General features: G+C 45.2%; 48 protein-coding genes, 1 tRNA gene and 1 other annotated feature (1 of these 50 running past the window's edge). Of the genes, 36 read left to right on the top strand and 13 right to left on the bottom strand.

All coding sequences use genetic code 11. From position 1 onward, the window contains the following. The 8 genes from fucO to tkt form a co-directional block, all read left to right on the top strand. Positions 1-193, top strand: partial view of a lactaldehyde reductase gene (fucO, locus tag IAE45_RS13270; protein ID WP_077452875.1) — the 3' end only. It extends 959 nt beyond the left edge of the window; 193 of the gene's 1,152 nt are visible here — the last part of the coding sequence; its start codon lies off the left edge, out of view; it ends in the stop codon at positions 191-193. Positions 194-545: 352 nt separating this feature from the next. Further along, positions 546-2,024, top strand: a complete 1,479-nt coding sequence (locus IAE45_RS13265) for a BglG family transcription antiterminator (RefSeq protein ID WP_140966522.1) — start codon at positions 546-548, stop codon at positions 2,022-2,024. Beyond that, positions 2,017-2,454 carry a PTS sugar transporter subunit IIA gene (locus tag IAE45_RS13260; protein ID WP_140966521.1) on the top strand — a complete coding sequence of 146 codons (438 nt, stop codon included), beginning with the start codon at positions 2,017-2,019 and terminating at the stop codon, positions 2,452-2,454. Before IAE45_RS13265 ends, IAE45_RS13260 begins: the two co-directional genes overlap by 8 nt. A 58-nt stretch (positions 2,455-2,512) precedes the next feature. After that, positions 2,513-2,965 carry a PTS sugar transporter subunit IIA gene (locus IAE45_RS13255; RefSeq protein ID WP_074536500.1) on the top strand — a complete coding sequence of 151 codons (453 nt, stop codon included), beginning with the start codon at positions 2,513-2,515 and terminating at the stop codon, positions 2,963-2,965. 25 nt (positions 2,966-2,990) lie between these two features. Then, entirely contained in the window at positions 2,991-3,311 is a 321-nt protein-coding gene (locus tag IAE45_RS13250; RefSeq protein WP_008380953.1) for a PTS fructose transporter subunit IIB, read from the top strand. A gap of 24 nt (positions 3,312-3,335) precedes the next feature. Beyond that, complete coding sequence (locus tag IAE45_RS13245; protein ID WP_005234436.1) at positions 3,336-4,436, top strand: PTS fructose transporter subunit IIC; 1,101 nt, start codon at positions 3,336-3,338, stop codon at positions 4,434-4,436. 70 nt (positions 4,437-4,506) lie between these two features. Beyond that, positions 4,507-5,199, top strand: a complete 693-nt coding sequence (gene alsE, locus IAE45_RS13240) for a D-allulose 6-phosphate 3-epimerase (RefSeq protein ID WP_086294769.1) — start codon at positions 4,507-4,509, stop codon at positions 5,197-5,199. 165 nt (positions 5,200-5,364) lie between these two features. Further along, complete coding sequence (gene tkt / locus IAE45_RS13235) at positions 5,365-7,368, top strand: transketolase (RefSeq protein ID WP_200126580.1); 2,004 nt, start codon at positions 5,365-5,367, stop codon at positions 7,366-7,368. An 85-nt stretch (positions 7,369-7,453) separates the two neighbouring features. Here tkt and IAE45_RS13230 read toward each other — a convergent pair whose 3' ends face one another. Further along, a complete protein-coding gene (locus IAE45_RS13230; protein ID WP_140965766.1) occupies positions 7,454-8,326 on the bottom strand; it encodes an alpha/beta hydrolase in 873 nt (290 codons plus the stop codon). A gap of 169 nt (positions 8,327-8,495) precedes the next feature. Between IAE45_RS13230 and allC the strand changes: the two genes are divergently transcribed. The 7 genes from allC to arcC (IAE45_RS13195) are packed head-to-tail and all read left to right on the top strand — an operon-like array spanning position 8,496 to position 16,464. Beyond that, positions 8,496-9,725, top strand: a complete 1,230-nt coding sequence (allC, locus tag IAE45_RS13225) for an allantoate deiminase (RefSeq protein WP_140965767.1) — start codon at positions 8,496-8,498, stop codon at positions 9,723-9,725. Positions 9,726-9,740: 15 nt separating this feature from the next. Then, positions 9,741-10,526, top strand: coding sequence for a (S)-ureidoglycine aminohydrolase (gene allE, locus IAE45_RS13220; RefSeq protein WP_081117457.1), 786 nt, complete (start codon positions 9,741-9,743; stop codon positions 10,524-10,526). Positions 10,527-10,539: 13 nt separating this feature from the next. Then, positions 10,540-11,616, top strand: a complete 1,077-nt coding sequence (allD, locus tag IAE45_RS13215; protein WP_096741530.1) for an ureidoglycolate dehydrogenase — start codon at positions 10,540-10,542, stop codon at positions 11,614-11,616. An 8-nt stretch (positions 11,617-11,624) separates the two neighbouring features. Continuing rightward, the gene (fdrA, locus tag IAE45_RS13210) at positions 11,625-13,379 is read left to right on the top strand and encodes an acyl-CoA synthetase FdrA (protein ID WP_140965768.1); all 1,755 of its coding nucleotides are present in this window, start codon (positions 11,625-11,627) and stop codon (positions 13,377-13,379) included. A 12-nt stretch (positions 13,380-13,391) separates the two neighbouring features. Continuing rightward, positions 13,392-14,654 (top strand): DUF1116 domain-containing protein, encoded by a 1,263-nt coding sequence (locus IAE45_RS13205; protein WP_005234461.1) that lies wholly within the window; start codon positions 13,392-13,394, stop codon positions 14,652-14,654. Positions 14,655-14,692: 38 nt separating this feature from the next. Then, complete coding sequence (locus IAE45_RS13200) at positions 14,693-15,556, top strand: DUF2877 domain-containing protein (RefSeq protein WP_140965769.1); 864 nt, start codon at positions 14,693-14,695, stop codon at positions 15,554-15,556. After that, the gene (gene arcC, locus IAE45_RS13195) at positions 15,529-16,464 is read left to right on the top strand and encodes a carbamate kinase (RefSeq protein WP_015509188.1); all 936 of its coding nucleotides are present in this window, start codon (positions 15,529-15,531) and stop codon (positions 16,462-16,464) included. Before IAE45_RS13200 ends, arcC (IAE45_RS13195) begins: the two co-directional genes overlap by 28 nt. A gap of 30 nt (positions 16,465-16,494) precedes the next feature. Here the strand turns inward: arcC (IAE45_RS13195) and IAE45_RS13190 are convergent, their stop codons facing one another. After that, positions 16,495-18,126 carry a PucR family transcriptional regulator gene (locus tag IAE45_RS13190; protein WP_087627069.1) on the bottom strand — a complete coding sequence of 544 codons (1,632 nt, stop codon included), beginning with the start codon at positions 18,124-18,126 and terminating at the stop codon, positions 16,495-16,497. 130 nt (positions 18,127-18,256) lie between these two features. Between IAE45_RS13190 and IAE45_RS13185 the strand changes: the two genes are divergently transcribed. From IAE45_RS13185 to abc-f, 4 genes are all read left to right on the top strand, one after another. Then, the gene (locus tag IAE45_RS13185; protein WP_200126578.1) at positions 18,257-19,471 is read left to right on the top strand and encodes a pyridoxal-phosphate-dependent aminotransferase family protein; all 1,215 of its coding nucleotides are present in this window, start codon (positions 18,257-18,259) and stop codon (positions 19,469-19,471) included. 151 nt (positions 19,472-19,622) lie between these two features. Then, the gene (locus tag IAE45_RS13180; protein WP_081117449.1) at positions 19,623-20,873 is read left to right on the top strand and encodes an MFS transporter; all 1,251 of its coding nucleotides are present in this window, start codon (positions 19,623-19,625) and stop codon (positions 20,871-20,873) included. Positions 20,874-20,891: 18 nt separating this feature from the next. Beyond that, positions 20,892-22,160: a dicarboxylate/amino acid:cation symporter gene (locus IAE45_RS13175; RefSeq protein WP_096741523.1), complete on the top strand. Its 1,269-nt coding sequence runs from the start codon at positions 20,892-20,894 to the stop codon at positions 22,158-22,160. A 359-nt stretch (positions 22,161-22,519) separates the two neighbouring features. Further along, a complete protein-coding gene (gene abc-f, locus IAE45_RS13170; RefSeq protein ID WP_200126576.1) occupies positions 22,520-23,989 on the top strand; it encodes a ribosomal protection-like ABC-F family protein in 1,470 nt (489 codons plus the stop codon). 156 nt (positions 23,990-24,145) lie between these two features. Here abc-f and IAE45_RS13165 read toward each other — a convergent pair whose 3' ends face one another. The 3 genes from IAE45_RS13165 to IAE45_RS13155 all read right to left on the bottom strand — a co-directional run bounded on the left by IAE45_RS13165 (position 24,146) and on the right by IAE45_RS13155 (position 27,867). Beyond that, entirely contained in the window at positions 24,146-25,291 is a 1,146-nt protein-coding gene (locus IAE45_RS13165; RefSeq protein ID WP_081117446.1) for a cation:proton antiporter, read from the bottom strand. A gap of 204 nt (positions 25,292-25,495) precedes the next feature. Continuing rightward, positions 25,496-26,293 carry an alpha/beta hydrolase gene (locus IAE45_RS13160; protein ID WP_140965772.1) on the bottom strand — a complete coding sequence of 266 codons (798 nt, stop codon included), beginning with the start codon at positions 26,291-26,293 and terminating at the stop codon, positions 25,496-25,498. After that, complete coding sequence (locus tag IAE45_RS13155) at positions 26,290-27,867, bottom strand: PucR family transcriptional regulator (protein WP_077452862.1); 1,578 nt, start codon at positions 27,865-27,867, stop codon at positions 26,290-26,292. Before IAE45_RS13155 ends, IAE45_RS13160 begins: the two co-directional genes overlap by 4 nt. Positions 27,868-27,983: 116 nt before the next feature. Between IAE45_RS13155 and fdrA (IAE45_RS13150) the strand changes: the two genes are divergently transcribed. The 11 genes from fdrA (IAE45_RS13150) (at position 27,984) to IAE45_RS13100 (ending at position 43,677) form a co-directional block, all read left to right on the top strand. Then, the gene (fdrA, locus tag IAE45_RS13150; RefSeq protein ID WP_200126574.1) at positions 27,984-30,992 is read left to right on the top strand and encodes a DUF1116 domain-containing protein; all 3,009 of its coding nucleotides are present in this window, start codon (positions 27,984-27,986) and stop codon (positions 30,990-30,992) included. Continuing rightward, positions 30,982-31,803: a DUF2877 domain-containing protein gene (locus IAE45_RS13145; RefSeq protein ID WP_200126572.1), complete on the top strand. Its 822-nt coding sequence runs from the start codon at positions 30,982-30,984 to the stop codon at positions 31,801-31,803. The genes fdrA (IAE45_RS13150) and IAE45_RS13145 overlap by 11 nt, the downstream gene beginning before the upstream one ends. A 15-nt stretch (positions 31,804-31,818) precedes the next feature. Next, positions 31,819-33,069 carry an MFS transporter gene (locus tag IAE45_RS13140; protein ID WP_140965776.1) on the top strand — a complete coding sequence of 417 codons (1,251 nt, stop codon included), beginning with the start codon at positions 31,819-31,821 and terminating at the stop codon, positions 33,067-33,069. Beyond that, a complete protein-coding gene (gene arcC / locus IAE45_RS13135) occupies positions 33,066-33,998 on the top strand; it encodes a carbamate kinase (protein WP_008379201.1) in 933 nt (310 codons plus the stop codon). Before IAE45_RS13140 ends, arcC (IAE45_RS13135) begins: the two co-directional genes overlap by 4 nt. A 13-nt stretch (positions 33,999-34,011) precedes the next feature. Next, the gene (locus IAE45_RS13130; protein WP_200126570.1) at positions 34,012-35,229 is read left to right on the top strand and encodes a dicarboxylate/amino acid:cation symporter; all 1,218 of its coding nucleotides are present in this window, start codon (positions 34,012-34,014) and stop codon (positions 35,227-35,229) included. Between the two features lie 49 nt (positions 35,230-35,278). Beyond that, positions 35,279-36,340, top strand: coding sequence for an ureidoglycolate dehydrogenase (gene allD, locus IAE45_RS13125; protein WP_200126568.1), 1,062 nt, complete (start codon positions 35,279-35,281; stop codon positions 36,338-36,340). Between the two features lie 228 nt (positions 36,341-36,568). Beyond that, positions 36,569-37,051, top strand: coding sequence for a single-stranded DNA-binding protein (ssb, locus tag IAE45_RS13120; protein WP_200126566.1), 483 nt, complete (start codon positions 36,569-36,571; stop codon positions 37,049-37,051). A gap of 293 nt (positions 37,052-37,344) precedes the next feature. Beyond that, entirely contained in the window at positions 37,345-38,055 is a 711-nt protein-coding gene (locus IAE45_RS13115; RefSeq protein WP_200126564.1) for a gamma-glutamyl-gamma-aminobutyrate hydrolase family protein, read from the top strand. Positions 38,056-38,083: 28 nt separating this feature from the next. Beyond that, the gene (locus tag IAE45_RS13110; protein ID WP_200126562.1) at positions 38,084-39,727 is read left to right on the top strand and encodes a peptide ABC transporter substrate-binding protein; all 1,644 of its coding nucleotides are present in this window, start codon (positions 38,084-38,086) and stop codon (positions 39,725-39,727) included. Positions 39,728-40,190: 463 nt separating this feature from the next. Next, positions 40,191-41,945 (top strand): ABC transporter ATP-binding protein, encoded by a 1,755-nt coding sequence (locus IAE45_RS13105; protein WP_200126560.1) that lies wholly within the window; start codon positions 40,191-40,193, stop codon positions 41,943-41,945. Further along, complete coding sequence (locus tag IAE45_RS13100; RefSeq protein WP_200126558.1) at positions 41,929-43,677, top strand: ABC transporter ATP-binding protein; 1,749 nt, start codon at positions 41,929-41,931, stop codon at positions 43,675-43,677. Before IAE45_RS13105 ends, IAE45_RS13100 begins: the two co-directional genes overlap by 17 nt. 137 nt (positions 43,678-43,814) lie before the next feature. On the opposite strand, the gene IAE45_RS13095 is transcribed toward IAE45_RS13100, so the two are convergent. Both IAE45_RS13095 and IAE45_RS13090 read right to left on the bottom strand, forming a co-directional pair. After that, positions 43,815-44,726, bottom strand: coding sequence for a LysR family transcriptional regulator (locus tag IAE45_RS13095; protein WP_194194813.1), 912 nt, complete (start codon positions 44,724-44,726; stop codon positions 43,815-43,817). A gap of 138 nt (positions 44,727-44,864) precedes the next feature. Further along, the gene (locus tag IAE45_RS13090; protein WP_086291952.1) at positions 44,865-45,704 is read right to left on the bottom strand and encodes a MetQ/NlpA family ABC transporter substrate-binding protein; all 840 of its coding nucleotides are present in this window, start codon (positions 45,702-45,704) and stop codon (positions 44,865-44,867) included. A gap of 49 nt (positions 45,705-45,753) precedes the next feature. Continuing rightward, positions 45,754-45,985 (bottom strand) — a binding site (T-box leader). 192 nt (positions 45,986-46,177) lie between these two features. On the opposite strand from IAE45_RS13090, the gene IAE45_RS13085 reads away from it, so the two are divergent. Then, positions 46,178-46,783 carry a short chain dehydrogenase gene (locus tag IAE45_RS13085; protein ID WP_200126556.1) on the top strand — a complete coding sequence of 202 codons (606 nt, stop codon included), beginning with the start codon at positions 46,178-46,180 and terminating at the stop codon, positions 46,781-46,783. A gap of 80 nt (positions 46,784-46,863) precedes the next feature. Here the strand turns inward: IAE45_RS13085 and IAE45_RS13080 are convergent, their stop codons facing one another. From IAE45_RS13080 to IAE45_RS13065, 4 genes are all read right to left on the bottom strand, one after another. Further along, positions 46,864-47,448, bottom strand: coding sequence for an SOS response-associated peptidase (locus tag IAE45_RS13080; RefSeq protein ID WP_096741508.1), 585 nt, complete (start codon positions 47,446-47,448; stop codon positions 46,864-46,866). A 218-nt stretch (positions 47,449-47,666) separates the two neighbouring features. Next, positions 47,667-47,813, bottom strand: coding sequence for a hypothetical protein (locus tag IAE45_RS13075; RefSeq protein WP_005234527.1), 147 nt, complete (start codon positions 47,811-47,813; stop codon positions 47,667-47,669). Positions 47,814-48,276: 463 nt separating this feature from the next. Beyond that, the gene (locus IAE45_RS13070) at positions 48,277-49,881 is read right to left on the bottom strand and encodes an amidohydrolase (protein ID WP_200126554.1); all 1,605 of its coding nucleotides are present in this window, start codon (positions 49,879-49,881) and stop codon (positions 48,277-48,279) included. Then, complete coding sequence (locus IAE45_RS13065) at positions 49,882-50,961, bottom strand: ABC transporter substrate-binding protein (RefSeq protein WP_200126552.1); 1,080 nt, start codon at positions 50,959-50,961, stop codon at positions 49,882-49,884. A 267-nt stretch (positions 50,962-51,228) separates the two neighbouring features. Here IAE45_RS13065 and IAE45_RS13060 point away from each other — a divergent pair, with 267 nt between their 5' ends. The 4 genes from IAE45_RS13060 to IAE45_RS13045 all read left to right on the top strand — a co-directional run bounded on the left by IAE45_RS13060 (position 51,229) and on the right by IAE45_RS13045 (position 54,497). Further along, positions 51,229-52,197 (top strand): NADP-dependent oxidoreductase, encoded by a 969-nt coding sequence (locus IAE45_RS13060; protein WP_200126550.1) that lies wholly within the window; start codon positions 51,229-51,231, stop codon positions 52,195-52,197. 14 nt (positions 52,198-52,211) lie between these two features. Then, on the top strand, positions 52,212-52,574 hold the full coding sequence (locus IAE45_RS13055) for a TIGR02328 family protein (RefSeq protein ID WP_200126548.1): 363 nt from the start codon (positions 52,212-52,214) through the stop codon (positions 52,572-52,574). Positions 52,575-52,726: 152 nt separating this feature from the next. After that, positions 52,727-53,788 carry an LLM class flavin-dependent oxidoreductase gene (locus tag IAE45_RS13050; protein WP_200126626.1) on the top strand — a complete coding sequence of 354 codons (1,062 nt, stop codon included), beginning with the start codon at positions 52,727-52,729 and terminating at the stop codon, positions 53,786-53,788. Then, positions 53,781-54,497: an NADPH-dependent F420 reductase gene (locus tag IAE45_RS13045; RefSeq protein ID WP_200126628.1), complete on the top strand. Its 717-nt coding sequence runs from the start codon at positions 53,781-53,783 to the stop codon at positions 54,495-54,497. Before IAE45_RS13050 ends, IAE45_RS13045 begins: the two co-directional genes overlap by 8 nt. Positions 54,498-54,732: 235 nt before the next feature. On the opposite strand, the gene IAE45_RS13040 is transcribed toward IAE45_RS13045, so the two are convergent. Further along, positions 54,733-55,185 carry a DIP1984 family protein gene (locus IAE45_RS13040; protein WP_096741503.1) on the bottom strand — a complete coding sequence of 151 codons (453 nt, stop codon included), beginning with the start codon at positions 55,183-55,185 and terminating at the stop codon, positions 54,733-54,735. Between the two features lie 561 nt (positions 55,186-55,746). On the opposite strand from IAE45_RS13040, the gene IAE45_RS13035 reads away from it, so the two are divergent. Then, a complete protein-coding gene (locus tag IAE45_RS13035) occupies positions 55,747-57,399 on the top strand; it encodes a peptide ABC transporter substrate-binding protein (protein ID WP_200126546.1) in 1,653 nt (550 codons plus the stop codon). A 92-nt stretch (positions 57,400-57,491) separates the two neighbouring features. Here IAE45_RS13035 and IAE45_RS13030 read toward each other — a convergent pair. After that, positions 57,492-57,573 (bottom strand) — tRNA-Leu (locus IAE45_RS13030). Between the last annotated feature and the right edge of the window lie 98 nt (positions 57,574-57,671).

The following is a 57,671-nucleotide window of genomic DNA, read 5'->3' as shown; positions in this document are numbered from 1 at the left end:
CGATGCTGCTTGCCAAGCAATCGATCAGTTAAGCAAAGATGTGGGCATTCCGGCGACCATTTCTGAATTGGGCGTCAAAGAAGAAGATATCCCAGCCATCGCCAAAGATGCCTTGAACGATGTCTGCACACCAGGCAACCCGCGGGATACGACTTTAGAAGAAATTATTGAGCTTTATCGTTCGTTGATGTAAAAAGCTCAAATCATTCCTTTCAATGAGAGTGATTATTTCGCTTACTGCACAAGCCGTTTAAACCTGGATTGTTCTTTAACGGGGGGTGAAGGGTTTCGATAAACGGCGTTTTCCTTCTCGTTTTATTGGAACTAGCAGCTTTTCTTTTCTTATTCCAACAGTTGAATAAGGAATATTGATGATAACACAGATTTTGTTACAGCCATTTTGAAAAATGGCTGTTTTTTTTGTCCTTAACGTTGTATTGTAATTCTTATTATCGATCGTCTTTGTCCCTTGAAGGGGACAAAGAATGATAGAACGCTTACATTTCCTAGTGCTATGATAAGTGTGTAGAAAGGAGAACGGTTACATGACTGTTATGGAACAACGAAAGAGAAAAATCATCCATATTCTTTCCAATACGAGAGAATTTGTCACAGCCGATGAACTATCCGCAGCGCTTCGACTTTCTACAAAGTCGATTTATCGCATCGTAAAAGCGATCAATGAGGATGCCGCGATTGACTATGTGATTCTCTCAGAAAAAGGGAAAGGTTACCGCTTAAGTTTCCATCATCAAGAAAAGCCCCAGAGTCAGAAAGCGGAAATGCCGAATGCGCTGACACCAGTGGAACGCCGTAACAAGGTGATGGAGGAGCTATTGCTTATTTCACCCAAAAGAAAGAATATTTTTTCCTTGTATCAGCCTTTTTATGTGAGTGAAACGGTCATCAACAGTGATGAGAAATTAATTTCTGAAGCTTTGCAGCGTTTTGAGCTGACGGTTTCCCGCAAAAATAAAATGATCGGGGTGAACGGTGCAGAAAAAAATATCCGTCGTGCATTGCAGGAGTATATCCAACAAACCCGCAATATCCGCTTGGATGATCTGCATGTGACGAATGAGGCGTTCAACCGTTATGATGCGGAGTTTGTTTTGCGACAGCTGAATTTGATTGAAAATCACCTAGGATTAGTAATACCACATCCTTATAACATTAATCTTTTTTCTCACCTGTATATCTTATTGCGACGGTTTCGCAAAGTAGGGAATTCGTTTAACGAGGATATTTTAGATGAGAAAGAGAAACAGCAAATGCAAGAAAACCCAGAGTTAGCCACCATCGCCAAGGAGATCATTGGCAATAGCGAAGAGTACTTGCATACGAAATTACCAGAAAACGAAGGCTATTATATGTATCAATACCTCGTCTCCTCACGGATGCAAAAGGCCACGGATGAATTAGAGGATCTGTCAGAACAAGTAAAACTGATTTCCAATGCATTTATAGAAAAAATGAGCACTCAGCTGCAGCGCTCATTTGAAGACGAGGAGTTATTCGGTAAATTGGCTCGCCATATCAAACCAATGATCAATCGGTTGCGACATGGCATCGAAGTCAAAAACAATCTTTTGGAGCAAATCAAATTAGAATACACAGATTTGTTTTTTGCTACCGAAGAGACTGCAAGAGAAATCTGCCAAGTGTACGATTTGCCAGCGCTCACAGAAGATGAAATCGGCTTTGTCACCCTTTACTTTGCTCAAGCGATCGAAGAACATCCTCAACAACTCAAGGTTATGATCGTCTGTACTACGGGAATCGGGACCTCCGAATTATTAAAAGTAAAAGTGCATAAGAAATTTCGTGAGTTGGCAATCACCGCTGTCCTACCTTCTCGTGATGTGGAAGCGGCTTTAAAGCAACACCCGGATACGGAGATGATCATCTCAACCGTTCAATTAACGATCGATAGTCCGATTCCGGTCGTGATCGTGAGCGCCATGCTGACGATGGAAGACCAAAAACGCCTTGAAGCGATGATTGGGAGGGTGAGAAATGACTAAATTCCCTTTGTCCCTTACGTTAGTTTCAACAGAAGCAGGAGAGACGAAAGTCGATGTTTTAAGGAAGATTGCAGCTGTTAGTCAAACAATCGGGCTGACGGAGAGCAAAACCCTGCTATTTGAAGCACTGCAAGCCCGAGAAGCGAGCGGCAATACGATGATTGCTGAAGATTTTGCGCTACCACACATTGAAAGTGATGTGGTGAAAAAAAGCGGAATCGTCCTAGTCAGAGGTGAAAAAGTCCTTTGGCAGGGAACGCTGCAAGCAAAAACAATTTTTGCGATCCTGATGAAGACTGACGAAACAACCGCGGTGAAACAGGCAGTCATCCGTTTAATGAAATGTTTCGCCTATGAAGAAAATCTGCAATTCATTGCAGAAAAATCAAAAGAAGAAATCGAAGCCTTCCTTCTCAACCAACGCGGCTGACGGGAATGAATGATCAATTCAGTAAGGCAAGAGGTACTCAACTAGAGGAGGAAAACGAATGGATATTTCAACAGTGATTGATCCAAAAATAATCAAAACCAACATGGAGGCAGCTTCTAAAGAAGAAGCCCTGCAGCAATTGAGTCAGCTTTTATATACCAATGAGTACTTGACGGATCAGGCAGCATTTTTAAAAGATGTCTATGAGCGGGAAGCAGTTGGTCAAACAGGGATTGGTAATTACATTGCTATTCCCCATGGAAAAAGTGCTCATGTGAAGGAGATCGGCGTAGCAATCGGGGTTTTAAAAGAAGAGATCCCTTGGGAAACGTTGGATGGCAAGGGAGTGAAAGGAATTATCTTATTTGCCGTCGGTGATGACACGGAAGGAGCGCAAAAGCATTTGAAATTGCTCTCTTTGTTCGCTCGGAAATTAGGAAATGACGAGGTGACGGCTGCCTTGTTGAAAGCAAAAGAGCCGCAGCAAGTGATTGAAGCATTTCAAGGATAACAGAAAATTTAAGGAGGAATTATTTATGAAAATCGTCGGCGTATGTGCATGTACAGTAGGGATCGCTCACACTTATATTGCTCAAGAAAAGTTAGAAAATGCGGCTAAAAAGGCAGGTTACGAGATCCATGTGGAAACACAAGGAACGATCGGTCGTGAAAATGAATTGTCACCTGAAGCGATTGCGGCTGCAGATGTCGTGATTTTAGCAGTTGACGTCAAAGTAGCAGGACGTGAACGATTTGAAGGGAAACGGATCATTCAAGTGCCGACCGAAGTTGCCATCAAGTCCCCAAGCAAATTGTTGGAAAAAGCCAAAGAGGTCGTCCAACAGCAGGCGGTCTAAGCAAACCGAAGGAGGAAGGAAACTATGGAAAAAATCAAAGCATTGAATTTAAAAGGACATTTGTTGACAGCCATCTCCTATTTGATTCCAATCGTCTGCGGTGCCGGATTCTTGATTGCCATTGGCATGGCTTTCGGCGGCACCAGCCAGGGACAACTAGTGCCAGGTGAATTTACGATTTGGGATGCTTTAGCTACGATGGGAGGCGCGGGACTCGGGTTGCTTCCAGTGGTCATTGCGACAGGAATTTCTTATGCGATTGCCGAAAAACCGGGGATCGCGCCAGGGTTTATTATTGGTTTGACAGCCAATGCCATTGGTGCAGGTTTTATTGGGGGAATTTTGGGCGGCTACTTAGCTGGATATCTAGTAATTGCTATTTTACGATTTATTAAAGTACCAAATTGGGCGAAAGGCTTGATGCCGACATTGATCATTCCCTTTTTGACCTCTTTGATCGGTGGTCTGATCATGGTCTATATTATCGGTACACCGATCACTGCCTTTACGAACTTACTGACGAACGCACTAAATAGCTTAGGCTCCTCTTCATTATTGGTTTTTGGTGCCGTCATCGGCTTGTTGAGCGGCGTTGATTATGGTGGACCAATCAATAAAACGGTCTTTGCTTTTGTTCTGACGATGCAAGCAGAAGGGATCAATGGACCGATCACTGCACTGCAATTAGTCAATACTGCAACACCGATCGGCTTTGGTTTAGCATTCTTTATTGCAAAACTGTTCGGCAAAAACATCTATACGCCTGTAGAAGTGGAAACTTTAAAATCTGCCGTACCAATGGGTGTGATCAATATCGTTGAAGGGGTGATCCCAATAGTTATGAACGATATCGTCCGAGGGCTGATCGCAACAGCTATTGGCGGCGCTGCTGGCGGGGCTGTTTCAATGGTCTTAGGAGCAGATGCAACTGTACCGTTTGGTGGTGTGCTGATGCTGCCGACCATGACTCGTCCGTGGGCTGGGGCAGTAGCTTTGCTGGTAAATATAGTAGTGACTGGGATCACCTTGGCTTTGATCAAGAAAAATGTCACTGAAGAACAAGTAGCTGCGCAAGCAGAAGTGGAAGAAGAAGAAATCGATTTAGATGATATTCAAATTTTCTAAAAAAGCGATTCAATTGGAAGAAGAGTCGTTCCTCTCAGTAGAAGACTGATTGAGGAGAAAGGATAAGTCTATGAACAAAGTTGAATTTTCACCGTCATTGATGACGATGGATCTAGATAAATTTAAAGAACAAATCACTTTTTTGAATGACCAAGTTGACTCCTATCATATTGATATTATGGATGGTCATTACGTACCCAATATTTCCCTATCCCCATGGTTTATTCAAGAGGTCCGCAAAATCAGTACGTTGCCTCTGTCCGCTCATTTGATGGTCACTGAACCTGCTTTTTGGGTGCAGCAGCTGATCGATATCAACTGTGAATGGATCTGTATGCACGCTGAGGTTTTGGATGGATTAGCATTTCGTCTGATCGATCAAATCCATGATGCTGGATTAAAAGCCGGGATCGTTTTAAATCCTGAAACGCCAGTATCGGTCATTTTGCCTTATATCGATCTTTTGGATAAAGTCACGATCATGACAGTTGATCCAGGGTTTGCTGGCCAACGCTTTATTGAAGGGGCATTAGATAAAATTGTTGAACTGCGGGAATTACGGGAAGAATACGACTATCACTATGTCATTGAAATGGACGGTTCCTCCAATCGGAAATCCTTCAAACGGATCGATGAAGCCAATCCAGACATCTATATTGTCGGACGCAGTGGATTGTTTGGTTTAGATGACGACATTGCCAAAGCATGGTCGATCATGGTCGCAGATTATCAAGAAATGACTGGAAAAGTTTTGAGCAGCTGAGCAAAGCCGAAAGCAAAAGAACCGGACGACCAAAGTTAGGACTGTTAAAAAGAGGAGCATTCGTTACCTATTAGCCAGTAAACTTTGGACGTCCGGTTCTTTTTTATTGTGAAAAGGCAGTGAATAGAAACATGCTGGCTGAAGAAAGTGAAGGAGGCAATTTAATTGAAAAAACTATTTGATAAAATCGATCAATTAGGAGTGAACACCCTTCGTACATTAAGTATCGAAGCTGTACAAAAAGCCAATTCAGGACATCCGGGATTACCGATGGGGGCAGCACCCATGGCCTATGCCTTGTGGACGAAACACTTGAAAGTCAATCCAACAACTTCTCGCAACTGGGTGGATCGTGACCGCTTTGTTTTGTCTGCTGGACATGGTTCGGCACTATTGTACAGCTTGTTGCACGTGTCTGGTTACGATGTGACCATTGAGGATCTAAAAAACTTCCGTCAATGGGATAGCCGCACGCCAGGACATCCAGAAGTCGATCACACAGACGGCGTGGAAGCAACCACTGGACCTTTAGGACAAGGGATCGCTATGGCAGTCGGTATGGCGATGGCCGAAGCCCACTTGGCGGCAACCTACAATCGCGACAAGTATCAAGTCATTGATCACTATACTTACGCTTTATGTGGCGATGGGGACTTGATGGAAGGTGTTTCGCAAGAAGCTGCATCCATGGCGGGTCACATGAAATTAGATAAACTGATCGTCTTGTACGATTCAAATGACATCTCCCTAGATGGTCCGACCACAAAAGCCTTTACAGAAAATGTCGGTGCGCGTTTTGAGGCGTATGGCTGGCAACATATTCTCGTTGAAGACGGCAATGATTTAGAAGCGATCTCAAAAGCAATCGACGAAGCAAAAGCTGAAAGTGACAAACCAACCTTGATCGAAATCAAGACTGTGATCGGATACGGTGCGCCAAATCAAGGCACCTCTGCCGTTCATGGTGCGCCGATCGGTGCCGAAGGCATTTCTGCAGCAAAAGCGATTTATGGCTGGGAGTACCCAGAATTTACTGTACCTGAAGAAGTTGCCGCGCGCTTCAAAGAAACCATGATCGATGAAGGGCAAAAAGCTGAAGCAGCTTGGAACGAAACCTTCCGTGCCTATGAAGCAGCCTACCCAGAACTTGCTGCGCAATTCAAACAAGCCTTTGCGGGTGAATTGCCAGCAGATTGGGATGCAGCATTACCAAGCTACGAAGTTGGCAGCTCACAAGCTAGTCGAGTATCCAGCAAAGAGATGATCCAAGCCTTATCCCAAGCCGTCCCTAGTCTCTGGGGTGGATCGGCTGACCTTTCTGGATCCAACAATACGATGGTTGCAGCAGAAAAAGACTTTGAACCTGGCCAATACGAAGGCCGCAACATTTGGTTTGGCGTCCGAGAATTTGCGATGGCGGCAGCGATGAACGGCATCCAATTGCATGGCGGTACGCGAATCTATGGCGGAACCTTCTTCGTCTTCGTTGATTACTTGCGTCCAGCGGTACGCTTGTCTGCGATCCAGCATGCGCCTGTGATCTATGTCTTGACGCATGACTCCGTGGCGGTTGGAGAAGATGGACCGACGCATGAGCCGATCGAACAATTAGCTAGCGTCCGTTGCATGCCAAATGTCCAAGTGATTCGTCCAGCAGACGGCAATGAAACCCGTGCTGCTTGGAAACTGGCCATGACAACAACCGATAAGCCAACGGTCTTAGTCTTAAGTCGACAAAACCTACCAGTGATCGAAGGCACGCAAACCGGTGCAGATGAAAATGTCGCAAAAGGTGGCTATGTGATTTCAAAACAAGCCGGTGAAACACCAGCGGGTATTTTGATCGCCACAGGTTCTGAAGTGAATCTTGCGATCCAAGCACAAGCTAAATTGGCAGAAGAAGGCATCGATGTATCGGTGGTCTCCTTACCAAGCTTTGATCTGTTTGAAGCACAAAGCTCAGAATACAAAGAAAGCGTCTTGCCAAAAGCAGTGAAGAAACGGGTAGCGATCGAAGCGGCTTCCCCATTTGGTTGGGAACGTTACACCGGTTGCCATGGAAAAGTGATCGCGATCGATCATTTCGGTGCATCAGCACCTGGTGACAAAGTCTTAGCAGAATTCGGCTTCAGTGTTGAGAATGTCGTGAATACTTTCAACTCACTATAATCAAAAAACAGGCGATCTTTAGAGGGAACACTCCTTTGAAGATCGCCTGTTTTTGTTTACTAAAGAAGCATGGCTAAATCTGCGCTTAATTTTTCTCTATTGTTAAAAGGAGCCATGAAATCATCTCTCGATAGCACTCATCAGCGCTCGCATTTGGTGTCCGATCAAAGTCATGCTGATCTAAGTCGAGCCAAAGTGTTTTGGCATGGGGGACTTGTGCAGCGAAAGCATCGGATGCGCTAAAGGGAACATCTGGATCTTTTTTGCAATGAACGACAAAGCAAGGAGGAAAATCTAGGTAAGCGGCAGCAGGGATCGCCAAGGCTGCTAGCTGTTCTCGATTCCCTAAATAACGCTGCCAGTTGCCATATTGACGGGCGGAAAGGTACAAAGGGAATCGTTTTTCTAACGTGCCGTGGGTGATGGGTTGGCTTTCGATCATGGCTTCAGCGGCGAGTGGTGGAACTTTCGGAAATTGTGTGTAAAAGCGTGCCGGCTGCAAAAATTCTTTACAAAACAACTCTTGGTAACCGTAAAATCGGATCAACCCCTTTTGCTCCGAGTGCTTTGTGCGTGCGGTCAGTAAGGTTGCTAAAAAACCGCCGGCGGAGCGACCGAATAGAACATACTCATTTGTACCAACGCCGCTGAACTGCCAGCCTTCGGCCAAAAACCACGCCACTGCCTTTTTTGCATGAAGGTAGATATCGTGTAGCGCTACTTCGGGAGCCAGTGGATAATCGAACAGGTAAAGGCTAACACCCGTAGCCAGCAATTGGTGGACATAATCCTGCGGAAGGTCTTCCCGCTGACCATAGAGGAAGCCACCACCATGAAAATACAAAAGGCTGATCCGAGGCTGCGCTGCTTTTAGGATCGTCACTTCTAACGGCAAAGTGCCATAGGTGCCAAATTGGATTTTTTCTGTTTGCGCAAAGGCATTTTTAGGATAAACCATTGTTTTCTTCCTTTCTCTTCTTCGATAGTATAAGGAAGAGTATAGGAGAAGGAAGCGGTTTAAAAAACAGCGTTATGACTAAAAATAGAAACGGTTTTGTCGAAAGTGAACAATGATGTCCGTCAGTAACACGCTTACAATAACCGTATAAATCAAAGGAGGCAGAACAATGGAGTTGAAAAAAGAAGTAGCGGCAATGATCGATGCACTATCTCAGATTGGGAGTGATCCAACTGGAGGAATGACTAGACTGCTTTATACCGATTCATGGAAAGAAGCGCAATCATTTGTAGAAAAACAATTAAAAGAAACTGGCTTAACGACGTCCTATGATGCAGTCGGCAATCTCTTCGGCAGAATGGAAGGCAGCCAGTATCCAGAAGAAACGATTCTTTCAGGGTCACATATCGATACCGTCGTCAACGGCGGCACATTAGACGGTCAATACGGGGTCGTTGCTGCTGCTTTAGCAATCAAGTATTTAAAAGAGACCTATGGGCAACCTTTACGCTCCTTGGAAGTCATCTCAATGGCAGAAGAAGAAGGCAGTCGTTTTCCAACCGTTTTTTGGGGAAGTAAAAACTTTGTCGGAGAGGCCAAAAAAGCCGATGTTGAAGCGATCGCAGATTTTGAAGGCAATCGCTTCGTGGCAGAGATGCAACGCCAAGGCTTTGATTTTCGCGACCCACAAAAACCGGTTCGATCAGACATCAAAGCCTTCGTGGAAATCCATATCGAACAAGGCAGTGTTTTAGAAAAAGAAAATTTGCAGATCGGTGTCGTCAATAGTATCGCTGGTCAAAAGCGCTACACCTTTGTTTTAAAAGGACAAGCCAATCATGCAGGAACCACACCGATGGGCTATCGCCAAGATGCTGTGTATGGTTTTTCCAAAATGTGTGCCGCAGTGATCGACCGTGGCTTAGAGCTTGGGGATCCATTAGTAGTGACATTCGGTAAAGTTGAGCCAAAGCCAAATACGGTCAACGTGGTTCCTGGTGAAGTGTTGTTTACGATGGATTGTCGCCATACTGATGGGCAGCTATTGGATGCCTTTACTGCTGAAGCAGAACAGATCATTCAAGCGATCGCCCAAGAGCACGACCTGACAGTGGAGATGGACCTATGGATGGATGAACGCCCAGTGCCGATGGACGATACGATCGTTGCCACGGTGGAACACGCGGTGAAGCAAACTGGCAAACGCTACAAAGTCATGCATAGTGGGGCGGGGCATGATTCCCAAATCATTGCACCACATTTTCCAACTGCGATGCTGTTTGTACCAAGTATTGATGGGATTAGCCACAACCCAGCCGAAGCAACGACTATCGAAGATTTAGTAGCTGGGGTTGAAGTTTTAGCAGCTTCCCTTTACGAGCTAGCATACAAAGAATAGAAAGCAGGGACACACATGGGATATAAAAATAATAATACGGGCTATTTAGATGGATTGTTGCAATCACGAGCAGTCATTAGAAAAAATAATTTTGCGATCTTGCCGCATGATGGGTTAGTGAATAATGTCATTCCAGGCTTTGAAAACTGTGAATGTTCGATACTCGGCACACCAAAATTAGGGGCGTCTTTTGTCGATTACATCATTTCATTCAAAAAAGATGGCGCCAACCAATTGGGCTTCGGCGGTCCAGAGATCGAGAGTTTCTTGTATGTCATCTCGGGCAAACTGGAAGTAAGTGATGGCAAAGAAACCCATACATTGACGGACGGAGGCTATATCTATCTGCCTGCTGGAGAAAAACTGTATATGAAAAATCTCCAAGAAGAAGCGACAGAAGTGTTCTTGTATAAGAAGCGTTACCAACCGTTAGAAAATCACCAATCCTACAAAGTAGTGGGGAATCTTTCAGAGTTGACACCGATCCAATACGAAGGGATGGCAGACGTCTTGCTTTGGGATTTCTTACCGAAAGAGTTGGGCTTTGACATGAATATTCATATCCTTTCCTTTGAACCAGGGGCAAGTCATGGCTACATTGAGACCCACTATCAAGAACACGGGGCGTACTTACTGTCAGGTAAAGGGATGTATAACTTAGATAATGAGTGGTTCCCGGTGGAAAAAGGCGACTACATTTTCATGAGTGCCTATGTACAGCAAGCGGCCTATGGTGTTGGTCGTGACGAACCATTGACCTATATTTATTCCAAAGATTGCAACCGCGATCCGGAAATTTAAAGGAGTTTAGAAAATGGAAGAGACGGTTATTGTACAGTCACAAGAGTTACAGCAATTGATCCAAAAAAAATTAGCGGCTGCTGGTTTGTCTGAAGCGCACGCAGCCATCGTTGCAGAGCATTTAGTCTTTGCCGATGCCAGCGGGATCCACTCTCATGGGGCTGTACGGGTAGACTATTACGCAGAGCGGATCGCTAAAGGTGGAATGAATCGCACTCCACAGATCACGTTTGAAGAGACTGGGCCGAGCAGCGGGATCGTTCACGGTCAAAATGGCGCAGGGCAGGTCGTTGTATTAGAAGCGACAAAGCATGCCATTGAGATGGCCAAACGTTCTGGGATCGCGGCAGTTGGTGTACGGAAAACGAGTCATAGTGGGGCGCTATCCTATTATGTCAAAAAAGCTGCAGAAGCTGACTTGATTGCATTATCTATGTGCCAATCAGATTCAATGGTGGTTCCTTTTGGCGGCAAAGAAAATTATTTTGGTACCAATCCAATCGCATTTGCCGCACCACGAAAACAGGGGGCACCGGTGGTCTTTGATATGGCAACGACGGTCCAAGCGTGGGGCAAAATATTAGACGCTCGCTCCAAAAATAAAGAGATTCCTGCAACATGGGCCGTTGATGCCCATGGCAAGCCAACAACGAATCCGCATCATGTTCATGGGTTATTGCCAATCTCAGGACCAAAAGGCTTTGGGTTGATGATGATGGTGGATATCTTGTCTGGAATGCTTCTTGGGCTGCCTTTTGGCAAGCATGTTTCCTCTATGTACAACGATCTGACGAAAGGCCGCGACTTAGGGCAATTTATTTTGCTGATCGATCCGCAACGTTTTACAGATTTAGACACATTTAAAGAGTCGGTGGAAACGATGATCGAAGAGCTGCACGATATACCAGCTGCTGAACAGTTCCAGCAAGTCTATTATCCAGGCGAGATCAATCAACTAACTTATGAAAAATATATGGCAGAAGGTATTCCTATCGAAAAGAACATTTATCGCTATCTCATTAGCGACACGGTTCATTTTGACCAGTATTCTGGGTCAGATGCCTTTGCACAGACAGGAACAGGAGAGTGAGGAGACCCATGTTACACACTATTATTCAAAAAAACAATTACCAAGATTCCATTGTTTTAATGCTTTTGACCAATCGTTTACTGACGATCGAAGGGATCAACAACGCTTCGGTCATGATGGGTACACCTGCCAATAAGGATATCTTCAAGACGGGTGGTCTTTATACCGAGGAGATGAGCAATGCGACATCCAACGATATGGTACTCGTTTTAGACATTGAAGGGGAAGAAATCATCGAAACAGTCCTGTCAGAAATCGATGCCTTCTTATCGGACCAAAGCAATAGCGCAGGGGAAGAAACCCAAAGCGTCAAAACTTGGGAAAAAGCCTTAGATCTTGGAAAAGATGCGAAGGTCGCTGTCTTATCGATTCCTGGTACTATGGCAGCACCAGAAATTGAAACCGCATTAGCAGCGGGCAAACATGTTTTTTGTTTCAGTGATAATGTTTCATTGGAAGAGGAAGTTCGGCTAAAGAAAATGGCTCATGAACAAGGACTTCTTTTAATGGGGCCAGATTGTGGCACAGGGATTCTCAATGGGATACCAGTAGCCTTCACGAATGCCGTTCGTAAAGGGAAAATCGGTGTTGTCGGCGCTTCGGGTACGGGCATCCAAGAAGTCACCACCATCATTCATAAATTGGGTGCCGGTGTGACACAAGCCATCGGAACCGGTGGACGAGATCTCAAAGAAGCCGTCGGTGGGATCACCATGAAAGACAGCATTCTTGCCTTGGAACACGATCCTGATACAGAGGTGATCGTGGTGATCTCCAAACCACCTGCACCACGTGTCCGCGATGAAGTGTTGGCATTATTAAGAAGAGGAACAAAACCTGCAGTCACGATTTTTCTTGGGGAAGAACCAACGGATCACGAAGAAAATCTTTACAGAGCCTACACGCTGGAAGAAGCGGCACAATTAGCCGTGCAGCTGCTACGTCAAGAACAGATTGGATTAGAGCCAGTAAAAGAGGAAACGGCAGCTGTCGCTTTTGGCCCTGAACAGCAAAAAATCAAAGCTTACTATTCTGGTGGAACATTGGCGTACGAAGCAGCGATGCTGGTCAAAGCAGGATTAAATCTAGAACAAGAAGATGCCCCTCAGGAAGGGTACATCTTAAAAGCAGCTGGCCATGAGATCATCGATTTAGGTGATGACATCTATACGCAAGGCAAGCCCCATCCGATGATCGACCCAACAAAGCGGATCGAACTGTTGAAACAAGCGGGAGAAGATCCTGAAACGGCAGTGATTTTGTTAGATATCGTTTTAGGGTACGGCTCTCATCAAGATATGGCGAGTGAATTGGCACCGACCATCAAATCGTTGAAGGAAGCTGCACAAGCAGCTGGCCGGGAGTTAGCGGTGATCGCTACGATCGTCGGAACTGATTTAGACCCCCAAGACAGCAACGAGCAAGCAGAGATTTTAATAGCAGCTGGCGTGATTTTGTGTCAAAGCAATGCCCAAGCAGTCAAAAAAGCTTTAGCATTACTCGGTCACCCCTTTTCACCAATTAATCGTAAGCTGTTGCCAAAAGCAGTGACAACTGCCGATGCATTGCCAGAGCCATCTGAAAAGAGCCGCGAATTGTTGGCGAATGACGCATTCATCAATGTAGGATTGCGTAGCTTTGCGGAAGCAATCCAGGCGCATCACGGTCAAGTCGTTCAATATGACTGGCAGCCAATTGCTGGTGGAAACGTAACGTTACAAAAAGCCTTACGTTTCTTAGCACAAGTGTCACTATCAGAGTAGGAGGAAGTTATCGTGTACGAAACTATTGAAGAAGCAAACCAAGCCGTTATTGCCAAAATCGTTGCGGGTTCGCCTTTTTTGCTGGATGTCGTTCCAGCAGTCAGTGTCATTCCAGAGTTAGGTGAAGGAAAAGTCCTATTGCATGCAGGACCACCGATCCGCTACGATCAGATGATCGATCCGATTCAAGGTGCTTGTGTTGGTGCGGGGCTTTTTGAAGGCTGGGGCGAAACGGAAGAAGAGGTACGTCATTTATTAGCATCTGGGGAAGTTCAACTGATTCCTTGTCACCACGTGCAAGCGGTTGGCCCAATGGGGGGCATCACCTCTGCCAATATGCCAGTGCTCGTGGTAGAAAACAAAACCGATGGCAACCGAGCGTATTGTACGATGAACGAAGGGATCGGGGCAGTTTTACGTTTTGGCGCCTATTCTCAAGAAGTCATTGATCGCTTGCATTGGATGAAAAATACGTTAGCACCAGTTTTAAGTGCTGCACTACAAACAAAACCCGATGGATTGAACATCAATGTCTTAGTCGCAAAAGCAATCGCCATGGGGGATGAGTTCCATCAACGGAATATCGCTGCTTCGTTGGCGTTCTTAAAAGAAGTAGCACCAGCGATCGTTACTCTGGAAGGATTTGAAAAAGAAAAACCAGAAGTCATTCAGTTTCTAGCAGACACGGATCAGTTTTTCTTGAATATTATGATGGCTTCTTCAAAAGCGGTGCTTGATGGCGCCCGGACGATTGAAGAAGGCACGGTTGTGACCGCAATGTGTCGCAACGGGCATGAATTCGGTATCCGTATTTCTGGCATGGGGGACGAGTGGTTTACTGGTCCTGTCAATACACCAAAAGGGCTCTATTTCTCAGGATTCAGTGAAGAAGATGCCTCTCCAGATATGGGCGACAGTGCCATTACGGAAACCTTTGGTGTTGGGGGAATGGCAATGATTGCTGCCCCAGCTGTGACACGCTTCGTTGGTTCCGGCGGATTTCACGATGCGTTGAAAACCAGCAATGAGATGTTAGAGATCTCCATTGATACCAATCCGAATTTTCCCGTTCCTACATGGGACTTCAAAGGGATCTGTTTAGGGATCGATGCTCGGAAAGTCGTGGAAACAGGGATCTTACCGGTGATCAATACAGGGATCGCCAACAAACAAGCTGGACGGGGACAAATTGGTGCCGGGACAGTGACACCACCAATGGATTGCTTTGAAAAAGCTGTCTTGGCTTATGCAAAAAAATTAGGATTTGAAGAATAAATCAGGGACTGAAAACGTGAAAAAGGAGCAACCTAGCGATGATACAGGCAAAATGGATCGACCAAGCTTTATTTGAACCCGCATTTATCAATGGCAACTGGATCGTTCACAGTGTGTTTCAGCATAGTTTCAATCTACAAGATCCTCGTCAGGATCAGCTGATCTGTGTCTCCAAACAAGCGGCTCGCGTGCCCAAAGGGATGATTTTAGCTGCCGACGATTATGCAGCGTTGGCGACAGGCTTAGTTGCTGGTACCAGTCTTTTGGTTCAGCAACGGGTGATCCATTTTCCGCATCATCGTCTGTCTTTTCAAAAGGCAGCCAAATTTACAACCACCTTTCCAGCTGGCACAGTCCCATTTGATCGAGAACTGTTTTGGTCAGCCCTCCAAAGCGTCACGGAAAAGACGGGAATTCAAGAAGCTGTTTCAGAAACCATCCGCAGCAATCATCCGTTTTATGACGCAATCGATCAGCTATGCACGCCTTCATTTAAGGAACAACGGCAAGCAGTCGCTTATTTAGTCGGACGGGGTGTCGGATTGACCCCCACAGGCGATGATATGCTAGTTGGTCATTTACTGGCTCGCCGAGTGATGGGGCAAGAAGATACCCGCTTGGTGGCTTATCTACAAAGAAGGCTGTTGACAGTCAATGATTTAACGACTGACGTCAGTAAACACTATCTTCTGCATGCACTGACAGGCGCATTCAATCAATCGGCATTATCCTTGACCAGGTGTACCGATTCAGCGGCTTTTTCCCAAGTAATCAAAGAGATACTAGCGATCGGTCACACCTCGGGGGCCGACTTTTTGGCAGGGTTTGCTCGCAGTATCGATCAATTTCAAAACAATAGAAATGAGGAATTCATATGGCAAAACGAGTGGTCATCGCTCTAGGGGGCAATGCAATTTTAAAACCGAATCAACCAGCGACCGTTGAGACACAGCTTGCAAATATCCAGTTAAGTGCAGAACAGATCGCTAAAATCGAGAAGCTTGACCATCAAATCGTCGTGACGCACGGCAATGGTCCGCAAGTCGGCAATATTTTACGACAAAATGAAGAAGCCAAAGAAGTCGTGCCGCCTTTTCCACTGGATGTCTGCAATGCAGAGTCACAAGGCTTTATCGGTTATTTAATGGAGCAAAGCATCAAAAATAAAATCGAGCAAGAAGAACTGACCAGCAATGTCGTGACCTTATTGACCCAAGTGGAAGTGGCAGCGGATGATCCCGCGTTTGAAAAGCCAACGAAGCCGATCGGCTTGTTCTACTCAGAAGAAGAAGCAAAAAAGATGGCTGAGGAAAAACATTGGGTGATGGAAGAAGATGCTGGACGTGGGTACCGTCGCGTCGTGCCATCTCCACAACCTGTGACGATCCACGGCGTGGAATCAATGGTTCATTTATTGAATCAAAATACCATCGTGATCGCTGGTGGCGGCGGTGGGATTCCAGTCGTAAAACAAGCGGAAGGCTTGAAAGGGATCGAAGCAGTCATCGATAAAGACCGAACCGGGAAAAAACTGGCAGAACAAGTGGATGCCGATGTATTTATGATGCTGACCGACGTCAACAACGTTTATATCAATTATGGAACACCGGAGCAAGAAAAATTAACGGGCTTATCCGTAAGTGAAGCGCAAGCATATTTTGATGCGGGGCATTTTGCAGAAGGTAGTATGGGGCCGAAAATGGAAGCGGCGATTGCGTTTGCCAAACAAGGAAAGACAGCAATCATCTGCTCATTGGAAGAAGCGGACTTAGCATTGTTAGGTGAAGCAGGCACAAGGATCGCTGGGTAAAACCAGCGATCCAACTGCTTGATTCGCCTATTAGTCGCCTTCTTCCGACAGCTCAAGGGCTAAACGCAGATCCAGGCTGATGCTAGGATCATGCACGTTTTTTCCTAGTAGCTTTTGACACTGTTCGATGCGGTATTTGATCGTGTTGCGATGAACGAACAAGGCTTTGGCGGTGCGGGTGATCTCACATTGATAATCCAAGTAAGCCCGTAAGGTTTTGCGCAATTCGATGGTGGCATCTTCTTGCGGAAACGCCAATTCTTTAAGAATCGTACGGCAGAAATAATGGATATCTTCAGGACTCATTTTTTCAAATAGACTCCGCATTCCCCTTTGATGGTAGAAAGAGACGATGGAAGAATCATGTTGGCCTCTTCGTTCTTCATACGCAGTTTTTGCTTCGATGTAGGAGCTGGCTAAATCATTGATACTTTCACAGACACTTCCTACACCAAAGGCCATTCGAAATGGCAACCGATTGGTCAAAGCATTGGCGGTCTCGATCAAATGGTCTTCTAAGGCATCACACTTGTGCTGCACGAAAATCGCAAAGTGATTGCTGCCCTTTAAGCGAAAGAGACAAACATCTTTGATGCGATAAGGCAGTTGTTCACTAAACCACTGATAAACCAAGTCACTTTCTTCTTTTAGGTATTTGTCTTTGCCTTTGGTTTCTTTGGTTGGTTCACAGGCACCATAGATGACACGATAATGGCGGGCTTTGACTAACCCGTAAGTCTTTCCGAGATCTAACCAATCTTTTTGTTCTTGCTTGGTCGATTGCTGGTATTCGATCATCCGTGTTAAAAAGTCACTTTTTAAATCTTCAAAAGATTCTTGCACTTTTTGGTTCTTGTAGAGCATAAACGACAAGACCAATGCTGCTTGTTCCAGCGCAAAATCCGAGACAGGATAAGGAATTGCCTCAGGATTCAAAATGACTAAATAATGGGGGAAATAAGTGGAGGTTTCAATGGCATAATAAGAAATTTGTGACGTTTTTTCATGAAGATCTTTGATAGGGATCGCCCCGCTTTTTTCACCAGTAAAAACCCCTTTCGTTTGTCCTAATTGATGGATGTAGTACTCCGCGGGTTTTGACATGCGGGTGAAATGCTTGGAGTGGGCAATCACTTGTTTAAAAGGATTCAACAAAATGATCGGTGTATTGACCATTTGGCCAAAATCAGCGATAAAGCGAGCGATGCTGACATCCTTCATCAAGGAAGCAGAGAACCGTTTTTGAATGTCTAACGCATAACTCAGCTGCTCGGTTTTGGTGTTCCACAATAAATTCAAAAGCTGGTGCATCAAACGACCCAGCGGCATCGTGGCAGGTACTTCTACGATGGGGAAACCCAAGCTATCAGCGTAGGCGATGACTTCAGGATCGATGACATCCAAAAAACGACCGATCTTGATGCCTAATCCAGCGGCATTTTTGGCTACGAGAGAATCGATCAGTTCTAGAAGCGCTCCTTGATTATCTTTATAAACCATCGCCGTGCTTAAGATAAAGGTATGCTCAGGAATATAGTGGGCGATATCGGGGGTCTCAGTGATTTCGATACTGTCGACGGGAATTTCCGCGGTAATGGGATCTGTCAACAAACGCAAATTGGAAAAGCGTGGTGTAGCAAGCAATTCAGCAACTAACTTCATAGAGAAACTCCTTTTGGAATTGAACAAAATAAACAAAAACATGTCCTTTTTTAGCTTTATTGTACAACAAACTTGGAAACGTTGACAAGGCGTTGGACAGTGAAATCAAAAAGAGAAATGAGGGAAAAAGATGTATAAAGAGTTAACGATCGCACAACGTACGATCATGACACCTGGGCCTGTAGAAGCCCATCCAGCTGTTCTACAAGCAATGACCAATCGCATTTTGGGGCAGTTTGATCCGAATTTTTTGGCGATCATGGATGAGGTCAAAGAAATGATCAAACAACCGTTTGGAACCAAAAACAAAGAGGCATTTGCCATTGACGGGACTTCCCGAGCTGGTTTAGAAGCGGCGCTGATCGCTTTGATCGAACCAGGGGACAAAGTCTTGATCCCAGCCTATGGGCGCTTTGCTTTCTTACTGGGAGAAATCTGTGAACGTGCTCAAGCGCAAGTCAAATATGTGGAAAAAGAGTGGACAGCTCCTTTTGCACCCGCAGAGGTCATCAAAGAAATCGTCGCATTTCAACCCAAAATCGTGGCGATGGTCCACGGGGAAACCGCCAACGGGCAAATGCAGCCGTTAGCAGAAATCGGGCAGTATTGTCGCGCAAAAGATATTTTCTTTGTCGTTGACATGGTGGCGACTTATGGTGGCGTAGCCCTGTCAGTCGATGATTGGTGTGTCGATTTGGCAATTGCTGGTACTCAGAAGTGTTTAAGCGTGCCGTCTGGTCTTTCATTAGTGACCTACAACGAGCGAGTCGAAGCTGTCCTTAATTCCCGTTACCAAAAAGAATTAGGCTTGAGCAAAACGGATCGAAACAAGCGGCACATTATGAGTAATTACTTGGATTTGAGTCAACTGCAACGCTACTGGAATAAAGAGCGAATCAACCATCACACAGAAGCGACGAGTATGATCTATGCGCTTCATGAAGGATTACGGATGTTGCTAAACGAAGGCCTCGATGCAGCCTATCAACGTCATTTGACGAATGAAGGGGCACTGGTCGCTGGACTGGAGGCAATGGGGCTTTCAATTTATGGCGAAAAAGCAACCAAAATGCCGACAGTTACCCCCATCTTTATTCCAGAAGGTGTTGATGGCGAAGCTGTCCGAGAAGAGATGCTTCACTCCTTTGGTGTAGAGATCGCTAGTTCATTTGGTGATCTAAAAGGAAAAATCTGGCGGATTGGAAATATGGGTTACAGCAGCCGCAAAGAAAATATTTTACATGTCCTAGCCGCGTTAGAAGGGGCACTATTGTACCAGCAAGCACCAATTTCTGCCGGCAAAGCGCTCATCGCTGCGTTAAATTACTACCAAAAAACGACTTAAAATTTTAGCACAAATGCACAACGACTGGAAGCGCTTTGTGAAAAATGACAAATGCAATCGTCGGCAAAAAAACGTACACTAAGACTATCTTAAAGCGCTTTCGTTGGCGTGCTTCACAAACTTTACTTGTGTAACTGATGGAGGGAAAAAAATGGAAATCAATAAAGAACGTGGTGGGCTTGCCTACTGGAAACAAATTATTATCTTAATGTGTTCAGGCTGGGTCACTATATGGATTTATCGTGCTGCGTTATCACCGGTCTATCCGCAAATCAATGAGTCACTTGGCGGCAATATTTCTGATACAGCATTAGGATCGATCGCCAGCTTTTACTTTTTCGGCTATGTGATCATGCAGATCCCTGCCGGCTTTTTAGTGGATAAGATTGGGAAGAAAACAGTTCTGCTTCCGGGATTTGTGGTATTTGCACTGGCAGCTTTACTGATTTCACAAGCCTCTTCAATCACCATGATCTATACCGGTAGCTTTTTAGCAGGGATCGGCTGTGGGTCTTTTTACGGCTCCGCGTATTCTTTGACCTCACAGAACATTCCGAAAGAAAAGAAGAGCTTCTCAACAGCGATCGTCAATAGTGGTTCTGCCGTTGGTTCAGGGTTTGGGATGATCTTATCAAGCTTTATCGTTATTCAGATGAACATGCCTTGGCAAACAATGATGTATTTATCCGCTTTCTTGATCGTTTGTATGACGATCGCTTTCGCATTGGTGATCCGCAGCAACAAAGAAGACGTAGCTTTCTTGGAGAGTCAAGCAGCAGCTGAAGAAGAAACAACGGATCAGCCGAAAGAAAAAGTTTCCCTTTCGACCTTGTTCTCACTGCGGATGCTCTTTACGTATGTGTTATATTTTGCGACGTGTTATGCCTACTATATGACGGTTACTTGGCTACCAAACTTCTTAGGAACAGAACGAGGCTTCCAAGGAGTCGCAATCGGCTTCTCTTCTTCATTGGTGGCATTTGCTTCGATTCCTGGGGCCTTGTTCTTTAGCCGCTTGGCAGACAAATACATGCATAAAAAAGTAACTTTTATCGTTATTTTAGAAGTGTTGGCGGCGTTGATGTTATTAGTAACGGTGCAAGCAACAAATTCGACCTTCTTAATGATCGCGTTGATCTTGTACGGGTTCCTTGGAAAACTAGCGGTTGAACCAATCATCATTTCTTGGCTAGGGGAAAATGCACCCAAAGTTGGGGTCGGTACGACATTAGGGGTCTTCAACTTTTTCGGCATGATGTCTTCCGTTATCGCACCAACATTGACCGGATCGATCTCGGATGCAACAGGGTCAAAAGTAATGGGCTTTTATATCGCAATTATTTTGTTGATCGGTGGTACATTCTTATTCTTGACTGTAAACTCTAAGAAAACAGCCAAGTAGAAAAGTGAGGAACAACAGATGAAAAAACGATCCTTAAAAATCAGTTTGACCAACCAAATCATGATTGCAACGGTATTGGGGATTTTTTGGGGCGTTTCCTTTCCCGGTTTAGGTGATCAAATGCAGCTAGTCGGGGACTTCTTCTTGCGACTGATTCAAATGTCTGTGGTCGTGTTGGTCATGGGCTCGGTGATTGAAGCGGTGGGGGGACTTGATCCAAAAGAATTAGGTGGGATCGGCGGGAAAGTCTTCCTCTGGTTTACCGGTTCGACCCTTGTCGCCGCTATTTTCGGTCTCTTATTCGCCTTGATCCTCAAGCCCGGCGCAGGCCTTGATCAGTCCCTGCTGCAAAGTACAGAAACCGCATTAAGTACCAGCAGCATGGAAGAAGTCATCTTAAACTTTGTTCCACTGAACATTATTCAAGCCATGGTGGAGCAGAATATGATCCAAGTGATTATTTTTTCGCTCTTCTTTGGCCTTGCCTTGAGCTTGATCAAGCATGAAAAAAAGAATCAGCTGTTTCTAGATATGATCAGCAGTTTTAATCATATTTTGATAAAAATGGTCAGCATGATCATGAAGTTGGCGCCGATCGGGATTTTCGGCCTTGTTGCTTCCTTAGTAGAAGATACCGGTATTCGTGTTTTGGGAATGTTAGCCAGTTTTTTATTGACGTTAGCAGCAGCATCTTTGCTCTTTTTGTTTCTTTGGTTTCTCTTGACGTCGCTCTATTGCAAAGTTTCCTTGTTTCGTTTGATAAAGAACATGTGGCGCCTCTCGGTGATTTCCTTTACGACCACCTCTTCTGCTGTTTCATTGCCGTTTCAAATCGAAGATGGCAAAGAACGATTTGGGATCAGTGATCGAATCAATAAGCTCGTGATGCCTCTGGGCATGACCTTAAATAGCAATGGGCTCTCCTTATTTTTAGCCCTGGCAATCGTAACCGTTGCTCAGGCGTACCAGATCCAATTAAGCTTGGGGGATCTTTTGCAAGTGGTCTTGTTGTCCTCGTTGGCATGCTTGGGAACGATCGTCGTTCCAGGCGGCGGATTAGTCACACTGGCTACGGTTTTACCTATGTTAGGACTGCCTAATGAAAGCATCGCCTTACTGGCAGGGATCGATTGGTTTTCTGGGATGTTTCGGACCCTTTTGAATGTGGATCCTGACGTCACGGTGGCGTTGATCGTTGCTCATGATGAAGGAGAACTGGATCGTGCAGTCTTCAATGGTGAAAAAGCCCCGGTCAAATTAGCAGAAAAAATCACCGATGGCGTATAAGACCAATCATTCTTGTGATGAAACTTTACTCTTTTTTGAAAACGTGCTACGATTTATTCGTTGATAGACGAAAGAAGCTTCCTGAAATACCGTAAACGGTAAACAGTAGCGAGTGATTTTCAGCTCGTCATTCAACAGATAAATACGACAAAAAGAGGAGGAAAAAACATGACAGCATCGATGAAATTGTGGATTGACCTTTTGAATAGCTAATTTAAATCTATTTCAAAAGTCTAGGCAATCGTGATTTCAAGGGATGAGTGTCCTCTTTTTTCCAATTTCTTATTAAAATCAGGGTATAGCGGTAGGCTATGCCCTTTTTTTGTTCTTGCGTTTTCCTAGACGGGAAGGACAGACTGATGGAACAATTAAGTGTAAAAATAAACAAGCTAATCAAAAATTATGGGTCCAAAGAAGTACTGAACATTGAAGAACTGAGCGCCTATCAAACAGATCGTATCGGGATCGTGGGCGCAAACGGGCAAGGCAAGTCCACCTTGCTGAAATTGATTGCGGGAGTGATCGATCCTGATTCAGGAACGATCCAAAGAGAAAATTCGTTTCACTATTTCCCGCAAATCGCTGAGGTGACTGAAAAGACGGAGGCTCTTGACTGGGCGCTGTTTGGTCGTTTTTCGATCCCAACTAATGAATTGGCGACACTAAGTGGCGGGGAGGAGACCAAATACCGGTTGGCACAAATGTTATCTTCCTATCAATTAGGACTTTTGCTCGATGAGCCAACGAGCCATTTAGACCAGCAAGGAATTCAAGTCTTGATTGAGGTATTGCAGTATTATTATGGCACCCTGATCGTGGTCAGTCATGATCGGTACCTATTGAATCAGCTGGCAACGAAAATCTGGGAAGTCGATCAAGGCAAAGTCATCGAGTATTCTGGCAATTATGACAGTTACCGACAGCAAAAAGAGCAAGCGACACAGCGTGTTGCCTGGGAGGCGGTGCAGTATCAGCAACAAAAGCAGCAGTTGACTCAAGCAATCCAAAAGAAAAAAGAACAAGTGATCAAGAGCAGTCGCATTTCTGAAAAAAAGCGGCAGCAGAACATCCGACCAGACCGTTTGTCGTCATCAAAACAAAAGGACACGGTGCAAAAGTCATTGCAAAAAACAGTCAAAGCCATGGAAAGCCGCTTGGATCAGTTGGAAGAAGTGAAGGGTGTCGCCCAGCAGCAGGTGATTCGTTTTCCAGTAGTCCCTGCAGTGGAACTGCATAATAAACGACCGATTCGTGGGGAGCAAGTAACCATTCAAAGAGGGACGAAATGTTTGCTAGACAGCAGCAGTTTCCAGTTTGCTGCCGGGAAGAAAATCGCTATCGTGGGTCCGAACGGTTCGGGGAAGTCGACTTTACTAAAAGAAATCATCGCAGGTGGAGAGGGGATCTATTTATCACCGAAAATCGTCTTTGCGATATACGAGCAAATGGGCTATCGAAAAAACAGCACCACACCACTTTTGACGGAATTGATGGCTCAAACAGACTATCAGGAACCACTGGTCCGCAGTATTTTACACAATCTAGGATTTAGCCAGAATGAAGTGATGAAGCCAGTCAATGTGCTAAGCGGCGGAGAAGCGACACGGGTCGAGCTTGCACGCATCTTTACTCAAGCTGCCAATGTCTTGATTCTTGATGAACCGACGAACTTTATTGATCTGCCGACAATCAACGTCTTGGAACAATTGATTCGCAGCTATCGTGGCATGATTTTGTTCACTTCTCACGATCAAGCGTTTATTGATGCTGTCGCGGATGACGTGTATCAAATCGATCATGGGAAATTAACATTGGTTTCCAGTAACTAGCAGCATTGTCGCTTTTATACCTGTATAGAGAAAAACAGCGCGGGAAAGGAAATGACCGCCCAACGTTCGATCAAAAAATCGGCCGTTGAGCGGTCACTACAAAACCCGCACTGTTTTTTTGCACTAATCGGTATCGCCTAGCTGTTGCTACATCGCTTAATAAATCTTTTTCGTAAAGTATTTTAAGATCAGTGGAGAGATCAAGGTGCTCAACAAGACAACGATCACCAAAGGGGAATACAATGTGGACGAAATCAATTGGTTTTGTTGACCAATCTGCAAAATGATCAATGCCATTTCACCTCGGGAAATCATTCCAGCTCCCACCATCCAAGCACTGTTGTTCGAGAATTTCGCGATTTTCGCCCCGACATAGCCGCCGACCAGTTTGGTCAAGATCGCGACCACGGTAAAGGCAAGAATAAAGAATAATTGCTCATTTAAGCGGGAAAAATCAACTTCTAAGCCAACGCTGACAAAGAACACCGGAATGAAGACGGCATAACCTAATGCTTCGACACTGTGTTCCACTTCCTCACGAACCTTCGTTTGACTGACAGCGATCCCTGCGAAGAAGGCACCAATGACAGAGCTTAACCCAACAAGGTCAGCAAGATACGCCATTCCTAAGCAGATGATCAGTGACATGATGATCACCGCGGAATTTGCAAATAGCTTTTCTGCAAGTGCCAATAAGAACGGAGCGATCCATTTCACCAATAGAAAAATCAACACAAAATAAATCAGTTCTACCAATAAGGTGACCGGCAGTGGTGTTGCTTGGCTGCTTTCGCCGCCTAAAAAGGAAAGGCTAAGACTCAAAACCAACACGACCAAAATATCATCCACGACGGAAGCACCAAGAATCGTCGAACCTTCTTTCGTGTTCACCACATTCAACTCTTTCAATACTTCGACAGAAATACTGACTGAGGTGGCAGCTAATACGATCCCGAAAAAGAACGCTTCTGTGGGACTGCTTTGAAAACCGACTCCTGTGGCATACCCGAAGAGCATCGGGAACACGATCCCTAAAAGGGCAACGAGCATTCCTGGACGAAAATAGCGTTTCAATAAAGAAATATCACTTTCCAGTCCCGCTAAAAACATCAGCAAAATAACACCAATCTCTGAAAAATCATGAACTAGAATATCTGGATGGACCCAATTGAGTCCTGCGCCTCCTAATAAAACCCCCGCTAGCAACTGCCCGATGACAGCAGGAACGCCCATCCGTCTCGCCAGATGCGAGAAGAGGGTCGTCGTGATTAGGATCAAACACAAAATCCCGACAAAATGCATAAAACCTCATCCTTCTTTCCTATAACATACTCCCCTTTAGTATAGCATTCTCTCTTGAATTGAGCCTGTATCAAGCTTTTTTTTAATAAAAGAGTTTCATTAAACCACACGTTTTTTGAGATGAGGAGGAAGCGAAGGCAATTAGAATTATTCTGCGCAATCATTAAAATAAAAAAACATTATTTTCACTTTACTTGTAACAAATTATTGTTCGAGCCAATGGGCAAGCTGCTGAAAGACCATTTGGACTTGCGGCTCCTCGACGTTTTTCAAAAAGTCGTGGGGCAAATCATAGACAGGGACAAATTTACTTTTAGGCACTTTCTTCAAGCCTTTGCTGTAACGAAAAGGTACTTCCTCATCGGTACTGCTAGCACTGCTGAAAATTGGAGGAAATTGTGAAAGCAGCTCAGGATCAATGGCATAGTCAGAAAGATCCTCAGCTGTTAGCCCATAGATGGTGGCGAGTTCTTGCTGTTGGACCCAATAAACATAAGGCAAATAGCGCTGAAACTGCGGATCATCCCAAACGATCTCGGTTTGATCCAAAGGAGGGACTTGCTCTTTGCTTAAGAGCGGCTGCTGCAAGACTCGTTTGTTTTCGATAAAAGAAAGATCGGTGTACCCATAAAAGTTGACCAGTTTTTCAGGTAATCTCTGTTGTTCCTTCAGTAATTGCTGGGTCAGCGCCAGCATCAAATACCCACCGGCTGACCGACCGCAGAAACAAAATGGGCGATCTTTAAGCACAGTTGCTTGCAATTCTTGAAAGTTCTGCCAGTTCATTGCTAAAATCTCCGCTAACGAGGAATTAGGTGCCAGCAAATAATCGACTGTGAGGACGCTGTATTGCTGCGCTTGAAATAGTGCGATCAGTGATGCGGGAATGTCTTGGCGGGTTCCATAAACAAAACCGCCACCGTGAAAATAAACCAGGTATTTCTCAGAAGCAGGATAAAGGGTCACCGAAGCGCCGGTGGTCAATTGCCATTCTTTTTTCATTTTGCTTGACTCCTTTTCTGAAGCTCTAATAAATAGGTGCCGATCTCGTAATTGACTAATTGGATTGGACTTGTCAGATCGATCTCTAGGAGCTGTTCAATTTTGCTTAGCCGGTAGCGAATCGTTTTGGCATGAAGAAACAAGGTTTCAGCCGTATTTTTGTAATTGCGATTCGTGATAAAAAAGGTATACAGCGTTTTGAACAGCTCTTCATTTTCTTCCGAAAGTTGATACAGCTTCGGGGGAATGCTTTGCTGCAGCTTTTCTAGTTGGTTCTCCTTGATAAAGGAACTAAAGATACCTAAGTCGCTATAGGCAATGATCGGCGCCAAATAAAACTGCCGATTGAAGCGGATCGCATCCAAACACTCTGGCAGGATCTCTTTGATCTGTTCCTTGCGCAAGACTTCGCTGACCACCAAGCAGCCATGTTCATCGGCTAGCAGGGCATCATCAAAATGTGTCTGCAGCATCTGTTTCGTCACCTGATGGGCGATCGATTGGAAATTATAAAGGATCACCAAATAATTATGGTGTTCGAAAAAGACGTGGGGTGTTTTCAACGCCCGTAGCTTGTGCAAAACGACGGACTTACGCTCTTTATCTTTAAAGCTGTTGGAAGCAAAGGCGATGCCTTGGTAGAAATCATAGCGATCCAGTTGCGCTTCTTCTAACAAAAGATCCAGCTCAGCCAAATTGCTAGGAGTGTTTTGCAAGATCGCATCGGCAAGATTGTTCATGCGATTGTAGCGCTCTTTCTTCAACAAATACTCCATTTGGAGGCGTTCATAGATGACGTCGATCACATTTTCAATAATCATGACTTTTGCCTCAGGGATCTGCGAATCTTTCTGATAAACGATCAAAGTACATAAATCATTGTAAGGATTGATGATCTCTACTTTGATGGCAGTCACATATTGATTGTTCTCATGAGAAAATAATTCCAAATATTCGTAGTGGTTCTTGGTAAACTCGACGGTTTTCATGGGTTCTTGTTTGGTCACCACGAAATTCTTAAAGGATTGACCGACGGACACATGCACATCTAAATGGGGGATGCGCAAAGAACAAGGCTTTTCGATCAATTGATAGAACTCCTGCATGATCTGATCGAAAGAAGAGTGGTTGCGCTCGACTTTCATGAAGCGCTGGCGAACTTCGTAATAGGTACGCAGCAGCTGGGTTTGGTGATTCAGCAATGGTTCGTAAACCGCTAGCATGATGGCTTCATAGCTGACTTCTTGCTGCACTTTGATCAAAGGGATCTGATAAGCAAAGCTAAGCTCGATCACCCAATCTGGAATCATAGGGATCAAGCGATCCACTTTGATCACTAAACCGCTGACGCCGATTTGCTGCATTTTTTCAAAAAAAACACGCAGTTCCTCAGGGGATTGGTCTTTGAAGGCATAAAAAGAAGTCAAAATCAATTGATGGGCTTTGCTCCATTTCTCGATATCCATCGCTTCCAGCACCATAACGGAACCAACGGAATTTGTTAAACCAATGGAGCCAGTCAGGACTTTACTTTTTTCAAAAAGCGGCAGTTCAACCAATTCTTTTAATTTCATAAAATGCTCCTTTTTTCTCTTTTGGATAAAAAGTATAGCATTTTTTTAGAACTTTATCCAATGAAAACGCAAACAAGGCTCGTTAGAATGAGAGTATAAGAAAAGGAGGAGAACAAATGCTGCACACAGTAATCTTAAAGAATAACTACCAAGATTCCATTAACTTAATGCTGCTGACGAATACGATCAATGATCTAGGCGATGTCGAAATGAGTCAAATCATGATGGGGACGGATGCAAACAAAGACATATTAAATAACACTGGATTGCTTTCTAAAGAGGCAGAAGGTGCTTCACCCAACGATATGATGATCGTGGTCGATAGCCAAAACGAACAGATCATGGATCAAGTAATGCCAGCGATCGATTCATTCTTAGCTGATCTTTCAGCAAAAGATCAAGGCAAAGAAACGCCATCGGCGGCTTCATGGCAAGAAGCCTTGAGCGCAATGCCAGATGCCAATGTTGCATTATTTAGTATTCCTGGGGAATATGGCGCAGCCGAGATGGAAAAAGCGCTAAAAAATGACTTGCATGTTTTCTCTTTTACGGACAATGTCGCTATCGAAGATGAAGTGCGTTTGAAAAAGCTGGCTCATGAAAAAGGCTTATTGATGATGGGGCCTGACTGTGGGACTGGTATTATTTCTAGCATTCCGATTGCCTTCACGAATGTTGTGGCACCAGGAAACATCGGTGTCGTTGGTGCCTCTGGTACGGGGATTCAAGAAGTGACGACGATCATTGACCGATTAGGCGGTGGTGTCGTTCATGCCATCGGGACCGGCGGACGTGACTTAAGCGACAAAGTTGGGGCGATCACTGTCAAAGATGCCATCGTTGCTTTAGAAAATCATGAACCGACAGATGTGATTTGCGTGATCTCGAAACCACCTGCAAAAGAAGTGCGGGATGAAGTCGTTCAATTGCTGCAAAGTATCAGCAAACCTGTGGTAGCGATTTTCTTAGGAGAAAAACCAGAAGCCCATGAAGGAAAAGTCTATTTGGCACATACGCTGGAAGAAACAGCGCGCATTGCTGTTGATCTTGCCAATGAAGAACCCGTCAAAGCGAACTATTTTGAACGCGTGGAAACCCCAGATGTGCCCAAACTCGCTGAAGATAAAGTGGTCAAAGGTCTTTATTCTGGCGGTACATTAGCTGCCGAAGCAGGAATGCTGATCTCCGAAGCCTTGAATCTAGAAGGCCTTGTAAAACAAGAAGGCTATATCTTGCATTCCCACGGCTATGATGTGATCGACCTTGGTGATGATATCTATACCCAAGGCAAACCGCACCCAATGATCGATCCTGAAGTGCGCATCAAAAAAATCGAAGACTATGCGCAAGATGAGCAAACCGGGGTCATTTTATTTGATGTGGTGTTAGGTTACGGCGCACATGCAGATATGGTAGGTGCACTGTTACCAGCCATCGAAGCTGCACAGCAAACAGCCCAAGCAGCTGATCGCACGCTGTACTTTGTTGCTACCGTCTGCGGAACTGAAAAAGATCCGCAAAACTATCAAGAAGCAGTCAACCGTTTGAAAGCAGCTGGCGTCTATGTGGCACCAAGCAATGCTCAAGCAGTGCAATTAGCCCTCGCCTTAAAAGGGGCGACTCTTTCTGAAGCAGACAAAGCGGTCAATGACTATACTGGTAGCAAAGTTGAGGTGCCGACAGTTAGCGAGAAAGTGATGGAGCTGTTGACCACCAAACCACGGATCATCAATGTTGGCTTGCAAAGCTTCAATGAATCGATCCTGCAATATGGCGGGAAAACAGAACAATTTAACTGGCGTCCTCGTGCCAACGGCAACAAGAAAATGATCCGTATTTTAGACGCGCTAGAAGAATTTGACGAAAAAATCACAGCTGAAAACCAAGCAGTGACGGATAAAATCAAAAATGCCCAACCATTCTTGATCGATGTCGTTCCAGCTAAATCAGTGATCGCTGAATTAAACGAAAGCCAGAAAACCTTGCTGCATGCAGGACCGCCGATCCAATGGTCGGAAATGACGGGACCGATGCAAGGGTCTTGTATCGGCGCTGCCTTGTTTGAACGCTGGGCGAAGGATGAAGACGAAGCCCGCCGCTTACTCGAAAGTGGGGAAGTCCGCTTTATGCCATGTCACCATGTCCAGGCAGTTGGACCAATGGGGGGAATCACTTCTGGGAATATGCCTGTCTTTGTGGTTGAAAACCGCCTTGTCGGCAACAAAGCCTACTGTATTTTGAACGAAGGGATCGGTAAAGTCTTACGATTTGGTGCCTATTCACAAGAAGTCATCGATCGTTTGGATTGGATCAAAGACGTTTTAGGACCAACCATTGCCAAGGCATTGCAATTAACAGAAGAAGGCATCAACTTGAATGTATTGATTGCCCGGTCGATCACAATGGGGGATGAATTCCATCAACGAAATATTGCAGCATCATTGAACTTTTTGAAAGAAATCGCGCCGTTGATCATCCAAACAGAGATCGATGAAAAGCAAAAATATGAAGTGATCAAGTTCTTAGCAGATACCGATCAGTTCTTCTTGAATATCATGATGGCAACTGGCAAAGCCATCGTTGACGGTGCCCGTGTCGATGCCAAAGGAACGATCGTGACCACCATGACGAGAAACGGTGTTAACTTTGGGGTTCGTGTCGCCCAAACAGAAGACCAATGGCATACTGCACCAGTTAATACGCCGAAAGGTTTGTACTTTACTGGGTTTACCGAAGCAGATGGCAATCCTGATATTGGGGACAGTGCCATTACTGAAACCGTCGGCGTCGGAGCAATGGCGATGGTAGCCGCACCAGGGGTAACACGCTTTGTCGGCGCTGGGGGCTTTGAGGATGCGCTGGAAACTTCCAACGAAATGGCAAAAATCTGTTTCGGTCATAATCCGACCTTCTCGATCCCAACATGGGACTTCCAAGGGACTTGTTTGGGGATCGACATCCGCAAAGTCGTTGAAACAGGCATCACCCCAATCATCAATACTGGGATCGCCCATAAAGAAGCAGGTGTCGGTCAAGTCGGCGCAGGCACGGTGCGTGCACCGTTAGGCTGTTTTGAAAATGCCTTGACGGCTTATGCGAAGGATCTGGGGATCGATGTTGACTGAGAAAATCAAAATCAGTGATTATCTAGACCCACTGCAACGATTCGGTCGTACCGGTCGGGTGCATAGCGTGTTTGATCGTTCATTCAATGTGATGATCGGGCAGCAGCTGGTCAATATCAACAACTATCGCAACTATTTGACTGGCTTCGGGGTCTTTTTACCCGATGCATTGTTTGAACAAGTCTTGCCTTTGATCGAAGTCGGCAATCGCGTGCAAGTCCGAGAGCATGGTCTGACCTTTTACAGCACAAAAGGAACATTTTCTCTTTCATTAGAGGAGAAAGAATTGGTTTCGCTGCAGGTGAAGGAGTTATCCTTCACCTCTGCGGAATTGCAGCTTTTGAAAGAAATACTGCTTCAGCAAGAACTAGAAACCAAGATTGGGTTGCCAGAAGATGAGAAAACCCAAGCAGTGTTTGCGGCATTGCGGCAGCCTGTCTCAGATTGGGAACCAATCATTGACCACCTGATTGGTCGCGGCAAAGGATTGACACCTAGCGGCGATGATCTTCTCGTTGCCTATCAAGCGATGCTCTATGCCTTGCAGCAGCCAGAAGCTGACGCGTTAGCGCAAGCATTGGCAAAACCGCTGTCTACGACGGATGTCAGCCTTGCTTATATTCAAAGTGCCAGTCAAGGGTATGTCAATTCTCTGATGCTGCAATTATTTAAAGACTTAAAAAAGCAAAACCCACAGGTGATTGAAAAAGATGTGCAGCAGTTGATGTCCGTTGGTCATTCGTCAGGCAAAGATCTTAGTTTTGGGTTGTTGTTAGCGTTGGAGTCATTGTCACTTGAGGAAAAAGAATAGAAATGGGGAGAAATCATGGAAATCAGTAACCAGAAAGATGCGGTCAAAGTAAGCAATTCTTACTGGAAAAAAGTCGTTGCTATTTTCTTTGTCGGCTGGATTTTAATGTACGCCACACGGACGATCTTCAATCCAATCATGGGTGTGATCGGAGAAGAATTCAATTTAAGCAACACACAACTAGGACTTGCCAATAGTATTTTCTTTTTGACTTATGCCGTTGCGCAAATTCCTTTTGGTATCATCGGCGACAAAATCGGTCGCAAATTAGTGATCGCTCTAGGCTTTGTTTTATTGGCGGTGACTACGTACTTCAGTGGGCTAGCCACAAGCTTTGTTTTGTTCTTAGTGATTCGTGCCATTGCAGGGATTGGTCAAGGTGCCTATTACGGTCCGCAATACGCATTGTCTACCGAAGCGATTCCCGACAACAAACGGACCGTCGGAAATGCCATTATCAACAGTGGGATGGCGTTTGGAACGTCTGGCGGGTACTTGCTTTCTAGTAAATTGGTCTTGGATAATGGGGGCCATTGGAGTCAACCCTTCTTCCTAATGGCAATTCCGACCTTGATCGTCGGTGTATTGTTCTATTTTGTTTTGAAAGAAAAAGTGATTCGTCCAGAAGATGAAGGACAAGAAATAAAAGAAGAAGGGTCAAAAGAAAAGATTTCCTTGAAGCAGATTTTTTCAAACCGCAATCTCGTGGCAGCCTTTGTTCTTTGCTTTACCAGCATTTATGCAAACTTTGTGATCATTACTTGGTTGCCGCAATTCTTGATTGCCGAGCGTGGCTTTGAAGGGGCGAGTGTCGGCTTTATTGCTTCCTTAGTCCCATGGGCATCGATTCCAGGTGCATTGATCTTTGCTCGATTGAATGATAAAACTGGCGCGACGAAAAAATTAGTCTATTTATTGGTCCCATTGGCGACCCTTTCCGTATTTGCCATTGCCTTTGTAACCGATCGTACCTTATTAATCACTGTTTTGATTTTGTATGGATTGACTGGCAAGCTGGCGCTTGATCCAATCGTCGTGACCTTTGTGACGAAAAACGCACCAAAAGGCGCCTTAGGAACGACCTTGAGTGCCTATAACTTTATCGGGATGTCGGGGTCGATCTTAGCGCCTTATGTTACTGGCTTTTTAGCCGATTCTTTAGGATCGATGCAGGTCGGGTTTTACCTGTCTTGTCTATTACTGCTGATCGGATTAGGTGTTTTTGCCGTATTAGCAAAGGAAAATCAGAAGGAGAGCATAAAATGAGTTTGAATGTGATCGCGTTAGGCGGCAATGCTATTTTAGATAAAGACCCCAGTGATGAAGGGCAAAAAGCCGTCGTTGCGCAAGCAGCACGTTATATTGCCGATTTTGTTGAAAAAGGGGAAAAAGTCATTGTTTGTCACGGCAATGGACCACAAGTCGGCAATTTACTGCTGCAGCAAAAAGCCGGGGAAAGTGAAAAAAATCCTCAATTGAAATTAGACAGCTGCGTGGCGATGACTCAAGGAAGTATCGGGTATTGGCTGCAAAATGCCTTGATCAATGAGTTTGCCACACGTCAAGCACATCCTTCAGTGATCTCATTAGTCACCCAAGTTCGTGTCGATCCAGCAGATCCATCCTTTGAGAAACCTTCCAAACCAGTCGGACCTTTTTATAGTGAAGAGGAAGCCAATGCTGCGATGGCAGCCAATGGCGGGGTATATCAAGAAGATGCTGGGCGTGGTTACCGCAAAGTGGTTCCATCCCCGAAACCGCAAGAAATTGTTGAAAAAGAAGCCATTAAAACATTGGTCGATGCTGGTGTGATCACGATTTGCGCCGGTGGTGGTGGCGTACCTGTCGTTCGCAACGACAATGGGTTTACTGGTGTGGAAGCCGTCAACGACAAAGACTTTACCGCCAGTGTCTTAGCAAAAGATGTGCAGGCCGATCGCCTGATTATTTTGACCGGTGTCGACAATATCTACATCAATTACAATCAGCCGAATCAGCAAGCCTTAGGGGAAATCAGTGTGGCACAAGCCAAGGGCTACATCGAGGAAGGCCATTTTGCAGCGGGCAGTATGTTGCCAAAAATAGAAGCTGCGATTGATTTTGTCGAAGAAGATGCAGCCAGAACCGCGATTATTACCTCAATCGAAAAGTTAGCTGAACTGGATCAGCATACAGGAACCATACTTCGAAAATAAAGAGGGGATCAAAGTGAAAGCAAAAAAACTACCGATGGTGACGCAGATCGTTATTGCCGTTCTTCTAGGGATTCTTTGCGGTTTGTTCTTTGGGCAAGCCGCTTCATTCCTAAAAATCTTGGGCGATCTTTTCTTGCGTCTGATGCAAATGGCGATCCCGTTATTGATCGTTGGACAAATCATTCAAGCAGTTGGGGGCATTGCCCCGAAAGAACTCACACGTTTGGGTGGAAAAACGATCGCTGTCTTTGGGATTTCCTCCTTATTCGCAGCTGCATGGGGTGTGCTGATGGCGGTCTTCTTTGCTCCGGGCAAAGGGATCAACTTTTCACAAGCTGCCGGTGAACCTCTGCAAGCACAAGAAATTTCTATATCAGAGACAGTGATCAACTTTATTCCCACGAATATTTTCGATGCGTTGAGTAAAGGGTCAATTATTCAAATCATCGTTTTTGGGTTGTTCTTTGGTGTTGCCCTCAATCGCTTTATGCAAAAGAAACCTGAGTCAGCTCTTTATGGGCTGCTCGTGGATCTGAATGAGGTCGTCATTGCCATCATTCGTTACGTGATGATCGTGGCACCAATCGGTATTTTTGCATTGATCGCTTCAACGATCAGCTCCCTGGGCTTGCAGATCATTTTGCCATTAGGCAGCTATTTGCTTGTCTACGGTCTAGCCACCGTCACGTTCCTTGGACTGTGGCTAGTCTTGTTGACCGTGTATTGCCGGATCAATCCGTTACGATTGATCAAAAATATGAAAAACATGTCGGTCATGGCATTGGCGACAACCTCCTCTGCCATCACGCTGCCGATCGCTATGGAAGAATCCCAGAATAAATTAGGACTCAGTAGCCGCATCACCAATTTGGTATTGCCATTAGGGATGTCTTTGAACAGCAATGGGTCAGCGATGCATATGGCGATTACCGTCATGACGATCGCCCAAATGTATCAAATCAACTTTGACGGGATCCAAATGGTGACGGTAGCTGTCACTGCGACTTTCGTTTCTTTAGCCAATGCAGTTGTTCCCGGAGCGGGGTTAGTTTCCTTGGCAATCATTGTTCCTCAGCTCGGTTTACCAATCGAAAGCATTGCGCTATTTGCTGGTGTCGAATGGTTTGTTGGCATGCTGCGGACGATTTTGAACGTGAACTCAGACGTCTATTCAGCGCTGCTGATCGCTAAGTCAGCCGATGAACTCGATCATCGCGTATTTAATCAATAGGAGAAGCCGTTGCCAAGCGTGCTTCTCTTTTTCATAAGGAGGAGAAAAGATGGAAGAAATGAGCAGACGTTCTCTGCTGGAATTAGAAGCATTAATGAAAAAGAAACTATTGGCTGCTGGTTTGCCAGAAGCCGCTGCCAGTGAAACAGCGGCACATTTGACCTTTGCGGATGCGTGCGGGATCCATTCTCATGGTGCCGTGCGGATGGACTACTATGCCGAGCGTTTAGTAAAAGGCGGCATCACGCTGGAACCAAACATGTCTTTTGAAAAAACAGGCGCCGCTACCGGAATTTTTCACGGAGATAACGGTATGGGGCATTATGTGTGCAATGAAGCGATGGCGATCGCCATTAATCTGGCAAAAGAAGCCGGGATCGCTGCAGTAGGAATCGAGCAGACCAGCCATAGCGGGACGATGGCGTATTACGTCAAACAGGCTGCTGAAGCCGACTTAGTGGCGATCGCCATGTGTCAATCGGATCCGATGGCGGTGCCTTTTGGTGGGACCGAAAACTATTTTGGTACCAATCCAATTGCGTTTGCAGCACCACGAGCCAACCATCCACCGGTGGTTTTTGATATGGCGACAACGGTTCAAGCGTGGGGCAAAATTTTGGACGCTCGCTCGAAGAAACAGCAGATCCCCGATACTTGGGCCGTAGACGAGCAAGGCTTGCCTACCACCGACCCGTATGCAGTCCAAGGATTATTGCCAATCGCTGGTGCTAAAGGATATGGCTTGATGATGATGGTGGATATTTTAGCCGGCTCGATGCTGGGCTTAGCTTTTGGTAAACAGGTCACCTCCATGTATGCGGACTTGACGGAAAAACGCCGCTTAGGACAATTCCTGCTTGTGATCGATCCATCTCGTTTTACCAACACCGAAACTTTCAAGCAAAGCATCGATCAGATGGTGACTGAGCTACATGCAATCCCGCCAGTAAAAGGGCAATCACAAGTCTACTATCCTGGAGAGATCAGCCAAATACACTTTGAAAAAGCCCAGCAAGAAGGGGTCATGATCCCCAAAGCGATCATCGATTATCTCGAAAGCGAAACCCTCCATTTTGATCGCTATGGTAGTCAAGATTCCTTTGCTAAATAAAGATCTGCAGAAGACGGTTGGTTCAGAGGGGGATTGAACCAACTGGTTTTTTGCTGTCTGGAGCAAAGAAAAGTTTTCAGTCAGAAAATCGCACATTGTTGGCAGGATCAGACGAATTCTTTGAGTTGGTTCATTTTGTTCAAAGCATTTCTTAAGCCATTCGACCTTTGATTGCTTGTTTTTTGGAATGTGGTAGAATAGGTCGCATAAGGTAAGATCACTCAAGAAATGAGAGAAAAGCGAGGATGCAACGTGGCAATGAATAAAGTGGTTCTTACTGGGAAAATCGCAGAGATGCCTAGTAAAGAAGCGTTTGATGCGGCGGACGATCAAAGCGTACGTTTTGATCTTGTCATTGTGTCTCAATGGCAAAACAGTGAAGAAGTGCACCATGAATGGTTTGCTTGTGTCGTTCATGGAAAACAGGCAGAGACCTTTTTACGGTATACTCAAAAAGGGGCAAGTATCAAAATCAATGGACACTTGCAAGGCTGTCCTTATGAAACACCAGAAGGTCAGAGACTTTGTGCGGCAGAAGTGGTGGTGGATAGCTTCCAAATCTTAGAGTTGGCAGAAGAACCAGCGGCGCCTTTTCCTAAAAAGCGGCCATCGACACTTGATGAAACGACGCAAACAAAGTTGATCCGTAATGAAAAAGATCCCCTAAAAACACAGATGCTGGAGTTTTTAAAAGACAATCGATTATTTTAATGACGAAACATGCGGAAAGCAACGGCTTCTCGCATGTTTTTTTACGTAGAGAAAGCATTGGCAAAATTCAACTATATCTGACTAGCGGTGTTCTTTATTGCGAATCAAAGAGGCGGTTAAATAGAATGGTGATTGTAATAAGTGATCGCGAAAGTGAAAATAGTGTTTCACAAAAAGTGCGGATTGGTTTAGAATAGTTGAAACATATCTTGAGAAAAAGAGCGGCGCTTGCCTTGTGCAACTGCTAGATGCCGCTTCTTTCTGAAAAAATCGTTAATCAGGGAGGGATGTCGATGGGCAAACCAATTATAGGGATCGCTGCGAATGAAGTGCAAGATGCTGGCGATGTGCTGCATCATTTGCCGATCGCCTACACACCATTAGGGTATGTGCGAGCGATCCAGCAAGCGGGCGGACTGCCATTGCTCGTGCCAATCAGTGAGCCAGCTGCAGCCAAGGACTATGTTTCACAGATCGATAAACTGGTATTAGCTGGTGGACAAGATGTTTCACCCAAGTTTTATGGGCAGGAGGCCCATCAGGCAACTGGAAGCGGCTTGTTGGCACGGGATGAGTTTGAACTAGCGCTGATCGATGAAGCGCTGCTGCAAAAGAAACCGATCTTTGCGGTTTGTCGGGGAATGCAGCTGGTCAACGTGGCCTTTGGGGGCACGCTGCAGCAAGACATCAGTACCTTCAGTGAGATCATTCATATGCAGGCACCGATTCCGAAAGAAGTGCCGACTCATGCCATCGCGACGGCTGAAAAAAGCATGTTGGCTCGTGTCTATGGTCAAAAAACAAAGGTCAATTCCTTTCATCATCAAGCGGTGGATCGATTGGCTCGTCCATTGCAAAAGACAGCTTGGAGTCCTGATGGTATCATTGAAGGCATTGAACACGTGGGTCAGCGTTTGCTGGCGGTTCAATGGCATCCAGACTTTGCCTATGATGCGCTTTTACAAGAACAAGCGGTTTTCAAGTATGTCGTTGACGTGTTGTAAGAAAGAGGATCACGCAAGGAGGAGAAAAATGAAAAAGAAAATGTTTGGTATCGCTGTTTTCACACTATTGGTTTTAAGTGCCTGCAGTACCACGAGTTCCACAACGGATTCTGGACAGCAAGAGGAGCAAGGCGCCGTGGCTCAAGAGATTCAAGTGTCAACCGCTGGCGCCTTATCGACCCTTGATAGCGGGCAATACACGGATGTCAATAGTTCCGATATGATCGGACAAGTGGCAGAGGGGTTATACCGTCTGGATCAAGAGGGGGATCCTGAGCTTGCGATGGCAGCTGAAGAGCCTACGGTATCAGAAGATGGTCTGGTTTATACCTTCACCATTCGTGATGCAAAATGGAGCAATGGCGATCCTGTTACAGCGGATGATTTTGTCTACGCCTTTCAATATGTTGCCAATCCAGAGAACGGTTCTAGCAGTAGCAATCAAATGGATGTGTTGAAAAATGGCAGTCAAGTGCGTCAAGGGGACGCTGAGGTGAGTGAGTTAGGTGCAAAAGCATTGGACCAGCAGACGTTAGAGCTAACATTGACAAGTCCAATCTCGTATCTGGATCAAATTTTGGTCGGGACACCTTTTATGCCAAAAAACCAAGCGTTTGCTGAAGAAAAAGGCGCCGATTATGGGTTGTCAGCGGAAAATTTTGTCGGCAACGGCCCATTCTTGATCGAAGGGTGGAATGGAACCAACGAATCATGGACGTTAACGAAAAATCCTGATTATTGGGATGCTGAGAATGTCCAATTGACCAAGATCGACGTGCAAGTAGTAAAGGAAACGGCAACTGGTGTGAGCCTTTTTGAAACAGGGGAACTGGACTACACCACCTTGACAGATACTTACGCGCAGCAATACCAAAACTCAGCTCAAGCCAACTATGTGCCAAAGGCGCTGGTGGGGTATTTAAGTGCCAACCAAAAACGAGAAGTCACAGGCAATGTCAAGGTACGTCAGGCGATTTTACAAGCCATCGACAAAGAGGCATTTGCCGAAAATATCTTAGGTGATGGGTCCACTGCATTGAACGGCTTTGTGCCAAGCAACTTTGCCAAAGATCCTGAAACAGACCAAGATTTTCGTGAAGAAAATGGCGATTTACTGCCGTACGATTTAACAGCCGCACAAGAGCTTTGGGCACAAGCCAAAGAAGAGTTGGGACAAGAGGAAATCACTTTGGAACTGTTGTCAGCAGATACAGCAGCAGCCAAGAAAACCATCGAGTTTGTCCAAGGGCAGTTAGAAACCAATTTGCCGGGATTAACCATCGATGCCAAGTCGATTCCTTTACAAAACCGTTTGGACTTGCAATCCCAAGGTGAATTTGATCTCGTTTTTGGGACTTGGACACCAGATTACGCGGATCCAATCAACTTCTTAGAATTTTATGATTCGACAGGTGGCTTGAATACCTCTGGGTATGCTAGTGAAAGTTACGACCAAGGGTTAGCAGAAGCACGGACGACTTTAGCAAACGACCCAGCTGCCCGTTGGGACTTATTGAAAGAACTCGAAAAGCAATTGATCGTTGAAGATACAGCCGTTTTGCCGTTATATCAAGGAGCGGTGGCGTATTTGAAAACGGATCGCTTGCAAGGGGTGCAAGTGTTTCCTTTTGGACGAACAGTATCCTATCGCCTAGCATCTGTCACAGAATAAACAGGTAGTAAGAAAACAGAGGAACTCTTTTTCAACCAATTGTGCTGATCAAACAGCGCTTGTTGAAAAGAGGGGCATCTGTTTTTTTATTTTTGCCAAAATCCTTGCAACTCTTGGGATAAAACAGGAATTCGTTTTCAAAAAAAGGTTGTTAAAAAGGACTGTTCTGACATTCACATTTTTAGAAAAGTCAATCTTTTTTAAAGAAAATTAATAAAAGTTGTTGCATTCTCAGAAACTTATCTGTAAAGTGTTAGGTGTAGTCAGCAAAATAAAAAGAGAAGGAGGGATTACGATGCAAAAAGTATTTGATAAAAAAACAACCAAATTGAATAAAGTGAATCCCTCATTCGGTAACCATTAGTGTACAGATAATGTCTATAATAACGACGTTTATGCTCTGTCCTTTTTCCGAAGGGACAGAGCTTTTTTGTGTACTTTTTTAGAATGTGAGGGATAAAACATGAAGTATGTATTAAAACAATTAACAACGTATTTTAAAGAACATAAGGTGCGCTATACTTTTGTATTCGTCTTTATGGTGATCGCTAGTGCGATGTATGTTGCACCGATCTATATTCTGCGCTTGTTCATCGATGCGTTGATTCAAGATAATTTTGATTACTCCGTACTGATCCAATATGTGAGCCTCTTCGCGGGAGCTATCTTGTTAGGATATTTGGCGGAATTTGTTTGGACGTTTAATTTATTTATTGGTTCCTACGATTTGCAAAAACAATTACGGGAACAATTGATGAGCCACTTTCTCAAAATGGGGGCGCCGTTTTACCATCGTTTCCGAACAGGTGATTTAATGACTCGTTCCAGTGACGATGTCCAAGTGATGGGGATGACCGTTGGGTATGGTCTGATGGTTTTCTTAAATACTAGTTTGTATCTAAGCTTTATCGTAGCGATGATGGCTGGGACGGTTTCTTGGTTATTGACCTTGATTGCCTTGATTCCAATGCCGCTTTTAGCCTATTACATTTTCAAATGGGGCTCGCAAGTCGATAAGGCGTTTACGGAAGCGCAGAATTCTGTTTCTGAGATGAACAGTGAAGTGTTGGAGATCATTGATGGCATTCGGGTCGTCCGAGCTTATGGACTAGAAGGAGCCACCACGGAACAGTTTCAAAAGAAAACACTGGAAACACGAGCAAAAAACAATATCGTTTCTGAGATCGATTCCCGTTTTGGGCCGCTGATTACCATCATCTTAGCGATCAGTTTTGTGATGAGCTTTGGTGTCGGGGCGTTTCTTGTTGCTAACCAAACGATCACCATTGGTGCGATGGTTTCTTTCCAAGTGTATTTGACAATGGTCGTTTGGCCGATGATCTCAGCAGGAGATCTTGTGAATGTGATGCAGCAAGGTGCTGCATCCTGGCGTCGGATCAATGAAGTGCTGCAGACAGGGGATGAATTAGAAACGCCAGGCGAAGCCGACCTGCAAGCCATCAATACGATCCGTTTTGAAGCATACCATTTCCAATACCCACAAGCAGCTCGCTATGTGTTAGAAGGACTGGATTTGACGATCACTCGTGGAGAAGTCTTAGGGATCGTTGGGAAGACCGGCAGCGGAAAAACGACGCTGCTAAGACAATTCGGTCACCGCTATCCATACTCTGATCAAGTACCCTTGATCAATGAGCAGCCCTTGACGGCCTATCAAACAACAGCAGTGCGCAACCACTTTGCAGAAATACCGCAAGAACATACCTTGTTTTCACGAACGATTCGCGAGAACTTGTTATTCGGACAGCCAGACGCTTCCGAAGAAGTATTGTGGGAAGCCCTGGAAGCTGCTTGCTTTAGCGAAGACATCAAGCGGATGCCAGAAGGGCTCGAAACGATTGTCGGTGAGAAAGGCGTTTCCCTTTCTGGTGGACAAAAACAACGCTTGTCCTTAGCACGGGCGTTTTTACGAAACAGTGAAGTCCTCTTACTGGATGATGCCCTTTCGGCAGTTGATGCCAAAACGGAACAAGCCATCATCACGAATTTGAAAACGATGAAGCAGGCACCGACCTCCATTATCGTGACCCATCGATTGTCCGCCATCACCGAAGCGGATCAAATCATCGTCTTAGAAGACGGACGGATCACACAGCGTGGTACCCATCAGGAGTTGATCGAAACCCCAGGGTGGTACCAAGAACAGTATTACCATCAACAGTTAAAGGAGGACGATACAAGTGTTCTCAACGATTAAGCGTTTGCTCACGTATTTGAGCTATTATAAAAAACAATTTACCGTGGGCGCGATCTTGCTGTTGCTGGCAGCAGCGCTCGAACTGACTTCACCACTGATTGCCAAACAGCTGATCGACCGAGTGATGACACCGGCGGTTGACAGCAGAAACCTAAATACGATGCTTTTGATCCAATTACTCGCTGGGTATTTGCTGGTCAATTTGATTGGTTCCCTTTTTCGTTATATCAGCTTGCTACAATTGCGAAAAATGTCCAACAGTATTGTCAAAAAAATGCGGGATCAGCTTTTTGACCATATGCACAAATTACCGGTTTCTTACTTTGACCAGATCCCAGCTGGTAAAGTCGTCGCACGGATCACGAATGACACCGAAGTCTTGCGGTCTAATTTCTACGTGATCGTGATCAGTAATTTGTTAAGCAACATCATCCAAATCATTGGTGCGTTTATTGCATTGTTTCTTTTGAATCGCACCTTAGGAGCAGCGATGCTGATTTTGATCCCGATTCTGGGCATCTGGCAGCATTTTTATACCAAATATGCCTCTCGTTACAATTTAGCAATGCGGGAATACATCTCTCAAATCAGTGGACAGTTAAATGAATTTGTCCAAGGAATGGCGATCATCCAAGCCTTCCAACGAGAAAAGCAGTTGCAGAAAGAATTTAATGAGACAGTAGAGAAATGGTTCAAAACCGGACGTAAATACCTCTTACTCGATTCAAGTATCGCTTGGGGATTAGGCAATTTGTTGCGAAATTCAACCATCTTGATTTTAATCACGACCTTGGCCGCCTTTTTCCTTGATGGCCGCTTGGCGATCTCAGCAGGTTTGCTGTATGCCTTTATTGATTACATCAACCGCCTGTATGATCCCATCGAGGGGCTTGTCCAAACCATCACCAACGTGCAGCAATCATTAGCTGCTGGACAGCGGGTCTTTGAGTTTGCTGATCAGCCGGTTGAAAAACAACAAAGTGAGCAGCTGACTGTTACGAATGGCGATGTTTCTTTCCAACATGTGACGTTTGGCTACGACCCTGAGCAAGCGATCTTGCACGATATCAACTTTGACGTTGCCGCAGGAGAGACCATTGCTTTAGTCGGCCATACTGGTTCTGGAAAATCGAGTATTTTGAACCTGTTGTTCCGTTTTTATGATCCACAGCAGGGAAAAATCGTTGTGGATGGACAAGTGATCGCTGATTATGATCGTCATAGTTTAAGAGATTCAATGGCGATCGTCATGCAAGATCCCTATCTATTTACTGGAACGATCGCCAGCAACATCGGAATGAACGATCCAACGATCACCGAAGCGATGATTATCGATGCCTTGAAACAAGTCGGCGCTGACTACCTTTTGAGCCGTTATGAAAAAGGCATCCATCATCCAGTCGTTGAAAAAGGCAATGAGTTTTCTAGTGGAGAACGCCAGCTGATCAGTTTCGCCCGTGCGCTGGTCTTTGATCCAAAAATCTTGATTCTGGATGAAGCGACGAGCCATGTGGACACTGAAACAGAGTCCATCATTCAAAAGGCGATGACCGTCTTGCAAAAAGGACGGACGACCTTCATGATCGCTCACCGTTTGTCAACGATCAAACAAGCCGATCAAATCTTGGTCCTAGACCAAGGGAAGATCGTGGAAAGGGGAACCCATGCGAGTCTTGTCCAAGGGCAAGGAATCTATCAGCAAATGTATCAAATGCAGGCAGAACAGCTGTAATCAGCGGTGATTGCCGACAACGTTAACCGTAAAAGAAAATCCTTGAGCCTCCTGCATGGGAAGTGGCTCAAGGATTTTTAATATAATGCGAAGGTGCAGCCAATCATCTATGGGGAGTAGGAAGAGGAGGCCTTCGCTTATATATCAGTAGGAAAAGCGGCAAGGTGTTGTCGCAATTTTGCTAAGAATTGCTCGCCGATCACTGATAACGGGCGAGCGTTCTTTTTAATGAGGATGATCTCACCCTCGGACGCGTCGATCAAAGGAAGAAAAGCCAAGCCTTGGCGTTCTGGTTGGGCAACGATCCCCGAGCCGGTTCCATAAAGATCCGTCTGCTGTAATAGCTGGACCATCGTGCCTCGATCGCTGACATGCACCACTTGAGGGCTTGGAGCAAAGTCGATCAAATCTTCGGAAAAAAACGAATAGCGTTCATCTTCTTGCAAAAAGCGTACTTGTGGATAAGGGGCGAGATCTCTTAAGGAAAGCTGCCTTTTTTCTGTCAAGGGATGAGCCGCTCGCAAAAAGACATGGGGGCGAAACCGTCCCAACGCCTCGAAGGACAATTGGGCGCCTTGCAACAGTCGTTCCAACCCTGCTTGGTTTTGCTCATTTAAATAAAGGATCCCAAATTCACTTCGATATTGCTGCACGTCCGTGATTACCTTTAAGGTCGTGGTTTCTAAAAGGCGAAACTGGCGACAGTCGGGAAATTCCTGCAGCAGCTCACTGAAAATTCCAGCCGTGAAATCATAGTGCTGGCTTGCGATAGTGAAGGTTTGATTCGCTGCTTGCTTGCTGGAAAAACGTGTTTGCAGCTGCGCCACTTGACTCAAGATCGGCTGGGCATGGTCTAGAAATTCCGAGCCTTCAGCAGTCAAGCGGGCGCCTTGATTCGTACGCTCAAAAAGCTGGACCTCCAATTCTGTTTCCAACTCTTTCACGGCTTGGGAAAGACTTGGCTGCGAAAGATACAGCCGTTTGGCTGCTTCACGAAAACTTCCATGGTCAGCAATCGCTTGCACGATCCGCATTTGTTGAATATTCAATTTTTGACCTCCTTTACAAAGATTTCGACAGGGAAGGGTCCACCAATCAATAGTAGTCAGTTCTTTTACTTCTATAATAATAGAAGCTTCTTTAAAAAATAAGACGACAGTTGCTGCTTATTGCTACTTTTCAAGCGGTCATTGCAATTCCTCAGGAATAAACCAATAATCCGTTTGATTCTCTTCTGCCAGCAGTTCTTTAAAGGCTTCAGAATGATAAGCTGCCACCACTGCCTGTGCCCAATCACTATCTTTATTGGCTTCTTTTACCGTTGCCACCAGTTCATATTCTTGCAAAATGTCTTCACTTAATAGGCTTTCCTCTGCAGCGATTCCAGCACTATAAACGATGCTGCCGGGAATCACCGCATAGTCTAAATCTGCTAAGCTGCGGGGGATTTGGGCAGAATCCATCTCGACGATGTCCAGGTCATAAGGATTGTTAGTAATGTTTCTCAAAGTCGCGGCAATGGGCGCCACTTCGGAGTCAAGCTCGATCCAGCCGGCTTTTTGTAGCAGCAACAGGGCACGGGTACTATTTGACGGATCATTGGGGATCCCGATGGTATCGTTTGCTTCAATCGCTGTTAAACTGTCCTTTCTGCCAGGATACAAGCCGGCTGGAACGGTAGGAATCGGTGTGATACCCACTAAATCGGCATCCGTGTTTTCATTGAAGTTTTCTAAATAGGCGGTGTGCTGATCGACGTTTAAGTCGATCTCGCCATCGTTCAATGCAATGTCCGCTTCCAAGACCCCAGTAAAGCCAATATCCGTCACAGTATAGCCAGCTTCTTCTAAAATCGGTTTGATTCCTTTGAGAAATAGTTCACTGTAAGGCCCTGGTGTCGTCCCCAATCTGATTTCTGTTTGCTGTTCCTCGGCATTTCCCGTTACTTCTTCTTGATTGCCACAACCGGCAAATAAAACTAAGGACAATAAACCAATGCCCACACCCAATCGAATCTTTCGTTTCATAACTTTTCCTCCTTTTTTATAAAAAAAGCCTTCCCAAAGAATAGTCTTTGGGAAGGACGATCATTTCGCGGTACCACCTTCGTTTGTTTTTTGCTGAAACAAAAAACCTCAGTCAGTTCATCAAATAAACTGCATTGCGCTATCGGGCTTTCTCCGTCGGGGATTGTTCGTCCACGAATGCTCAAAGGTCATCTTCGGATCTTCTTCCTTACTCGTTTCCACCAGTTCCGAGTTCTCTTGAAAGAAAGGGGGGATCGTACTCTTCTTCTCACTGCATGTGTATGAAATTAGTAGTATCTTAGAACAAGATGAGAAAGTTGTCAATTGCTTTCGTGATAGGTGATTCCAATCACTACGCAGGTAGAAGGGGAACAAATGGACAAGGGCAAGAATAGACCTAAAAAGCAGATGAATGGTCGAAATCGCTTGGTTGGGTTAGAATCGAAACACAAAACAAAAAAAGAGGCGAGCAAATGAAATTACTTTTGATTGGACATACCGGCACACTTGGGCAGCTTTTAGCTGAAGGCTTTCAGCAGGTACCAGAGGTGGAGCTGATCACGGCTAGCCGTAGCAATGGCGATCATCAGGTCGAAATTGCGGATGCAGACAGTGTCAGCCAGCTATTTGCAGCTACTGGGAAAGTGGATGCTATTGTTTCCGCTGCGGGAAGCACAGTGTTTAAACCCTTTGAGGAATTGACGCCAGCTGATATTCAACAGTCGGTGGCTTCGAAGCTACTAGGACAAGTCAACCTTGCGTTGATTGGCCAGCATTTTCTCAATGAAGGCGGTAGTATCACACTGACTTCTGGAATTATCAAAGACGAATTTATCCCAATGGGCACGCCTTCAGCACTGGTCAATGGCGGTTTAGAAGCCTTCGTGGCATCGGCAGCTTTTGAGATCGGTCATGGGCTACGAATCAATGTAGTCAGTCCCAATGCGCTTGTGGGTTCTTGGGAAACCTTCGCCGATTCTTTCAAAGGCTTTATTCCCGTTGGTGACGCACCCGTTTTTGCAGCGTATCAAAAAGCAGTTTTTGGGATCATGACTGGCAAAACCTTCACCGTTTATTAAGAAAAGCAGAAGTAGCAAAAACCGCCAAATCACAGCTGACTTGGCGGTTTTTGTTCTGCTGAAAAAGAGGTAGCAAACAGTTAAGAAGAGAGCATTTGGATTTTCAGCTTGGGCATTTCTGCTTTGAGTTGTTGGCGAGCAAAAGCCAAGTCATTGATCCAAGAAGCAATCGCTTCTTTTTCTAAGAACAGAGGCATTCGATCATGGACTGGTTCAACAGAATCGTTCGCGGCAGTCGTTAGAATGATTGATTCAGTTTCGATCTGATCCTCTTTTTGAAGGATGCGATAAAAACCAGCGGCATAAATCACGTGATCTTGCGAAAAGAGGAACTTTTCCTTTTCATGATTCCATTCATAGAAACCAGACATCGGAAAGACACAGCGATGCTCTTGGAAAGGTTTGCGAAAAGTCGGTTTCTCTTCAACGGTCTCAGAACGCGCATTGATCATCAAATGCCCTTTTTTAAAGCCGGTAAAGCCCCATCTTGTCACACCAGCTACAACTTGTTGTTGTTGATTTGCACCGATGGTTACGACGTGATTGGAAGGGAAAACATCATTGACAGCGACAGTCTGTTGACGCTTGCGGGCTTTCGCCGCGGCTTCTTGATAATATTCTGACAATTCTCCAGTTGTTGGGTCAAATAAGTATCGGCCGCACATGGACGAGTCACTCCTTTTTTTGGATTGGCTGCTGCCTTTGTTTCAGTATAAAGATTCAAGGCGTCAAAACCAACTAACTTGCTTCACTTCTCGATTCAACAAGAAAAGGATCTTAAACATATGTAAAAAGTCAGGAGTATCGCTTGATTTGCCGGAAACCAGATAACAAAAAAAGGCAGTCACCTACTGAGGTTGACAGCCTTTTTTATTCTAGTTGGTTAGCCAATTTTTTTAACTCTCCCGCCGATTTTATTTGCGAAACGTTCAGCATCTTCTCTGCAAGTATAGGTCAATGCAATTGTTTTGTCCCGTGTTCTTTTTCCTTCGGCGGTTAGATAACCATGAAAGATTTTAATCGCATACAATAGATAAACACCTCCTTATCCTTGGTAATAATAACAAATTTACCGCTTACATTCAAGAGATATAGTAAAAGTTTATTTTTTATTAGTTATTTTATTAAGAATTTATTCAAAGGGTTTAGAAACGATTGAAGGAGTAAGGGAGGAGAGTGGAATAGGCCAATGCGCATTTGAAGGAATAAGCTCCAGGGAAAAAGAGGAATGTTTCTGAATTTCCATCAAATAAAGAAACTGGTAACTGCTTGAATTATTCTTTTGCTACGCCAATCGAATAGACCAATCCACGAGGATCAAAATGGCCGAAAGAAAACCTATGATAAAGCATAGCTGCCAAGCAGGGAATCCATCGTAAGGGATAGGGGCAAGTACGAAAAGGGAAGAGTGGTCCAAACTAAGCACCTATTTCTGTATTTTTTGATCAAAGAAAAACACCAGACCTTGTACTTTCACAAGATCTGGTGTTTCATCAGTTGCCCCGATAAACAAATCGCCCATCAAATACGGTGGCTTCAACGGTCGTTTGAAGCAATTCTTCGGCAGTCAAAGGCAAGATGTTTTGGGACAAAATACAAAGATCGGCTAAACAGCCAACTTCTAATCGCCCGATATCTTGCCGACTCAAGGCTTTAGCGGCGCCTGCGGTGTGGGCATAGAGGGCATCGGCGATGGTGATTTTTTCCTGTGGCATCAATCCGCCTGCTGGCTGGCCATTTTTTTCTTGCCGAGCAACCGCATAATACAGCGAGTCTAAAGGGGTCACGTCGATCACGACCGGCGTATCAGTCCCAAAAGCCAAGGTGGCACCTTGCTCTAGAAAGGATTGAAAAGGAAACATTTGACTGGCACGCTGAGGTCCTACTTCTTCATCGAGGGTCTCATAACCGACTAATAAATGGCTAGGCTGTACGGAGAGTACCAGTTGTTCTTGGCGAACTAGTGGCAGATCAGCGGCATCCATCACTTCCAAGTGTTCCAAGGTATTGGCTTTGCCTTTAGAAAGCGGGTGAGCAGCAGCACTTTCTTGATAAAAGAGGAGTGCTTGTCGAATCGCTTCATCACCAATGGTATGGATGCGCATCGGCCAGTCTTGCTGGTTAGCTTGTAAAATAAAGCGGCGCATCCGTTGAACATCGATCAACGGCATCCCGACATCACCAGCAAAATACGGTGTTTCATATTCCGCTTTTAAAAAAGCGGTGTGCGTACTCGTCACGCCGTCAAAAAATTGTTTGACGCCGCCCATCTGTACTTTTTCGGAGCGATAAGTACGGTAAGTTTCTTTTAGTTGCGTGATGTCTTCTCGCATGGCTGGATAAAAGACAGCGCGCAAGGTCGCTTCTGCTTCCGTCTGTCGATAAAGAGTGGGATAGACTAGATCGTCCCAGCTTTCTCCTGTCAAGGCAACATCGCCGATCGTCGTGATGCCGTATTGATTGAGCTGTTTCATATAGGTCAGAAAAGCAGCAGGGCTTTGTGCTTGGAACGACTGTAAGACCTTTGCTAAATAATGAATGGCGATCGCTTCTAAAAAGCAGCCGCTTAATTGTCCGCTGTTTTCGTCAAGTAGTGCCTCCCCGCTGATCCCTGCTGGTAAGTTCTCAGGTGTGATCCCTAAAGCAGCGATCCCTTGGCTATTCAACCAAATACTGTGGGCATCACCGGAAATCAGCATGACAGGCGTGTCGGCACAATAGTTGTCGATCGAATCTTTCGTCGGGTAGACTTGCTGACCGAAATCACTGCTGAACCAGCCGATGCCAATTTTCCATCCATGGGTGATGGGCAAGGCGGGCACTTGCTGGGCAACGGCTTCTTCTGTCACTCCCGTAAGATGGGTCAGTGCCCCTTGGTGGAGTAATGCGGAAAGATAAAAATGAACATGAGCATCAATAAAGCCTGGGATGATCATTTGTTCTTTGAGATCAATGACCTGGGTGTCTTCAGCAAGTGTTGGCAGCGCTGAAAGAGGACCCACAGCCGTGATTTTCTGGTCTTCTATCAGGAGAAAGCCCGCAAAAGTCGTTTTCGTTTTGGTATCAAAGATGTGTTCAGATTTTAGTAATAGTGACAATTATAATCCCAACTTCCATTCAAGGAAAAGGTCGTTGTAAAGCTCAACCGCTTCTTTTCCTAAGTATTCATAATGTTCCATTTGTTCCATCGCACTTGGCTCAGGGTAGAAAGCCTTGTCAGCAGTCAGTTCAGCCGGCAGCATGGCTTTTGCCGTTTCACTCGGCGTGGCATAGCCCACGTATTCGGCATTTTGTGCGGCATTTTCTGGGCGGAGCATAAAGTTGATGAAGGCGTAAGCTCCCTCAAGATTACCAACGGTTTTCGGGATCGCAAAATTGTCTGTCCAAATCGCACCGCCGTCATTGGGAACGATATAGGTGACGGCAGGATTTTCCGCCATCACATAAGCGGCATCGCCCGAATACCCGATTCCTAAAGGGGCATCGTTGTTGATCATCAAGGTTTTGATCTCGTCGGTCAAAACTGCTTTGACATTGGGACGGATACTTTCCAGCTTCTTCAAGGCTTTGGCGACCTTGGTCGGGTCTTTTTCGTTTTGGGAAAGACCGAGCGTCTGTAACGCGATTCCTAAGGTTTCGCGAGCACCATCCACCATCAATACATCATTTTTAAATGCAGGGTTCCATAAATCACTCCAGCCATGGATCGAAGAAACATCGACTTCTTCAGTATTTGCCATGATTCCGATCGTGCCCCAAAAATAGGGGATCGAATAGGTATTGTTCGGATCAAAGGCTTGATCCATCAAAAAAGGCGACAGATCTTCCGTTCCCGTCAATTTCTGATGATCTAAAGGCACTAACAGTCCTTCTTCGATCATTTTCGGAATGATCGATTCGCTAGGGAAAACCAAATCATAGCGTGAGCCGCCTTGTTTGATTTTTGTTTCCATCGCTTCGTTGGAGTCAAATGTATTATAAATCACTGAGTAACCAGTCTCAGTCTCGAATGTTTTGATCAATTCGGGGTCAATATATTCGCCCCAATTGTAAATAATCACTGTATTTTTGTCGGACGACGTTGCTGCCCCCGATTCTTTCGTTAACACCGAAGCACCGAAAAACAGCAATGCGGTGATGCCGATCACACCGCCAAAAAATACCCACAACCTTTTCAATTCATCAATTCCTTCTTTCTCTACAATTTCGTATTTCTTGAGTAGCGTAATTGATTTTTAAAGAAAAGGCAATAAAAAAATGAAGAAAAAATAAACCCGTTTCTTTCAAGACTTAGCAGGAGGAACGGCCAGGTGGCTGGGGCAGTTTCCAAACATATCATTTGTCAAATTCCCTCCTTTTGCCTAAGCTAGGGAAGTGAGAAATCAAGGGATGGAAAAACAGGAACCTCTCTTTGATGAAGAATGAATGTAAGGAGTGAAGCATCAATGGAAACACGTGCTGTCGTTATTGAAGCCTATGGTGGAAAAGACCAATTAAAAGAAGCAATGGTCCAATTACCTGAATTAAAAGCAAATCAATTATTAGTCAAAGTTGCCGCAACATCCATCAACCCAATCGATTGGAAATTAAGAGAAGGCTATTTGAAACAAATGTTTCCATGGGACTTCCCAATTATTTTAGGTTGGGATGTCGCAGGGGATATCGTAGAAATAGGTGCTGACGTGACAGAATTCAAAGTTGGTGATGCGATCTATGCCCGCCCTGAAACGACTCGTTTTGGGACGTATGCTGATTACGCCATCGTGGATGCTGAGTTAGCAGCGATCAAACCAGAAAACCAAAACTACGCAGAAGCAGCTGCAGTGCCATTAGCTGGTTTGACTGCTTACCAAGCGTTGTTTGAACACGGTCGTTTAAAAGAAGGGGAAAAAGTCTTGATCCATGCCGGAGCAGGCGGAGTTGGTACCTATGCGATCCAACTAGCAAAAGCAGCTGGCGCTTACGTCATCACGACGGCTAGTCCTCGTAACCATGAGTTATTACAAAAACTTGGTGCCGATGAGATCATCGATTACCACACGACAGATTTTGAAGAAGTCTTGCAAGACATCGATTTGGTCTTTGATACGATGGGGGGCGACACCCAGAAGAAAAGTTTCACTGTCTTGAAACCTAAGGGCCGTCTGATCTCGATTTTGAGTATTGAAGACGAAGACTTGGCAAAAGAAAAAGACATCTTCGCCAAAGCAATTTGGTTACGAACCAACGGCAAACAATTGGCAGAATTGACAGAGCTGATCGAAGCAGAAAAAGTCACCAGTGTCATCGGTGCAACCTTCCCATTGACAGCACAAGGGATTTACGATGCCCACGCATTGAGTGAGACACACCATGCGGTCGGCAAGATTGTTATTGAAAATCAAGACAATTTCATCAGTCAAGACGCAGAATAAAGGAGGCTGAACCGATGCGCTTATGGCATGAAGCACTGATCCCTGCTTTGCCTCGGCAGCAGCTGTTAGGCCAGCATCGTGAAGCAGCAGCCTTACGGGGGCTTGGCTGGGGCAAGAAGCACGCAACCGTCGATTACGTTTTTACCCATCCGCCCTATAAATTGTTTCAATACCATCAGTTAGTGCTGGATGAAATGACCCGTCGAGGTTATCGGCCAGCACCTGAATGGTACGATCCAGCGTATCGTGGCAAAAATCTTCCGCTGGAACCATTCGTTCAAGCCGTCCCTTTGTCTACGCCGATCTATCCAGAACATGATGAAGCATACTTGGAAGAATGCTTAGTGAATCTCCATAGTAAAGGGATCTATCTTTAAAGACCAAACACTTTCCTGAATTTTTGTTCGGGAAAGTGTTTTTTTGCTTTGAAATCGGAAACTTACAAAAAGTAAGCATATTGTTCGCAACTTTTTTTGTTCCTTGTTATAGTGAGAACAGAGAATCAGTAATGAGAAATGAGGAAAAGAAAATGACCATCAATCACAGAAATCTTGAATTTGGGTTAGATACGTTTGGCGATCTAGCCTTTGATGATACAACGAAAGAACGGATCAGTTATAGCGAATCGTTACGCAATATCGTGGCAGAAGGAAAATTAGCCGATGAAGTCGGCATCGATGTCATTGCCTTAGGGGAGCACCATCGGGAAGAATATTCGATCTCAAGTCCTGATACGGTACTAGCGGCTTTAGCGATGGTTACCAAAACCATCAAATTAGGTACCGGTGTAACTGTCTTGAGTTCGGATGATCCCGTGCGGGTCTACGAACGGTTTACGACCGTTGACGCGTTGTCGAACGGTCGTGCACAAATCATGCTGGGACGAGGATCTTTTACTGAATCATTCCCTCTATTTGGCTATGACTTGCAAGATTATGAAGAACTATTTGAAGAAAAAACAGCGATGTTTAGTGAACTGAGAAAAGGCAAACCATTAACCTGGGAAGGCAAGTTCACGCAATCCTTAAAAAATGCCGATGTTTTTCCAAAAATCGAGGGGCATCAACTAGATACCTATGTGGGTGTCGGTGGGACCCCTGAATCGATCATTCGTGCCGTCCGTTATGGGTTTCCTGTTATGTTAGCGATCATCGGTGGCGAACCCGCTCGTTTTGCGCCCTATGTTGATCTGTATAAAAAGGCAGCACAGCAACTGGGGCAACCGATTTTGCCAATCGGCATGCACTCCCATGGTGTGATCGCCGACACCGATGAAGAAGCCTATGAAATCGGCTGGAACTACATCAAAAAGAGCATGGACAAAATCGGTCTTGATCGCGGCTGGCCAGCCATGAGCAAAGAACGCTTTGACTTTGAAGTCGAACATGGGTCTTACTATGTAGGCAGTCCAGAAACCGTGGCGCAAAAAATTGCCCGTATGATGCCGCAAGTCGGTGTAGAACGCTTTGATCTGGTTTACGGTACTGGCGGACAGCTGCAAAAAGACCGTTTCAAAACGATTGAATTGTATGGAACCAAAGTGATTCCACGGGTGAAAGAATTGTTGGCAGCAGGTGATGGCAATGCCTAAAACCATCGGTATTTTAGGCGCAGGCAAGTTAGGCTTAGCGCTCGCAAATCTTGGTGCCCAGGCGGGCTATCGGGTCTTGATTGCTAGTACGAAGCCAGCAGAAAAAATCGCCTTGTCCGTTTCTGTGTTGGCTCCGGGAGCGATCGCAAAAAATGCCGCTGAAGTGATGACAGAAGCCCAAACGATCATTTTGGCAATCCCATTGAGTAAGTACCAACAGCTGCCAGCAGAAGCATTGGCTGGCAAGCTAGTGATCGATGCCATGAATTATTGGTGGGAAGTCGATGGCAAAGAAACAGAATACTCATCCATCGAGCAGACTTCTTCGGAACGTGTGCAACGCTATTTTTCCCAAAGTAAAGTAGTCAAAGGATTCAATCATATGGGGTACCACGATATCCAAGAGGAATCCTTGCTGACGAGAACGGCTGCTCAAGGAACTGCCAAAAAAGCCATCGCCATTGCTGGTGATGACCAAACCGCCCTTGATCAGACAGCCGAAATCGTTGCCGCTTTCGGCTTTGATCCCTTTCCTATCGGTGCTTTAGCTAATGGCATCATGTTAGAACCCGGCAGCCCTTTCTTTGGTGCCAATCAAACCAAAGAGGGATTGACGGCATTGATGAAGGAGTTTTGGAGCAGTGAGAAAGGGCAAGCGTTCCTGACGCGTTCTGCCACTGTGAATAATGAGCAGCAGGTTCCTCAGTAAAAGAGCCGCCTCAATGTACGACTGGATACGATAAAAACAACCCTCTTCTCAAAAAGAAGAGGGTTTTTTCCCATCCAGTCAAATCAGCACGTGGTCGCTAAAAAATACAATGTGATTGTTACGATTGTGATTCGTAAGCAGTGGTTGTTACGTTTACGTCTCTGCCAGACGTTCCATAGTGTACATATCAGCCTGTACCTGCTTTGTGCTCGCCTTTGACACCCACCCATGTTTGTTAAAGATCGACTAGCCAGTTGGTTTGTTGGATCTTTCCATCTAATTCTCGCAGCTGTTTGGCGGTCGCATTCAATTGCTCCGTTAGCGTTTTTGTATCGATCGTGCGCACCAGTCGAATTTCGTTGCGACCCATTCGGGGAGCTGCTTTGGTTTCATCCAGTGCTTGCGTTAGCAGTGCATGCTTACGGCGCAGCTGTTCTCGCTGTTCTAGTGCTTCCATCAGCAATAACGCACTATCTGCTACAGAGGCAGTAGCATTTTTCCGATTGATGGCTACGACTAATTCTGAATACTGTTGATTGATCTCATCGTATTCCTTGAACAATTCTGTGATACTGCGATCCAAGGTATCGCCTTCTTGGACTAACACACTACTAGAGATTTCGTTGCGCAATTGAAACAGACGATTGTTCAAATCTCGTCTTAAAAGTAACGCTTCTGCTAATTTCATTTTGGCACACTCCTTTTTACAAATGAGAAGGCTTATCTAGTTCTTATCCTAGAGAAGAACGTGACGAAAGGCAAGCAAGACGCAAAACAAGCTCTGATAGAAAAATCATAAAAAACTGAATATTCGCAATTCTTGTTGACTTCCAAAAACACCAATAGTATACTTTAAAACAATCATGAAATAGACAAAAAAACGTCATTTACCTGTTTTTTAGATAAAAAGAAAGACGATGAAGAGAAGAGTAGCTTTGGAATCTGTTAGAAGAGAACCCGGATGGTGAGAAAGGGCAGCAGAAAAAAAGTGAAGATGAACTCTGAGTGATCTGATTTGTTCACGCAAATCAGACGGAAAGCAGCCGTTATCGTGCCAAGTATCTTAGCGTACTGTTGAGGTGCCATTTGTGAGGATGGTGCGAAAAAGGGTGGTAACACGAAAATCTCGTCCCTTTGTTTGTCAAAGTTGATAAGCAAAGGGATGAGGTTTTTTCTTTTTATCGTTGAATGCGTTTTTTGCCATCATGAAAAACACTTGCGTTGGTTGCGCAATCACATAGGAGGAAGAATGGAAATGATCTGGAAGAAGCGTTTATTGGTTGCAGCAGGAGTGATTGGGTTGACCCTTTCTGGCTGCACGACAACAGGAAATACTGAGGGATCAGAGGCTGGAACTAACGGAGCGCCGAATCAAGCGATCGCGGTGAGTCTACCAGCTGAGCTGACGACTCTCGATACGACTCAAACGACGGATAAAGCAACGTTTACCATCGTCCAACATTTATTCGAAGGGCTTTACCGTTTCGATGAAAACAGTGAACCAGTTCCGGGCTTGGCAGAAGGAGTCGAAATCAGTGAAGATGGCAAAACCTATACCTTTACCTTGCGAGAGGATGCGAAGTGGAGCAATGGCGAAGCGATCACTTCGGCTGACTTTGCTTATGCGTGGAAAAAGTTAGTCGATCCAGCAACGATGGGACCTAACGCCTATTTGTTAGATAATGTAGTTAATAGTAAAGACATTCGTGAAGGCAATGCTGATATAGAAACGATTGGTCTGGAAACCCCAGATGACGCGACCTTTATCGTGCAGTTGGAGCAGCCGCAGCCTTCCTTTTTATCCTTGATTTCCATCGGCTGGTTGGCACCGCAAAATCAAGCCTTTGTTGAAGAAAAAGGCGAGACCTATGCCCGTACAAGTGAAGATTTGCTGTATTCTGGTCCCTTTACTTTAACCGATTGGCAACAGACAGGAGACGAGTGGACGCTAGTGAAAAACGACCAATACTACGATGCTGATGTCGTTCAATTGGAGGAAATCAAAGGCTCCACCATCAAAGAAGAAAATACGGGGATCCAATTGTTTGAAAGCGGCGACCTTGATTTGCAAAAAATCAGCGGGATCTACGTCCAACAATACGGGGACAATGAAGAACTAGTTACGCAAAACGATGTGGCGAACTTTTTCTTAGACTTCAATAAAACCGCCAACGATGCCTTAGCAAATGTTCATGTGCGTAAAGCGATCGCGTTGGCGATCGACAAAGAAAGTCTCGTGAATAATGTGTTGAACGATGGAGCGAAAGTTTTAAATGGATTGATCCCTACCGGCTTAGCTGCGAATCCAAATACTGGCGAAGATTTTCGAGCATATAGCGGTGATTACAACCTGTATGATTTAGAGGCTGCTAAGGAAGAGTGGGAAAAAGCCCAAGCGGAAATTGGCGAAAGTACGACGCTGCGTTTATTAGTGACAGATGATGACAATGGTCAAAAAATCGGGGAGTACTTGCAAAGCCAACTGCAAGAAAACTTGCCAGGCTTGTCGATCTCCATCAACAAACAGCCACGTGCCAGCTTGAATCAATCAAGAGCAAATAGTGATTATGAGCTTTCCGTTTCTGGTTGGATCGCTGGAAGCAGTGACATGGATATGTTCTTTATCTTATACAAAACCGGCGCTTCCTTTAACTACGGCGGCTATGTCAATGAAGAATATACGGCGTTGACGGAAGATGCGCGCACCGTTCATGCCAATGACCCCGATCAATATTTTGAAGATTACAAAGCGGCAGAAGAAATTTTATTGGAACAAGATGCTGCGCAAGTCCCTCTTTACCAAAGTGCTTCAAATTATCTGATCAAATCAAAGGTAAAAGACATCCAATTCCCAGCTTATGGCGCGCATTTCTTTTTCCGCACCGCCTATGTCAGTGAATAAGGGAAAAATAGTTGAATGAAACGCGCATGTTTATTCGATGAACATGCGCGTTTTGCAACAAAAAAAGCAGTTCAGAAAGCTGAACTGCTAAATGCGGAAGATGGGAGTTGAACCCACACGAGATAAACTCACACGCGCCTGAAGCGTGCGCGTCTGCCATTCCGCCACTTCCGCATAAGATAAAGATAATCCTTTCTAGGAAGAAATGCAAGTCCAATCTCACAAAAAGGAGCCCGCCAGCGGGGACTGGCGGGAAGGAGTAAAAATGAAAA

The organism is Enterococcus sp. S53 (genome assembly GCF_016516865.1).
In the GTDB taxonomy this organism is placed as follows: Bacteria; Bacillota; Bacilli; order Lactobacillales; family Enterococcaceae; genus Enterococcus_D; species Enterococcus_D innesii.
Note: the sequence above shows the minus strand (reverse complement) of the source record. Positions and strands in the feature narration are given on the sequence as shown.

Coding starts and splice junctions, on each gene's coding strand:
- IAE45_RS13265 (WP_140966522.1), top strand. CDS start 546: ATGACTGTTATGGAACAACGAAAGAGAAAAATCATCCATATTCTTTCC.
- IAE45_RS13260 (WP_140966521.1), top strand. CDS start 2,017: ATGACTAAATTCCCTTTGTCCCTTACGTTAGTTTCAACAGAAGCAGGA.
- IAE45_RS13255 (WP_074536500.1), top strand. CDS start 2,513: ATGGATATTTCAACAGTGATTGATCCAAAAATAATCAAAACCAACATG.
- IAE45_RS13250 (WP_008380953.1), top strand. CDS start 2,991: ATGAAAATCGTCGGCGTATGTGCATGTACAGTAGGGATCGCTCACACT.
- IAE45_RS13245 (WP_005234436.1), top strand. CDS start 3,336: ATGGAAAAAATCAAAGCATTGAATTTAAAAGGACATTTGTTGACAGCC.
- alsE (WP_086294769.1), top strand. CDS start 4,507: ATGAACAAAGTTGAATTTTCACCGTCATTGATGACGATGGATCTAGAT.
- IAE45_RS13230 (WP_140965766.1), bottom strand. CDS start 8,326: ATGGTTTATCCTAAAAATGCCTTTGCGCAAACAGAAAAAATCCAATTT.
- allC (WP_140965767.1), top strand. CDS start 8,496: ATGGAGTTGAAAAAAGAAGTAGCGGCAATGATCGATGCACTATCTCAG.
- allE (WP_081117457.1), top strand. CDS start 9,741: ATGGGATATAAAAATAATAATACGGGCTATTTAGATGGATTGTTGCAA.
- allD (WP_096741530.1), top strand. CDS start 10,540: ATGGAAGAGACGGTTATTGTACAGTCACAAGAGTTACAGCAATTGATC.
- fdrA (WP_140965768.1), top strand. CDS start 11,625: ATGTTACACACTATTATTCAAAAAAACAATTACCAAGATTCCATTGTT.
- IAE45_RS13200 (WP_140965769.1), top strand. CDS start 14,693: ATGATACAGGCAAAATGGATCGACCAAGCTTTATTTGAACCCGCATTT.
- arcC (WP_015509188.1), top strand. CDS start 15,529: ATGGCAAAACGAGTGGTCATCGCTCTAGGGGGCAATGCAATTTTAAAA.
- IAE45_RS13190 (WP_087627069.1), bottom strand. CDS start 18,126: ATGAAGTTAGTTGCTGAATTGCTTGCTACACCACGCTTTTCCAATTTG.
- IAE45_RS13185 (WP_200126578.1), top strand. CDS start 18,257: ATGTATAAAGAGTTAACGATCGCACAACGTACGATCATGACACCTGGG.
- IAE45_RS13180 (WP_081117449.1), top strand. CDS start 19,623: ATGGAAATCAATAAAGAACGTGGTGGGCTTGCCTACTGGAAACAAATT.
- IAE45_RS13175 (WP_096741523.1), top strand. CDS start 20,892: ATGAAAAAACGATCCTTAAAAATCAGTTTGACCAACCAAATCATGATT.
- abc-f (WP_200126576.1), top strand. CDS start 22,520: ATGGAACAATTAAGTGTAAAAATAAACAAGCTAATCAAAAATTATGGG.
- IAE45_RS13165 (WP_081117446.1), bottom strand. CDS start 25,291: ATGCATTTTGTCGGGATTTTGTGTTTGATCCTAATCACGACGACCCTC.
- IAE45_RS13160 (WP_140965772.1), bottom strand. CDS start 26,293: ATGAAAAAAGAATGGCAATTGACCACCGGCGCTTCGGTGACCCTTTAT.
- IAE45_RS13155 (WP_077452862.1), bottom strand. CDS start 27,867: ATGAAATTAAAAGAATTGGTTGAACTGCCGCTTTTTGAAAAAAGTAAA.
- fdrA (WP_200126574.1), top strand. CDS start 27,984: ATGCTGCACACAGTAATCTTAAAGAATAACTACCAAGATTCCATTAAC.
- IAE45_RS13145 (WP_200126572.1), top strand. CDS start 30,982: ATGTTGACTGAGAAAATCAAAATCAGTGATTATCTAGACCCACTGCAA.
- IAE45_RS13140 (WP_140965776.1), top strand. CDS start 31,819: ATGGAAATCAGTAACCAGAAAGATGCGGTCAAAGTAAGCAATTCTTAC.
- arcC (WP_008379201.1), top strand. CDS start 33,066: ATGAGTTTGAATGTGATCGCGTTAGGCGGCAATGCTATTTTAGATAAA.
- allD (WP_200126568.1), top strand. CDS start 35,279: ATGGAAGAAATGAGCAGACGTTCTCTGCTGGAATTAGAAGCATTAATG.
- ssb (WP_200126566.1), top strand. CDS start 36,569: ATGAGAGAAAAGCGAGGATGCAACGTGGCAATGAATAAAGTGGTTCTT.
- IAE45_RS13115 (WP_200126564.1), top strand. CDS start 37,345: ATGGGCAAACCAATTATAGGGATCGCTGCGAATGAAGTGCAAGATGCT.
- IAE45_RS13110 (WP_200126562.1), top strand. CDS start 38,084: ATGAAAAAGAAAATGTTTGGTATCGCTGTTTTCACACTATTGGTTTTA.
- IAE45_RS13105 (WP_200126560.1), top strand. CDS start 40,191: ATGAAGTATGTATTAAAACAATTAACAACGTATTTTAAAGAACATAAG.
- IAE45_RS13090 (WP_086291952.1), bottom strand. CDS start 45,704: ATGAAACGAAAGATTCGATTGGGTGTGGGCATTGGTTTATTGTCCTTA.
- IAE45_RS13085 (WP_200126556.1), top strand. CDS start 46,178: ATGAAATTACTTTTGATTGGACATACCGGCACACTTGGGCAGCTTTTA.
- IAE45_RS13080 (WP_096741508.1), bottom strand. CDS start 47,448: ATGTGCGGCCGATACTTATTTGACCCAACAACTGGAGAATTGTCAGAA.
- IAE45_RS13060 (WP_200126550.1), top strand. CDS start 51,229: ATGGAAACACGTGCTGTCGTTATTGAAGCCTATGGTGGAAAAGACCAA.
- IAE45_RS13055 (WP_200126548.1), top strand. CDS start 52,212: ATGCGCTTATGGCATGAAGCACTGATCCCTGCTTTGCCTCGGCAGCAG.
- IAE45_RS13050 (WP_200126626.1), top strand. CDS start 52,727: ATGACCATCAATCACAGAAATCTTGAATTTGGGTTAGATACGTTTGGC.
- IAE45_RS13045 (WP_200126628.1), top strand. CDS start 53,781: ATGCCTAAAACCATCGGTATTTTAGGCGCAGGCAAGTTAGGCTTAGCG.
- IAE45_RS13040 (WP_096741503.1), bottom strand. CDS start 55,185: ATGAAATTAGCAGAAGCGTTACTTTTAAGACGAGATTTGAACAATCGT.
- IAE45_RS13035 (WP_200126546.1), top strand. CDS start 55,747: ATGGAAATGATCTGGAAGAAGCGTTTATTGGTTGCAGCAGGAGTGATT.